Origin of the sequence: Rhizobium sp. BK456 (assembly GCF_014194045.1) — a bacterium.
Classification (GTDB): Bacteria; Pseudomonadota; Alphaproteobacteria; order Rhizobiales; family Rhizobiaceae; genus Rhizobium; species Rhizobium redzepovicii.
Window position 1 is genome coordinate 169,051 of the sequence record NZ_JACIAO010000014.1, and the last position, 40,771, is coordinate 209,821.

41 protein-coding genes, 2 pseudogenes and 2 riboswitches (1 of these 45 cut by a window edge) are annotated in these 40,771 nt (G+C 61.7%); of the genes and pseudogenes, 23 read left to right on the forward strand and 20 right to left on the reverse strand.

The window, feature by feature from the left end; translation table 11 throughout:
* Positions 1-734: the 5' portion of an ABC transporter substrate-binding protein gene (locus FHX03_RS30465; RefSeq protein ID WP_183856792.1), read on the reverse strand. Its footprint begins 349 nt before the window's first position; only the first 734 of its 1,083 coding nucleotides appear in the window; the start codon lies at positions 732-734; its stop codon lies off the left edge, out of view.
* Between the two features lie 183 nt (positions 735-917).
* Between FHX03_RS30465 and FHX03_RS30470 the strand changes: the two genes are divergently transcribed.
* Both FHX03_RS30470 and FHX03_RS30475 read left to right on the forward strand, forming a co-directional pair.
* Positions 918-1,412, forward strand: a complete 495-nt coding sequence (locus FHX03_RS30470; RefSeq protein ID WP_097628618.1) for a flavin reductase — start codon at positions 918-920, stop codon at positions 1,410-1,412.
* Between the two features lie 35 nt (positions 1,413-1,447).
* Positions 1,448-1,768 (forward strand): TfoX/Sxy family protein, encoded by a 321-nt coding sequence (locus FHX03_RS30475; protein ID WP_097628619.1) that lies wholly within the window; start codon positions 1,448-1,450, stop codon positions 1,766-1,768.
* Here the strand turns inward: FHX03_RS30475 and FHX03_RS30480 are convergent.
* The 5 genes from FHX03_RS30480 to FHX03_RS30500 all read right to left on the reverse strand — a co-directional run bounded on the left by FHX03_RS30480 (position 1,738) and on the right by FHX03_RS30500 (position 6,593).
* The gene (locus FHX03_RS30480) at positions 1,738-2,187 is read right to left on the reverse strand and encodes an NUDIX domain-containing protein (RefSeq protein ID WP_097628620.1); all 450 of its coding nucleotides are present in this window, start codon (positions 2,185-2,187) and stop codon (positions 1,738-1,740) included. The two genes, FHX03_RS30475 and FHX03_RS30480, sit on opposite strands and share 31 nt — an antisense overlap.
* A 7-nt stretch (positions 2,188-2,194) precedes the next feature.
* Positions 2,195-3,712: a DEAD/DEAH box helicase gene (locus FHX03_RS30485; RefSeq protein WP_097628621.1), complete on the reverse strand. Its 1,518-nt coding sequence runs from the start codon at positions 3,710-3,712 to the stop codon at positions 2,195-2,197.
* Between the two features lie 157 nt (positions 3,713-3,869).
* The gene (locus FHX03_RS30490) at positions 3,870-5,189 is read right to left on the reverse strand and encodes a peptidoglycan DD-metalloendopeptidase family protein (RefSeq protein WP_183856794.1); all 1,320 of its coding nucleotides are present in this window, start codon (positions 5,187-5,189) and stop codon (positions 3,870-3,872) included.
* Between the two features lie 106 nt (positions 5,190-5,295).
* Positions 5,296-6,123, reverse strand: coding sequence for a ferritin-like domain-containing protein (locus tag FHX03_RS30495; RefSeq protein WP_097628623.1), 828 nt, complete (start codon positions 6,121-6,123; stop codon positions 5,296-5,298).
* Positions 6,120-6,593 carry a peroxiredoxin gene (locus FHX03_RS30500; RefSeq protein ID WP_003586264.1) on the reverse strand — a complete coding sequence of 158 codons (474 nt, stop codon included), beginning with the start codon at positions 6,591-6,593 and terminating at the stop codon, positions 6,120-6,122. Before FHX03_RS30500 ends, FHX03_RS30495 begins: the two co-directional genes overlap by 4 nt.
* Positions 6,594-6,717: 124 nt before the next feature.
* Between FHX03_RS30500 and FHX03_RS30505 the strand changes: the two genes are divergently transcribed.
* Positions 6,718-10,119, forward strand: coding sequence for an AsmA-like C-terminal domain-containing protein (locus FHX03_RS30505; protein ID WP_183856796.1), 3,402 nt, complete (start codon positions 6,718-6,720; stop codon positions 10,117-10,119).
* A gap of 13 nt (positions 10,120-10,132) precedes the next feature.
* Here FHX03_RS30505 and FHX03_RS30510 read toward each other — a convergent pair whose 3' ends face one another.
* Positions 10,133-11,794: an alpha-amylase family protein gene (locus tag FHX03_RS30510; RefSeq protein WP_183856797.1), complete on the reverse strand. Its 1,662-nt coding sequence runs from the start codon at positions 11,792-11,794 to the stop codon at positions 10,133-10,135.
* A 201-nt stretch (positions 11,795-11,995) separates the two neighbouring features.
* Between FHX03_RS30510 and FHX03_RS30515 the strand changes: the two genes are divergently transcribed.
* A complete protein-coding gene (locus FHX03_RS30515) occupies positions 11,996-12,277 on the forward strand; it encodes a hypothetical protein (RefSeq protein ID WP_183856800.1) in 282 nt (93 codons plus the stop codon).
* Positions 12,278-12,461: 184 nt separating this feature from the next.
* Here FHX03_RS30515 and tyrS read toward each other — a convergent pair whose 3' ends face one another.
* Positions 12,462-13,718, reverse strand: coding sequence for a tyrosine--tRNA ligase (tyrS, locus tag FHX03_RS30520; protein ID WP_183781833.1), 1,257 nt, complete (start codon positions 13,716-13,718; stop codon positions 12,462-12,464).
* A gap of 131 nt (positions 13,719-13,849) precedes the next feature.
* Here tyrS and FHX03_RS30525 point away from each other — a divergent pair, with 131 nt between their 5' ends.
* Together FHX03_RS30525 and FHX03_RS30530 are read left to right on the forward strand one after the other, a co-directional pair.
* The gene (locus FHX03_RS30525) at positions 13,850-14,968 is read left to right on the forward strand and encodes an anhydro-N-acetylmuramic acid kinase (protein ID WP_183856801.1); all 1,119 of its coding nucleotides are present in this window, start codon (positions 13,850-13,852) and stop codon (positions 14,966-14,968) included.
* Positions 14,965-15,488: pseudogene (locus tag FHX03_RS30530) on the forward strand (GNAT family N-acetyltransferase). Before FHX03_RS30525 ends, FHX03_RS30530 begins: the two are co-directional and overlap by 4 nt.
* Positions 15,489-15,587: 99 nt before the next feature.
* Here the strand turns inward: FHX03_RS30530 and FHX03_RS30535 are convergent.
* Both FHX03_RS30535 and FHX03_RS30540 read right to left on the reverse strand, forming a co-directional pair.
* Entirely contained in the window at positions 15,588-16,763 is a 1,176-nt protein-coding gene (locus FHX03_RS30535; protein ID WP_183856803.1) for an acyltransferase family protein, read from the reverse strand.
* A gap of 139 nt (positions 16,764-16,902) precedes the next feature.
* Positions 16,903-17,580: an alpha/beta hydrolase gene (locus tag FHX03_RS30540; RefSeq protein WP_003568896.1), complete on the reverse strand. Its 678-nt coding sequence runs from the start codon at positions 17,578-17,580 to the stop codon at positions 16,903-16,905.
* A gap of 216 nt (positions 17,581-17,796) precedes the next feature.
* Here FHX03_RS30540 and FHX03_RS30545 point away from each other — a divergent pair, with 216 nt between their 5' ends.
* From FHX03_RS30545 to sufA, 8 genes are all read left to right on the forward strand, one after another.
* The gene (locus FHX03_RS30545) at positions 17,797-18,963 is read left to right on the forward strand and encodes a cysteine desulfurase family protein (RefSeq protein ID WP_183856805.1); all 1,167 of its coding nucleotides are present in this window, start codon (positions 17,797-17,799) and stop codon (positions 18,961-18,963) included.
* 192 nt (positions 18,964-19,155) lie between these two features.
* Positions 19,156-20,625 (forward strand): Fe-S cluster assembly protein SufB, encoded by a 1,470-nt coding sequence (sufB, locus tag FHX03_RS30550; RefSeq protein WP_003568892.1) that lies wholly within the window; start codon positions 19,156-19,158, stop codon positions 20,623-20,625.
* A 1-nt stretch (position 20,626) separates the two neighbouring features.
* Positions 20,627-20,872 (forward strand): hypothetical protein, encoded by a 246-nt coding sequence (locus FHX03_RS30555; protein WP_003586275.1) that lies wholly within the window; start codon positions 20,627-20,629, stop codon positions 20,870-20,872.
* Positions 20,873-20,952: 80 nt separating this feature from the next.
* Positions 20,953-21,708, forward strand: a complete 756-nt coding sequence (gene sufC, locus FHX03_RS30560; protein ID WP_037073856.1) for a Fe-S cluster assembly ATPase SufC — start codon at positions 20,953-20,955, stop codon at positions 21,706-21,708.
* A 24-nt stretch (positions 21,709-21,732) separates the two neighbouring features.
* Positions 21,733-23,007 (forward strand): Fe-S cluster assembly protein SufD, encoded by a 1,275-nt coding sequence (sufD, locus tag FHX03_RS30565; RefSeq protein WP_183856807.1) that lies wholly within the window; start codon positions 21,733-21,735, stop codon positions 23,005-23,007.
* A 12-nt stretch (positions 23,008-23,019) separates the two neighbouring features.
* A complete protein-coding gene (locus FHX03_RS30570) occupies positions 23,020-24,261 on the forward strand; it encodes a cysteine desulfurase (RefSeq protein ID WP_183856809.1) in 1,242 nt (413 codons plus the stop codon).
* A gap of 12 nt (positions 24,262-24,273) precedes the next feature.
* Entirely contained in the window at positions 24,274-24,654 is a 381-nt protein-coding gene (locus tag FHX03_RS30575) for an SUF system Fe-S cluster assembly protein (protein WP_097628633.1), read from the forward strand.
* A gap of 92 nt (positions 24,655-24,746) precedes the next feature.
* Positions 24,747-25,139, forward strand: a complete 393-nt coding sequence (sufA, locus tag FHX03_RS30580; RefSeq protein ID WP_183856811.1) for a Fe-S cluster assembly scaffold SufA — start codon at positions 24,747-24,749, stop codon at positions 25,137-25,139.
* Between the two features lie 70 nt (positions 25,140-25,209).
* Here the strand turns inward: sufA and FHX03_RS30585 are convergent, their stop codons facing one another.
* The 5 genes from FHX03_RS30585 to gcvT all read right to left on the reverse strand — a co-directional run bounded on the left by FHX03_RS30585 (position 25,210) and on the right by gcvT (position 31,291).
* Positions 25,210-25,515 carry a flagellar basal body rod C-terminal domain-containing protein gene (locus FHX03_RS30585; protein WP_097628634.1) on the reverse strand — a complete coding sequence of 102 codons (306 nt, stop codon included), beginning with the start codon at positions 25,513-25,515 and terminating at the stop codon, positions 25,210-25,212.
* Positions 25,516-25,653: 138 nt separating this feature from the next.
* Positions 25,654-26,691, reverse strand: coding sequence for a GH25 family lysozyme (locus tag FHX03_RS30590; RefSeq protein ID WP_183856813.1), 1,038 nt, complete (start codon positions 26,689-26,691; stop codon positions 25,654-25,656).
* 213 nt (positions 26,692-26,904) lie between these two features.
* Positions 26,905-29,769: an aminomethyl-transferring glycine dehydrogenase gene (gene gcvP, locus FHX03_RS30595; protein WP_183856815.1), complete on the reverse strand. Its 2,865-nt coding sequence runs from the start codon at positions 29,767-29,769 to the stop codon at positions 26,905-26,907.
* Positions 29,769-30,131: a glycine cleavage system protein GcvH gene (gene gcvH, locus FHX03_RS30600; RefSeq protein WP_097628636.1), complete on the reverse strand. Its 363-nt coding sequence runs from the start codon at positions 30,129-30,131 to the stop codon at positions 29,769-29,771. The genes gcvP and gcvH overlap by 1 nt, the downstream gene beginning before the upstream one ends.
* A gap of 23 nt (positions 30,132-30,154) precedes the next feature.
* Positions 30,155-31,291 (reverse strand): glycine cleavage system aminomethyltransferase GcvT, encoded by a 1,137-nt coding sequence (gene gcvT / locus FHX03_RS30605; RefSeq protein ID WP_097628637.1) that lies wholly within the window; start codon positions 31,289-31,291, stop codon positions 30,155-30,157.
* 76 nt (positions 31,292-31,367) lie between these two features.
* A riboswitch (glycine riboswitch) is annotated at positions 31,368-31,449 on the reverse strand.
* A 3-nt stretch (positions 31,450-31,452) separates the two neighbouring features.
* A riboswitch (glycine riboswitch) is annotated at positions 31,453-31,543 on the reverse strand.
* 158 nt (positions 31,544-31,701) lie between these two features.
* Between gcvT and FHX03_RS30610 the strand changes: the two genes are divergently transcribed.
* Both FHX03_RS30610 and FHX03_RS30615 read left to right on the forward strand, forming a co-directional pair.
* On the forward strand, positions 31,702-32,082 hold the full coding sequence (locus FHX03_RS30610) for a hypothetical protein (protein WP_183856817.1): 381 nt from the start codon (positions 31,702-31,704) through the stop codon (positions 32,080-32,082).
* A 73-nt stretch (positions 32,083-32,155) separates the two neighbouring features.
* Positions 32,156-33,157 (forward strand): DUF1775 domain-containing protein, encoded by a 1,002-nt coding sequence (locus FHX03_RS30615; protein WP_097628639.1) that lies wholly within the window; start codon positions 32,156-32,158, stop codon positions 33,155-33,157.
* A 71-nt stretch (positions 33,158-33,228) separates the two neighbouring features.
* On the opposite strand, the gene FHX03_RS30620 is transcribed toward FHX03_RS30615, so the two are convergent.
* Positions 33,229-33,495 (reverse strand): hypothetical protein, encoded by a 267-nt coding sequence (locus tag FHX03_RS30620; protein ID WP_183856818.1) that lies wholly within the window; start codon positions 33,493-33,495, stop codon positions 33,229-33,231.
* A 121-nt stretch (positions 33,496-33,616) separates the two neighbouring features.
* On the opposite strand from FHX03_RS30620, the gene crcB reads away from it, so the two are divergent.
* The 7 genes from crcB to FHX03_RS30655 all read left to right on the forward strand — a co-directional run bounded on the left by crcB (position 33,617) and on the right by FHX03_RS30655 (position 39,158).
* The gene (gene crcB, locus FHX03_RS30625; protein ID WP_183856820.1) at positions 33,617-33,994 is read left to right on the forward strand and encodes a fluoride efflux transporter CrcB; all 378 of its coding nucleotides are present in this window, start codon (positions 33,617-33,619) and stop codon (positions 33,992-33,994) included.
* A gap of 94 nt (positions 33,995-34,088) precedes the next feature.
* Positions 34,089-35,078, forward strand: a complete 990-nt coding sequence (locus FHX03_RS30630; RefSeq protein ID WP_003586294.1) for an RluA family pseudouridine synthase — start codon at positions 34,089-34,091, stop codon at positions 35,076-35,078.
* The gene (locus FHX03_RS30635; protein ID WP_183856822.1) at positions 35,075-35,728 is read left to right on the forward strand and encodes an HAD-IA family hydrolase; all 654 of its coding nucleotides are present in this window, start codon (positions 35,075-35,077) and stop codon (positions 35,726-35,728) included. Before FHX03_RS30630 ends, FHX03_RS30635 begins: the two co-directional genes overlap by 4 nt.
* A 9-nt stretch (positions 35,729-35,737) precedes the next feature.
* Entirely contained in the window at positions 35,738-36,523 is a 786-nt protein-coding gene (locus FHX03_RS30640) for an ATP12 family chaperone protein (protein ID WP_183856824.1), read from the forward strand.
* 65 nt (positions 36,524-36,588) lie between these two features.
* A complete protein-coding gene (locus tag FHX03_RS30645; protein WP_097628644.1) occupies positions 36,589-37,047 on the forward strand; it encodes a hypothetical protein in 459 nt (152 codons plus the stop codon).
* Between the two features lie 45 nt (positions 37,048-37,092).
* Complete coding sequence (locus FHX03_RS30650) at positions 37,093-38,625, forward strand: acyl-CoA carboxylase subunit beta (RefSeq protein ID WP_097628645.1); 1,533 nt, start codon at positions 37,093-37,095, stop codon at positions 38,623-38,625.
* Positions 38,626-38,765: 140 nt separating this feature from the next.
* The gene (locus FHX03_RS30655) at positions 38,766-39,158 is read left to right on the forward strand and encodes a DoxX family protein (RefSeq protein ID WP_097628646.1); all 393 of its coding nucleotides are present in this window, start codon (positions 38,766-38,768) and stop codon (positions 39,156-39,158) included.
* A 49-nt stretch (positions 39,159-39,207) separates the two neighbouring features.
* On the opposite strand, the gene sugE is transcribed toward FHX03_RS30655, so the two are convergent.
* From sugE to FHX03_RS30675, 4 genes and pseudogenes are all read right to left on the reverse strand, one after another.
* The gene (gene sugE / locus FHX03_RS30660) at positions 39,208-39,522 is read right to left on the reverse strand and encodes a quaternary ammonium compound efflux SMR transporter SugE (RefSeq protein WP_097628647.1); all 315 of its coding nucleotides are present in this window, start codon (positions 39,520-39,522) and stop codon (positions 39,208-39,210) included.
* Positions 39,523-39,685: 163 nt separating this feature from the next.
* Positions 39,686-40,150: a YaiI/YqxD family protein gene (locus FHX03_RS30665; protein WP_097628648.1), complete on the reverse strand. Its 465-nt coding sequence runs from the start codon at positions 40,148-40,150 to the stop codon at positions 39,686-39,688.
* Positions 40,151-40,160: 10 nt separating this feature from the next.
* The gene (locus FHX03_RS30670; RefSeq protein WP_097628649.1) at positions 40,161-40,631 is read right to left on the reverse strand and encodes a GNAT family N-acetyltransferase; all 471 of its coding nucleotides are present in this window, start codon (positions 40,629-40,631) and stop codon (positions 40,161-40,163) included.
* Positions 40,631-40,771 (reverse strand): annotated as a pseudogene (locus tag FHX03_RS30675) (S-(hydroxymethyl)glutathione dehydrogenase); the annotation flags it as partial. The gene FHX03_RS30670 and the pseudogene FHX03_RS30675, both read right to left, overlap by 1 nt.

A 40,771-nucleotide genomic window follows, 5' to 3' on the forward strand; every position in this document is an offset into this window, starting at 1 on the left:
CGCATGGCATCGCCGCCGAGGATGGAGAGCGGAATATTTTCTGCCTTGGCGTCGCGGGCGATGACGGCGACATCGTTGCGGTCGCCGCCGATGAAAACCCGGGTGGCGCCGGCGCGCTTCAGACGGCGGACGAGGGCAATCTGCTGCTCCTGTCCCGGCCGGTAAGTATCTGTAAAGACCGGCTTCAGGCCGTTCTGTTCCAGTGCGTTGCGCACCGCTTCGGTCAGTTCGCGGCCATGGATGGTGCCGTCTTCGATCAGGGCGATCGGATCGGCGGCCCAGTCCTTCAGGATCACTTCATTGATCTTTGCCGCTTCGGCGCCGTCGGCGGGCGCCAGACGAAAGAGCGGCCAGCCGTTCTTCAGCGCATCCTCCATCAGGATGCGGGAGCGCGCCGAGATGGTCATGGCGGGAATGCCCGCGTCTTTCAGCTTCGGCAGCGCGCCTTCCAGCGTCTCGCTGCAGAGAAAGCCGACCGCGACCTGCACCTTGGCAGCGACCAGCGCATCGGCAACCGCAGCGCCGCTATTGTCCTCGCAGGTCTCATTGATGGCGACGAGGGTGTTTCCGGATTGCTGGATCCCGAAACCGGCCCCAGTGGCAATCTGGGCGCCAAGCAAGGCGAGCGCGCCGTTCTGAGGGGCGACGACGCCGATCGTCACGCCGGCCGCATGGCCTTGCGCCGCCGCTCCCAGCAGCACCAGACAGGCTGCTATGCCACGCAGGTTGATCATGAAAGGCGGAGATCCCCTAGCCATCGTCCATGCCCTTTTATCCGCAAGGCTGCGATCGTCAAAGAAAAACAAGCGTGAAGCAGTGCTTTTCACAGGTCCTATTGTAGAAAAGGTAACCGATGCTCGCCATATTGGCGCGATAGCAAGTCGAACCGTGGATCAAAGCGCGTACGGGAGAAGCAGGTGTTGAACAGGCAGCATATCGACCCCGGCCTTTATCGAGACGCCATGAGCCGTTATGCCGGCCATGTGCAGCTCGTGACGACGGCGATGGGCGAGTTGCGCCGCGGCGTCACCATCACCGCCGCCTGCTCGGTCTCGGACAATCCAGCCTCGGTGCTGATCTGCCTCAACAACAACAATTCGAAGAACGAAATCTTTTTCCGAAGCGGCATCTTCGTTCTGAACACGCTCGGCGCTCATCATCAGGGCGTTGCCGACGCCTTTTCCGGACGGACGGCGCTTGCCGATAGCGAACGTTTTGCCAGCGCCCGTTTCGAGACGCTGGTCACCGGCGCGCCTGTGCTGGCCGATGCGCTGGCTGCCTTCGATTGCCGGGTGACCGACATCAAGGAAATGCCGACGCACAATGTCATCTTCGGCGAGGTCGCGGCTGTGCGCTTCAGCGAAAAGCATCCGGCGCTCATCTATATGAACCGGGATTATCACGCGCTGTGATGGCCGCCACGGCCGGGATTTCGAGGGAATAGCGAATGGACAATGCCGGCATCGAGGAAATGTTTCAAGGTCTCGGCCCGGTCACGGTCAAGCGCATGTTCGGCGGCAAGGGCATTTATCATCTCGGGCGCATCATCGCGCTCGAAGTGCGCGACGAGATGCTGCTGAAGGCCGATGAGACGAGCGCCCCGGAATTTGCCGCCGCCGGCGCCACGCAATGGAGCTACGAGGGCAAGAAGGGCAAGCCGGTAAAGATGCCCTACTGGTCGATTCCCGACGAGGCCTACGACGATCCCGATTTGATGGCGAAATGGGTGCGGCTTGCCTATGAGGCGTCGCTGAGGGCCGATCGCTGACTGGATTCGGCTGAGGGCAGGGCTGCTATCGCCGCCTTGGTGAATGCCGAGAGCGGTTCCGGCAAATCCGTGAGCGGAAACCAGCCGAAATCGGAAAGCTTGTCCGGTTCGGTCAGTTGCGGCTCGCCGTCGACGTCGCGGGCGAGATAGAGAAGTGAAATCCAGTGCTGGCGGTCGGTATCGATGATCTGTTCGGTCACGGCGATCCGCTCGATGCGGCCGATCTTGAGGCCGGTTTCTTCCTCGGCCTCGCGGCGCGCGGCTTGCTCGGCCGGCTCCATATGATCGACCTTGCCGCCGACGATATTCCAGTAGCCGGCTTCCGGTGGGCGCACGCGTTTATAAAGAAGAATTTTGGCGTCGCGCAGAATGACCAAGCCAACGCCGAAGCCCGGAAAATCGAGACCGGGCTTACCCATTGGCCGTTCAGACCTTGGCGCTGCCGGCGATCAGCATGAAGGCGGGGATATCGTCGCCGAAGCCGACCGGGGTCGGGCCGTCATCATGGTCGCGATGGCGGCGGCGGTCGCGGCTGTCGTCGTTTGCCGGATAAGGCCGGCTGTTGCGCGCATTGTTTTGCGGCTTCTGCTCTGCTTTGCGCTCGTTCTTCACGATGTCGGCCTTTACTGGTGCTGCCTGGATCACTTGGACGTCATTATCCTGTATGTCGTTATCAGATTTATGACCTGCGGCGCTGCGATTGCCGCGTCCGCGACCACGATCCCTGTCGCCGCGTTCACCCTTTGCGCCACGTTCGCGGCTGTTGCGCCGCGGGCGCTCGCTGTCGGCGCTTTCTTCTGCCGGCGGCAGGGAATTCACATCGCCGCTCAGCCATTCCACTTTCTCGCCGATCAGCTTTTCGATCGCGTCGACGAATTTGCTGTCGCGCTTGGTGACGAGCGTGAAGGAGGCGCCTGAGCGGCCAGCACGGCCGGTGCGGCCGATGCGGTGGACGTAATCCTCGGAATGGATCGGCACGTCGAAATTGAAGACGTGGCTGACATCGGGAATGTCGAGGCCGCGGGCAGCGACGTCTGAGGCAACCAGCAGCTGCAGATTGCCGTCACGGAAGCTCTGCAGCGTCATCGTGCGGGAGCGCTGGTCCATGTCGCCATGCAGCGCGCCGACGGAGAAGCCGTGGCGTTCCAGCGACCGGAAGAGGTCGGCAACATCCTTCTTGCGGTTGCAGAAGATGATGGCGTTCTTGAGTTCCGTCTGGGCGCGGACGAGTTCGCGCAGAACCGCGCGCTTCTCGTAGTCCTTGCTGTGCGAGGCGACGAAGCGCTGCGTCACGGTCTTTGCGGCCGAGGCGGGCTTTGCGACTTCGATGCGTTCCGGATTCTGCAGGAACCGGTCGGCGAGCTTCTGGATCTCCGGCGGCATGGTTGCCGAGAAGAACAGCGTCTGGCGGGTGAACGGGATCATCTTGGCGATGCGCTCGATATCGGGGATGAAGCCCATGTCAAGCATGCGGTCGGCCTCGTCGATAACGAGGATCTCGACGCCGCTCATCAACAGCTTGCCGCGCTCGAAATGGTCGAGCAGGCGGCCGGGCGTGCAGATCAGCACATCGGCGCCGCGCTCGAGCTTGCGGTCCTGGTCCTCGAAGGAAACGCCGCCGATCAGAAGGGCGACGTTGAGACGGTGGTTCTTGCCGTATTTTTCGAAATTCTCGGCAACCTGGGCGGCGAGTTCGCGCGTCGGCTCGAGAATCAGCGTGCGGGGCATGCGGGCGCGGGCCCGGCCCTTTTCCAGAAGCGACAGCATCGGCAGAACGAAGGATGCCGTCTTGCCGGTGCCCGTCTGCGCGATGCCGCAAATATCGCGACGCTCGAGCGCAAACGGAATGGCTCCCGCCTGAATAGGCGTGGGTATCGTGTAGCCCGCGTCGGTAACAGCGGATAGCACTTTTTGGCTCAAGCCAAGGTCAGCGAATGTCGTCAAAGGGAAAACTGTTTCCGTTCCGGTTCGGCCGAGCTCTGAACGAGTCGGCGGGATTGCATGCCGCAATGCAGCGCGACATAGCCCCGAATGGCCGGCAAGTCAAGAAATAGAGAGGCCGCACCCCATACAGAGTGAAGCCATGGTTACCTGACGGCTGTTACTTGATATAGGTGGCGAGTTTAAGGCCCGCATTCATGAAATATACTGGATCGACCGCGTGCCCGTCCTGGCGCACTTCATAGTGCAGATGCGTTCCCGTCGAGCGGCCGGTGCTGCCGGCGAGGCCGATGACGTCACTGCGGCCGACCGTGTCGCCGACCTTGACCAGCACCTGGGACATATGGCCGTAGCGTGTCGAGATGCCGTTGCCGTGGTCGACCTCGACCATGTTGCCGTAACCGCCGGTCCAGCCGGCCGCGATGACCTTGCCCGGCGCCGACGGGCGGATCTTCTCACCCGGCGAAAAGCGGAAATCGATGCCGGAATGCAGCGCGAGGCGGCCGAGGAAAGGGTCGCGGCGATTGCCGAAGGGGCTGGTCACGTCCTTGCCGATGGCGGGATTGCGGAAGGGAAGGGATTCGGCGGTGCTGCGCACGGCCTCCAGCCGGGTCAGCGCGCCGTCGAGTGCTGCCAGTGAATTGTTGAAATCATCGTTGCTTTCAGGCTCGACATAGGGGCCGCCGACGGCATCGTCGCCCTGCCGCCCCGCAGACTCCTCAGGCACCGGAATTTTGAAGCGGGTCAGCACGTTGCCGATGGCATCGGCGGCGTTGCCGGCGTCGCTCGTCAGCTGTTCGACACGGTTGCGCTGGTCCTGTTCGACACCCTTCAGCGACAGCGTTACATTGGAGAAGATGCGGTCGGCGCGGTCGCCGACCGTTTCGGCGGAGGGCACATAGGCAAGCGTCAAATTGTCGGGCGTCGCATCGGCGGGCGTGCCGCTCGCCAGCTGTTTCTCAATCGCCTCGATGCCGCCGCCGGTCAGCGAAGCGCGCTTGTCCTTGATCTCAGGGGCAAAGGACTGAATCGGCGAAGACGGCTCGGGCAGGGCGCCGGACTTTTCCGTCAGGCCGGAGCTTTCGGCCCGGTCGAGCAGATTATCGAGCTTGCCGTGGCGCGACGTCAGCGCCATCTGCTGTTCCATCAACTTGTCGACCTTGTCCTCGACCACCTGCTGGTCGAGAAGCTGGCGGGAGGTGATGCGGTCGACCTGGGCGCGAAGAGCGGCGATGCGGTCCTCATAGTCATGCTGCATCCGGGCTTGCCGCGCCATGGTGGCGCCGATCAGGTCGTCGCGCAGCACGAGATAGGAGGTGGCCAGCAGATAGCCGATCGAGAAGACGCCGATGAAGCAGAAGGCGAGAGCGGCCATCCACGGCCGGACCGTCATGTGGCGGACCTTGTCGCCGCTTGCGAGGATCAGGATGTGCTCCTGCGCCCGCTTGCCGAATACCCGGTGCTGATGTCCGCTGTTCACGCAGGCTCTCCCGACTGATGCACTACGCCTCTTTCGGAAAATTAGACACGTTTATGGTTAACGAATGCTTTCTTTGTCGCTGTCCGTGTAGAAAATACCAGCGATTTCAGGCATGGCTGATCGATGCCAGCGAGCGGTAGAAGGACGGCGTCAGCCCGGCCTCGGCGCGCGCGAGATCGTTGAAGGGCGGTTTCAGCGGCCCGCGGAAATTGGCGCGCACCAGATCCCGAAAGGCCTTTGCCGGATCGCGCTTCTCCCGGGCGCAGAGGAAGCGGAACCATTTGGCGCCGACCGCGACATGACCTTTCTCGTCGTTGTAGATGACGTCGAGAACCGCGGCACTTTCGAGGTCGCCGGTCTGGCGCATTTTCGCCTGCAGCGACGGCGTGACGTCGAGGCCGCGGGCTTCGAGAATCAGCGGCACGACGGCGAGCCTTGCCGTCAGGTCGTTGCGCGTCGAATGGGCCGCCTGCCAGAGCCCGTCATGGGCGGGGAGATCGCCGTAATCGGCGCCGAGATCGTTGAGACGGGCGCGCACCAAGCGAAAATGCTTGGCCTCCTCGAAGGCAACCTGCATCCAGCCGTCGAAAAAGGAATTCGGCACCTGTTCGGTGGCGAATCGCGCAACGATATCTAGCGCCAGATCGACAGCATTGAGCTCGATATGGGCGATGGCATGGAGCAGAGCGATCCGGCCTTTCAGCGTATGCAGTGAGCGCTTTTCCACCTGGGTCGGCGGCGTCAGCAACGGCCGGTCGGGACGACCGGGCCTCTCCGGCATGGCCGCATCGAGCGGCGAGCGCAGCGACACCCGGCGGGCGAACCAGCGGGTGGCGCTTTCCTGCGCAAGCGCCGTCTTGCGGTCGAGATCAGCGGAGCAGATGGCATCGATGGCGCCGCCGCGCAGCGAGGTCATCGCGAGGTCGCCGGTCACGCAGCCAGATTCCGCACGGCCTCAAGCACGGTTTCGGCGTGGCCCTGCACCTTCACCTTCTGCCAGATCGTGGCGATCGTGCCGTCCTGGCGGATCAGGAAGGTGGTGCGCTCGACGCCCATGAAGTTACGGCCGTACATGCTCTTTTCCTTCCAGACACCGTAGGCCTGCAGCGTCGTCTTCTCCTCGTCCGAGGCGAGCGCTACCGAAAGACGGTGCTTCCTGACGAACTTGTCATGGCAGGCGGCCGAATCGGGCGACATGCCGATTACGGCTGCACCCGCGGCTTCGAACTCGCTTGCCAACGCGGTGAAGGCCAATGACTCGGCGGTGCAGCCTGTTGTATCGTCCTTGGGATAGAAGAACAGGACGAGCGGCCGACCCTGGAATTCGGCCAGCGAGATGCGGCCGCCGCCGTCGCGGGGAAGGTTGAAATCAGGAGCCGTGGCGCCGATGCCGGGAACCGCCATTGGGAAAACCTTTCTTTTGCCGGGTTTGTGGATGACACTTTCTCTCCCCGAATTATATAGTGGACGGAAACCCGTCCAGCATGCCGGGTTCAATTCTTCACTTAAAGGGAGAGCCCGAAGGCGCATGTCAGCCATCCGCGGCGAAAAGGTCACGTTTCGCAAGAAGGATATCGTTGCGCTGGACCGCTTGCCGTCCGCCCAGGCCGAGGATCCGATCATCGTCTCTTGCCCGCCGCCGCGTTCTCCTATGCGGCGCACGGCGAAGCTGACGGCCGGATTTCTGGGGGTGATTCTGCTTATCCTCGCCGGAATTGTCTTCACCGTCGAGAGCGGCATGTTCGACAAGCCGCTGTCGCAGCAGGCGCAGGCGGCGTTGAACGGCGTGGCCGGACCGCGCTACCGCGCCGAGGTCGGCTCCACCGTCATCCGCTTCACCTCGGATTTCCGGCTGGCGCTGGAAGCGCGCAACGTCAACATGATCGACGAGCGGAGCGGCCAGCACCTGTCGACGACGGGCTCGGTGCGGCTGGGGCTCGATCCGCTGCAGCTTTTCCGCGGCCGCATCGCCGTCACCGACATCGAAGCCGACGATATCGCGCTCGATACCGCTCTGTTGCCCTCCGGCAATCCTCTGACGCTCGACGATTTGCGCATCGACGCCATGCCGGCAGCGATGGAGAAGATCTTCTCGCAGTTCGACATGTTCGACAGTGTCGTCACGCGCGGCTCGACCAGCTCCGTGCGCATCTCCGGCATCGACATCAAGCTTGCCGACACCGCCAACGGCCCGCTGTCGCTGGTCGTCGACGATCTTGTCTTTGCCCATGCCGGCCCATCCTCACTGCAGTTGACCGGCGAAGTGGCGCTGAACGGCGAGGTGGCCGAGCTCGAGGTGCTGGCCGAAAAGGAAGCCGGCCACGTGTCGAAGGTGGTGGCGACGCTCAAGCATGCCGACCTCACGCCCTTTGCGCTGAAACGCAACGATCAGGGCGTGATCCGACAGGGGCTCAGTGCCTTTGCCGATTTGACGGTATCGGCCACCAGGGAACGCGATGGCGTGCAGCCGGCACTTGCGGCGACCGTCGACATCGATCCCGGCCAGATCTATGCCGACGGCGATCCGCAGGAACTGTCGGGCGGGCAGATCAACCTCGTTTATGATTTCGCCAAGCAGACGCTCGAAATCGCCCGGTCGAACGCCCGCTTCGGCGCGACCACGGTTCCGATCAACGGCGCGCTGATCGACCTCGACAAGCTCGACCCGCAGGCCGGCAAGGGCTTCGGCATCGATCTTCTGGTCAGCGGCGGCTCGGCAGCACCCGGCGGCTCCGGCGAGCAGCCGCTCTCCTTCGATATCCAGGCGACCGGGCGCTACCTGGTCGCCGGGCGGGAATTTCTATTTCCCAACATGACCGTCTCTAGTCCGCTCGGCGCGCTATACGGGGCACTGCACGTCAAGCTCGGGAGCAAATCGCCGGAGATCAGCTTTGCCGGCCAGTCGGCACAGCTGCAGACGACGGCGATCAAGCAGCTCTGGCCGTTCTGGATGGCGCCCAAGGTGCGCACCTGGGTGCACGGCAACCTCTTCGGCGGCAGCGTAGCCAACGCCTCCATCTCGGTCTTCATTCCCTTCGGCAGGCTGGACGAGGCAGCCGGCGGCAAGGGATTGAAGCTCGACGCCAACCAGATCCGCATCGGCTTCGACATCGCGGATGCGCGGATGAACATCGCCGGCGACATTCCGCCGGTTCGCGATATGGCGGCCCATTTCGACCTGACCGGCCCGGTTGCGACGATCGCGATCAAGAGCGGCACGTCGTTTTTCCCCTCCGGCCGGTCCGTCGGTCTCGGGCAGGGGACGTTCACCCTACCCGCCACGTACGACAAGCCGCTGATGGCCGATATCGATCTTGCGATCTCCGGGACAGCGGATGCCGTCGGCGAGCTTCTGACCTACAGGCCGATCCGGGTGCTGCAGCGCGCCGGCTTTGCGCCCGACGATCTCAAGGGGCGGATCGAGGCGAATGTGAAGGCGCATTTCGGCCTGCTCTCCTCGCAGAAACCGCCGCCGGCCGAGTGGACCGCGGCGATGAAGCTCACCGATATCGATCTTGCCAAGCCGTTTTCCGGCCGCACGATCAGCAATCTCGACGGGACGCTGAACGGCAATCCGAAACAGATCACGCTGGATGCCAAGGCCCAGATCGACGGCGTCCCGGCCGATATCGATCTTGCCGAACCGGTCGAGGCCTCCGATGGCGCGAAGCGGACGCGGGTGATCACCGCGACGCTTTCCGAGGAGCAGCGCAACAAGCTGATACCCGGCCTTTCAGGCATCATCGGCGGCAGCGTCAAGATGGTGCTGACGCGGATCGACGACGACCGGCAGGATGTGCAGCTCGACCTGACCAAGTCGCAACTCGACCTGCCATGGATCGGCTGGTCGAAGGGCAGCGGTATTGCCGCGACGGCCGAATTCGAAACATCCGGCCCGGCCGACAATACCCAGATCAAGAATTTCCGGCTGAAGGGCGACGGTTTCGGCGCCAACGGTTCGATGAACATTGGCAAAGGCGGGCTGATCTCGGCCGATTTCGACAGCGTCAAACTCTCCTCGCTTGACGATTTTGCCCTGTCGGTGAAACGCAGCAAGGGCAATTTCGACGTCTCGGTCTCCGGCGACAGCGCCGATGCGCGGCCTGTCATCGCACGATTGAAATCGGGCTCGGGCGATAGCGATGATGACGGGGATGCCGGCGACACCGGCGTATCGGTGCGCGCCAGACTGAAAAATGTCATCGGCTTCAACGACGAGAAGATCGGCAATTTCCAGGCGCAGGTGTCACTGCGCGGTGACAATCTGCAGGCGCTGAACTTTTCGGCCGTGACCGACAGCGGCGAAGCCGTGGTCAGCCAAATGAAGGATGGCGGCGTCATCAACATCACCAGCGGCGATGCCGGCGCGGTGTCGCGTTTCGCCGATCTCTACCAGCACATGCAGGGCGGCCTGCTCAACCTGGCGATCCGGCTTTCGGCAGAGGGCGGCTGGGACGGCTCGCTCGACGTGCGCCGTTTCTCGATCGTCAACGAACAACGGCTGCGCTCGATCGTCTCGACGCCGGTTGGAAATGAGCAGCGCAGCCTCAACGAAGCCGTCAAGCGCGACATCGATACCTCGTCGCAACGCTTCCAGCGCGGCTTTGCCCGCGTCGTTTCGCGCAATGGCATGGTCGGTATCGAGAACGGCGTGCTGCGCGGCGACCAGATCGGCGCAACCTTCCAAGGCATTGTGCGCGATCGCAAGGGTAACATGGACATGACCGGCACCTTCATGCCGGCCTACGGCCTCAACCGGCTGTTTGCCGAATTGCCGCTGATCGGCGTCATCCTCGGCAACGGCAGCGATCGCGGCCTGATTGGCATCACCTTCAAACTCACCGGCAAATTCGACCAGCCGAACCTGCAGATCAATCCGCTGTCGATCATTGCGCCGGGTGTATTCCGGCAGATCTTCGAATTCCAATAGGCAGGGCCGAGACCTAAATCTCCTTGCGCCTGAGGAGATAGTCGAGGCCGCCAACGCGATACCAGCGGTAACTGTAGGCATCGAGCCTGACGGTATGAAAGCCTTTATCGTCTGCTTCACTGCTCGCGCCATCGGCAATGTCGATCAGCTGTCGTCCGTCTTCACCGACATCGGGATCGAAGGTTACTTCTGCTGGTTGCGCATGCAGATTGTGCAGGATCAACACGGAATTGCCGCGCCAGTCGTAACGAAGCGCCAGCACGCCGTCGTCACCCGTGTCGACCACGGAGAAATCGCCCCATCCGATCTCCGGGGCTTCCTTGCGCATCCGGATCATCCGTTCGGTCCAGTTCAGCAGCGAATTGGGATCGCGCCGCTGTTCGGCGACGTTGACATGCTGGAACCCGTAGGGGCCGTCCTTGATAACCGGCGAGATAGGCTTTCCACTCTTGGTGAAACCGCCTTCCGGTTCCGTCGACCACTGCATCGGCGTGCGGGCGCAATTGCGCTCCGGCAAGGCCAGATCGTCGCCCATGCCGATCTCGTCGCCGTAGCGGATGACAGGCGTTCCGGGCAGCGAAAACAGCAGGCTGTATGCCATCTCGATCCTGCGGCGGTCGCCGCCGAGCATCGGCGCCAGGCGACGACGAATGCCCCTGTCATAAAGCTGCATGTCCTTTTCGGGTCCGAAGGCGGCAAAGACCGCGCCGCGCTGCTTTTCCGACAGCCGGCCGAGATCCAGTTCGTCGTGATTGCGCAGAAAAAGACCCCATTGGGCGGTGGCTGGGCGCGGCTTCGTCGTCTCCATCGCCTTCTTCAGCGGCCGCGTATCGGCGCTGGCGAGAGCATAAAACAGCGCCTGATTGACCTGGAAATTGAACATCATCTGCATGCGGTCGCCGTCATCGCCGAAATATTCGAAATTGTCTTTCGGCAGGATGTTGGCCTCGGCGAGAATGATGGAATCGCCCAGTCGCCATTGCAGGAATTCGCGAAACTTCCTCAGCATGTCGAACTGCTCGACGGGCTTGGAAACGTCTGCGCCTTTCGTCGAGATTATGAAGGGGGCGGCATCCATCCGGAAGCCGGAGACGCCGAGCTGGATCCAGAAGCCCATGATCTTGAGGATCTCCGTCTGCACCTCGGGATTGGAGGTGTTGAGATCGGGCTGGTGGTCGTAGAAGCGGTGAAAATAATAGGCCCTGGCTTTTTCGTCATGGGTCCAGGTGGTCTTCTGGACGCCGGGGAAGACCATTCCCTGATCGGCACTCGCAGGTTTTTTGTCTGACCAGACGTACCAGTCGCGATAGCGTGAGTGCGGATCGCTCCTGGCGTCTTGAAACCAGGGATGGTCCTTGGAGGTGTGGTTGATCACCAGATCGATCAACACGCGGATACCGCGCTGCTTGGCGCCATGGGTGAATTCGACGAAATCGCCGAGCGAGCCATAGCGCGGGTCGACATTGTAATAGTCGGAAACATCATAGCCGTCGTCGCGGCCGGGCGACGTCTGGAAGGGCATCAGCCAGATCGCCGTCACGCCAAGGCCGGAGAGATAGTCGAGGCGCCGCATCAGCCCCTGAAAATCACCGACGCCGTCACCGTTCGCATCCATGAAGGTCTCGACCGAGAGGCAGTAGATGACGGCGTTCTTATACCAGAGGTCGTTGATCATGCCGGAGCTCCAATCCAATCTGGTCGCAAATCCCGGCGGGCGGAAAAGGTTCCGATAAAGCGGTCTTTGTCGCACGGCTTATCCGCTGATTCCGACCTATACTGTCCAGTCGGGCAATGATGCTTTGCCTATTTTAGGTAATTCTGATGTAATGCAGCTTCCGGCTAGCAAATAATGGTCGGCGCGATGTCGGAGGATGCCATGCAGTGCGCTCGGACAGTCTCTTTCGTATCGGTCGCGGTGATCGCCGCCGCAGCTGGAGAGGTTTCGCATTCTGCAGAAAAGAGCGACAGGCTGAGGCCAACCGAGCTCATTCGTTCCGCCCATGTGCTGACGGTTCCTCTCGACGCGACGGTAACGCCGCCGACCTTCTCGATCAGCTGGTGGTCACGCGTGACGCGCGCGCCAGACGCCAATCCGCCTCCCTATGTCTTCCAGGAGGCTGAACGAATGGACGCGATTTCTCGGCCAGGCATTGAGTGAGGGTTACCCGCCTATACAGGAGTTGGACAAAGAAAGCCGGCGCGGACGCCGGCTTAAAGCATGTCTCGCAAAAGTGTGCAGCGGTTTTACGATAAAGACATGCGAAAAAACAAAGACATAAAGCGTGCAATCGAATCTGAAAGATCGCGACACGCTTTAGATATCCATTCGAAACAGAATCCACTTAGGCGGCGCGGCGGATCAAAATGTGCTTCTTTTTACCGAGCGAGAGCTTGATGACGCCGTCGGCGGTGATTTCGTTGCTGCCGATCAGACGGCGTTCGTCGCTGATCGCCTCGTCGTTGATGCGCACCGCGCCGCCCTGGACGTGTCGGCGCGCTTCGCCGTTCGAGCCGGCAAGGCCAGCGCGGACCATCAGGGACAGCAGGCCGATGCCGCCGTCAAGTTCGGTCGCAGGGATATCGACCGACGGCAGGTTTTCCGACAGCCCGCCTTCTTCGAAGGTCTTGCGCGCCGTTTCCGCAGCCTGCTCGGCGGCCGGACGGCCGTGCAGGATGGCGGTAACTTCGGTCGCCAGGATCTTCTTGACCTCGTTCAGCTCCGAACCGCCGATCGCCGAAAGCCGTGCGATTTCATCCATCGGCAGCGTGGTGAAGAGCTTGAGGAAGCGCGGCACGTCGGCATCCTCGGTGTTGCGCCAATATTGCCAGAAGTCATAGACGGGGAGCAGGTCGGCATTCAGCCAGACCGCGCCGGATGCCGACTTGCCCATCTTGGCGCCTGATGACGTCGTCAGCAGCGGCGATGTCAGTGCGTAGAGCTGCTGTGTCCCCATGCGGTGACCGAGATCGATGCCGTTGACGATATTGCCCCACTGATCAGAACCGCCCATCTGCAGACGGCAGTCGTAGCGCTTGGCAAGCTCGACGAAGTCGTAGGCCTGGAGGATCATGTAGTTGAATTCCAGGAAGGACAGCGACTGTTCGCGGTCAAGGCGCGTCTTCACGCTGTCGAAGGACAGCATGCGGTTGACGGAGAAATGACGGCCGACATCGCGCAGGAACTCGAGGTAGTTCAACGAGCGCAGCCATTCGGCATTGTTGATCATCAGCGCGGCATTGCCGGGTTTGTCGTAGTCGAGATAGTTCGAGAAGCAGTTCTTGATCGAGGCGATATTCTGCTCGATCGTTTCGATCGTCATCAGCTGGCGGGCTTCCTCCTTGAAGGAGGGGTCGCCGACCATGCCGGTGCCGCCGCCCATCAGAGAAATCGGGCGGTGGCCGGTTGCCTGCAGCCAGTGCAGCATCATGATCTGGGTGAGATGGCCGACATGGAGGCTGGATGCCGTCGGGTCGTAGCCGATATAGGCCGTCACGGTTTCCTTGGCGAACATATCGTCGAGGCCACGTTCATCGGAAACCTGATGAATGAAGCCGCGCTCTTTCAGCGTGCGGAGGAAATCGGACTTGAACTCGGACATGGCTTTCGTCTCTTGGTGTCTGCGCTTGACCCATATGGCTTCACGCAAGTTCGTTGTTGTTGATCTGTCGCGGCGCGTTTAGCACTGTTTTTATAAAAGTGCATCCGGGAATCGCATGGGAGGCAAGCCTCATGGATGTCATCAGAACCGCGATCGGCCTGATGAGCGGCACGTCGATGGATGGAATCGACGTGGCGCTGATCAGGACCGACGGCCGCGGCTTCATCGACCGCGGGCCGTTCCTGGGCGTGCCCTATGAGGCCGATTTCCGCGGGCAGCTGAAACGGGCGCTCGAACTGGCGCGACCGCTGACCGACAGGAACGGCCGCTCCGCTGAACTTCGCGACATCGAGCTTGAGTTGACCCAACGGCATGCAATTGCCGTTGCGGCATTCCTGGAGCGTTTCGGGCTTGCTGCCGATGCCGTCGATGTCCTCGGCTTCCATGGCCAGACCGTGCTTCACCGGCCCGACGAGGGGCTGACGGTCCAGATCGGCGACGGCCAAGAATTGGCGCGCCAAACCGGCATACCGGTGGTCTATGACATGCGTGCCAACGATATGGTTCATGGTGGCCAGGGCGCGCCGCTGGTGCCGGCCTATCATGCGGCACTGGCCGGAAAATTCCAGCAGGCCGGGCAGGCTGTCTGTTTCGTCAATATCGGCGGTATTTCCAACCTGACCTTCATCGGCACGGACGGGCGGATATCGGCCTTCGACAGCGGCCCGGGCAATACGCTGATCGACCAGTGGGTGGAGATGCAGACCGGCAAAACTTACGATCCCGGCGGCGAGATCGCCGGACGCGGCAAGGTCGTGGCCGCCCTGGCGGAGCGTTACCTTGATAACCCGTTCTTCCGCGGCAATGTCCGCCGCTCGCTCGATCGCGGCGATTTCGCGCCGCTTCGGGATGGCGAAGCGAGTCTCGAAGACGGCGCCCGGACGCTCGCGCATGTCGCTGCCGCCGCGATCGTCAAATCTGCCGGTTTCCTACCGGAGAGCCCGTCGATCTATATCGTCTGCGGCGGCGGGCGGCTAAACGCCACAGTGATGGCGGAGTTTTCGGCCATGGCCGAAGCACTGGGATCGCATGTGTTGACCGCCGAGCAGGCCGGCTTCGATGGCGACGCGATGGAGGCCGAGGCCTGGGCCTATCTCGCCGTCCGCTCGCTGGACGGGCTGCCGTTGACGTTTCCCGGCACGACGGGGGTCACCGCCCCCGTGAGCGGCGGGATACTGGCAAAGCCATGAGCGAGAGGGTCATCCTGAAGACGCCGCGCCTCAGCTTCGTCATGCGGGATGAAGGCGATGCACCCCTGGTGCAGCAGCTGCATTCGACGATGGCGACGACCCGATACCTTCCCGGCAAGGCGCCGTGGAGTCACGAGAAGGCCGAGGAGCGGCTGCGGGGCTGGTTCGAGGAGCAGGCACGCGATAGCACGACAAAATACAAGCTCCTTGCCGAAGACGGCAGCTTCATCGGCCGCGCCGGCATTTCGCGGTTCAGGAGCGAACAATTCGAACTCGGTTATTCCCTGCGCGAGGCGGCCTGGGCAAGGGCCTGGCGACCGAGGCTGCAAGCGCGCTGGCCGGCTGGTTCTTCGAACGGCAGTTTGCAGCAGGTTTCATCGCCTTCACCCATCCTCAAAACCTCGCCTCGCAGCGCGTCCTCACGAAAATCGGCATGCGCGAACGCGCGCGGATCCTGATCGATGGAGTGCTTGATACGGCTTTCGAACTCACCGCCGATATGCGGCCGGCAAAGTCCTAAAGCGCGTCGCATCAAACTTTATTGATGCGACGCGCTTTAATCCCTTGTTTGATACATGTGGTTATCCCGGCACCGCTGCACACTTGCGGGCCACATGCATTAGCTCTTTACGGCGACTGGCCGGACATTGGATCCGCGACCAGCCTGATTGCCATCCTCGACGCCTCTGACCTGGGCGATGAACGAGAACTTCTTGCGAAGGCCGAGGATCGGCTTCTCGATGAAATGCCAGGATAGGACCGCGACGGCGAGGGCCGAGGGCAGGCCGACGAGATAGAGCGCCAGCGCACCATATTTCGGATAGAGGAAGACCGTGGGGAAAGAGCTGATCCAGATCTGCAAGAACGGATCGTGGTAGAGATAGACACCGTAGGAATAGTCGCCTTTCCTGAAAAAGGCTGGGATGGGCACTTCCGACAGACCGATGAAGACGGTGATATACACAAGGGAAGTGATGACGATCGGCCGGTTGATCACCGACTCCACTGCGCGGCTGTCGAGCGTCAGAATGGCGACGACGCAAACCAGGCAGGCGGCTGCAAATAGCCAGCGGGAATGCGGAATGACCGCTTTGAACTGAAAGGCGACGATGCCCATCATGAACGCCGTTATCAGCTGCGAACCCCGGCTCATGAACAGAAAGCGCGCGATCGGCTTGATCGAGCCTGGGAACAGATAGGGCATTTTCTGCACGATCAGGCCGAGGACGATATAGGCGGCCGTCACGGCGAGCAGCTTGTAGCGGGTCTTCACGATGGCGGTGATCATCAGGAACGACATGATGATGTAGCAGAAGATTTCCCAGGGAACCGTCCAGAGCGCGCCGTTGACCCGCTGGCTGGGATTGTCCTGGAACACACCCGGCAGCTCGTAATGGATCCAGCCGACGATATTCAGGAAGTATTTGAAAAATCGCGGATCGGTAAAATAGTCGGCGTGATAGACGACAGTGATGATCGGCCCGATGATCAGCGAACAAACGACAATATCGACGGCCAGTGCCGGGACGATTCGCAAGCCGCGATTGATCAGGAAGTTCCGCAGGCTCAGGCGCTGGGCACTGCCGGCGATCAGAAATCCGCTCAACGCAAAAAACATCGGAACAAGAGCATATTCGGTAAACCAGAGTACCGAGCCCCTGATGAAGGCATCATTCCTTGTCAGCAAAAAGGAATGGGTCAATACGATAGAAAAGGCGAGCCCAATTCGAAGAAAGTCGAACCCCGGACCGATACCCCTATACTTATCCAGGACTTCCCCGAACGACTTGGTCATTGCGGACCTCGCTTTAGTTAGGATCGCGAGGAACCTACCGCACTGCAATATAGATTGCAACACGGTAGGTGATCTGTTCCGGCACAATCGACCCAAGCGACCTGGATCGTGCCGAGCGGGATGGTTCGGCGCTATGAGGTCAGCGGATCCGCTTGGCGGCCGGCTCTGGCACCAGCTCGCCGTTCAGGCGGCGGTCGAGGTAGTCCTCGCATTCGCCCATCAGCGTTTCCACCTGGCCGTTGAAGAAGTGGTTGGCGTTGGAAACGGTGCGGTGGGTAATCAGAATGCCCTTCTGGGTCTTCAGCTTCTCCACAAGGCCATTGACGTCCTTTTCCGGCGCTACCTTGTCGGCCTCGCCGTTGATGATCAGGCCGGAGGAGGGGCAGGGCGCCAGGAAGGAGAAGTCGTAAGTGTTCGGCTGCGGGGCGATCGACATAAAGCCTTCGATCTCCGGCCGGCGCATCAAGAGCTGCATGCCGATCCAGGAACCGAAGGAATAACCGGCGACCCAACAGGTCTTCGAATCAGGGTGCAGGCTCTGGACCCAGTCGAGCGCCGAGGCAGCATCCGAGAGTTCGCCGGCGCCGTGGTCGAATTCGCCCTGGCTGCGGCCGATGCCCCGGAAATTGAAGCGCAACGTCGTGAACCCGCGCTTCTGGAACATGTAGAAGAGCTGGTAGACGATCTGATTATTCATCGTGCCGCCGAACTGCGGATGCGGATGCAGAATCAGCGCGATGGGCGCGCTTTTTTCCTTGGAGGGCTGGTAGCGGCCTTCAAGACGGCCGGCTGGGCCGTTGAAAATAACTTCGGGCATTGGTACTCCGGGTTTTATTTCGCGTTCGCGCTGCGTCGGACGACAACATGACTTGACTAGTGTTGTCAGCTTTTCTAAAACGCAGTTTAGAACAATTCGAAACTTGCATGGCGATCCACGCATCGTGAATGTGTCATAAGGCAAGCCCGGCGGAAATTTCAAGAAAAATGAGCCGTGGGTGCTGAAGCAAGCTTGTCAAGCGCAGGACTGAAGATCATGGCGCCGCCACGCCTTTATCTCGACTGGAATGCCACAGCGCCGCTGCACCCTGCAGCCCGCGAGGCGATCATGCGCGCCATCGACATTTTCGGCAATCCGAATTCCGTTCACGGCGAAGGCCGGGCCGCCCGCGCCGCAATCGAATGTGCACGGCGCAAAGTGGCGGCGCTGGTCGGCACCGACGCTGGCAATGTGGTCTTTACCAGCGGCGCGACAGAGGCCGCCAATCTGGTGTTGACGCCGGATTTCCGCATGGGCCGCACGCCGCTTCAGCTTGGCCGCCTCTACTTCTCGGCAATCGAGCATCCGGCAGTGCGCGAAGGCGGCCGCTTTCCCAAAGAGAAGATGACCGAGATTCCGGTCACGTCAGCCGGTATCGTCGATCTCGAGGCGCTGGGCGCGCTGCTTGATGCGCATGACAAGGCCGCTGGTCTGCCGATAGTCGCCATCATGCTCGTCAACAACGAGACCGGCATCGTCCAGCCTGTGGAGGCGGCGGCAAAGATCGTCCACGCTCATGGCGGGCTGCTCGTCGTCGACGCCGTTCAGGCGGCCGGCCGTATCGGGCTCGACATCGGCAGGATCGGCGCCGATTTCATGATCGTCTCCTCGCACAAGATCGGCGGGCCGAAGGGTGCCGGCGCGCTGATTGCCCGCGGCGAGGCGCTAATGCCGCGGCCACTGATCCAGGGCGGCGGTCAGGAGCGAGGTCATCGGTCGGGGACACAGAATTCACTGGCGCTGATAGGCTTCGGCGCGGCGGCGGAAGCCGCGGCCGACGAACTCGAGGCACGCAATGCGGCGATCGGCGCGCTGCGCGAGCGGCTGGAGGCCGGCATGCGTCAGGCAGCAACCGATGTGGTGATCCATGGCCAGGGCGGCGAACGTGTCGCCAATACGATCTTCTTTACCCTGCCGGGGCTGAAGGCCGAGACCGGCCAGATCGCCTTCGATCTCGAAGGCGTGGCGCTTTCGGCGGGCTCGGCCTGCTCATCCGGCCGGCTCGGCGAAAGCCATGTCCTGACGGCGATGGGGCGCGATGCCAAGCTCGGGGGCTTGCGCGTCTCGCTCGGCTTTTCGACGACGGAAGAGGATATCGACCGGGCGATTGCCACTTTTGCAAAGATCGCCTGCCGGCGCAGGTCGGCGGGCGAGGCGGCCTGACCGCGTCATAAACTTGCGGAAACGCAAATTTCTGCTTGCCAACCGGGCTGAAAAGTCCCTTTTGGCCTCTTACATCAGGGGCAGGAATTTGCCCGATATCAAGGGCAAGGAATTGCCCGACATCAGGGGCAAGAGAATTGCCCAAGCGCTACAAGCTGCCGGACCTTGGATCCGGCGAGATTGGAGAATGAAATGGCTGCCGTGCAGGAAACGATCGACCAGGTCCGCCTGATCGATGTCGACCAGTACAAATACGGTTTCGAGACCGTCATCGAAATGGACAAAGCGCCGAAAGGCCTGTCCGAGGACATCATCCGCTTCATTTCGGCCAAGAAGCAGGAGCCGGAATGGATGCTGGAATGGCGCCTCGAGGCCTATCGCCGCTGGCTGACGCTGGAAGAGCCGACCTGGGCGCGCGTCGACTATCCGAAGATCGATTTCAACGACATCTATTATTACGCCGCGCCGAAGAGCACGCCGGGTCCGAAGTCGCTCGACGAGGTCGATCCGGAACTGTTGAAGGTCTATGAGAAGCTCGGCATCCCGCTGCGTGAGCAGGAGATCCTGGCCGGGGTCGAGAAGCCGAAGATCGCCGTCGACGCCGTTTTCGACAGCGTCTCGGTCGTGACCACCTTCAAGGCGGAGCTGAAGAAGGCCGGCGTGATCTTCATGTCGATCTCGGAAGCGATCCGCGAATATCCCGATCTCGTCCGGAAATATCTCGGCTCTGTCGTGCCGACTTCGGACAATTATTACGCGACGTTGAATTCGGCGGTCTTCACCGACGGCTCCTTCGTCTTCGTGCCGAAGGGCGTTCGCTGCCCGATGGAACTTTCCACCTACTTCCGCATCAACGAGAAGGGCACCGGCCAGTTCGAGCGCACGCTGATCATCGCGGAAGAGGGCGCCTACGTCTCCTATCTCGAAGGCTGCACGGCGCCGCAACGCGACGAAAACCAGCTGCATGCCGCGGTGGTCGAGCTCGTTGCGCTCGACGATGCCGAGATCAAATATTCCACCGTCCAGAACTGGTATCCGGGCGATAAGGAAGGCAAGGGCGGCATCTACAACTTCGTCACCAAGCGCGGCGACTGCCGCGGCGACCGGTCGAAGATCTCCTGGACGCAGGTCGAAACCGGCTCGGCGATCACCTGGAAATATCCGTCCTGCATCCTGCGCGGCGACGACAGCCGCGGCGAGTTCTATTCGATCGCCGTCTCTAACGGCCATCAGCAGATCGACAGCGGCACCAAGATGATCCATCTCGGCAAGAACACGTCGAGCCGCATCGTCTCCAAGGGCATCGCCGCCGGCGTTTCCAACAATACTTATCGCGGCCAGGTCTCGGCCCACCGCAAGGCTTCGAATGCGCGCAACTTCACCCAGTGCGACTCGCTGTTGATCGGTGACAAGTGCGGCGCCCATACCGTGCCCTACATCGAGGCGAAGAACTCGACGGCGCAGTTCGAGCACGAAGCGACGACCTCGAAGATCTCCGAAGACCAGCTGTTCTACTGCCTGCAGCGCGGCATCCCCACCGAAGCGGCGATCGCGCTGATCGTCAACGGCTTCGTCAAGGAAGTGCTGCAGGAACTGCCGATGGAATTTGCCGTCGAGGCGCAGAAGCTGATCAGTATTTCGCTTGAGGGCTCAGTGGGCTGACATGAGCGAGGCGGACAAGAAGCGTATTCTTGAACGTCTGGAGAATATGCGCGGGGAGATATTGGCGAAAATTCGCCCCCGCGAGCAAAGAAACGAGACGGAAACGCCGCCGGAGCGGCCTTATGTGTTTCTCCGGCAGCGCATGGAAAAACCGGGAGAGATCATTCAGGGGATCCCGGAATTTCTCGAATGGGTTTGGCTCGTAACGGTCGCGGTTTTCCGCGTTTTCCGTTTTTTGGGGCGATAGCGCCGAGCACAACATGTCGATGTCCTTAGAAATTACGCGAGGCTCCGATGAGCTACGCAGAGAAAACGCAGGAACCAAAGATGCTTGAAATCAGAAACCTCCATGCTCGCATTGCCGAAGACGGCACCGAGATCATCCGTGGCCTGAACCTGACGGTAAAGGCCGGCGAAGTTGCCGCAATCATGGGGCCGAACGGCTCCGGCAAGTCGACGCTCTCCTATGTGCTGTCTGGCCGCAGCGATTATGAAGTCACCGAGGGCGACATTCTCTATAATGGCGAGAGCATTCTTGAGCTCGATCCGGCCGAACGCGCCGCCAAGGGCGTGTTCCTCGCCTTCCAGTATCCTGTGGAAATTCCGGGTGTCGCCACCATGCAGTTCCTGAAGGTGGCGATGAACGAGCAGCGCAAGGCGCGCGGCGAGGACGAACTGACGACGCCGGATTTCATGCGCCGGGTCAAGGATGCCGCCGGCAAACTGCAGATCAATACCGAGATGCTGAAGCGGCCGCTCAATGTCGGCTTCTCCGGCGGCGAGAAGAAGCGCGCCGAGATCCTGCAGATGGCGCTGCTGGAGCCGAAGCTCTGCGTGCTCGACGAAACCGATTCCGGCCTTGACATCGACGCGCTGAAGATCGTTGCCGACGGCGTCAATGCGTTGCGTTCGCCGGACCGCGCCGTCGTCGTCATCACCCACTACCAGCGCCTGCTCGACTATATCGTGCCGGATACCGTCCACGTGCTCTACAAGGGCCAGGTGATCAAGTCTGGCGACAAGACGCTGGCGCATGAGCTTGAGGCCAACGGCTATGCCGACATCATCGGCGCGGCGGCCTGATCTCGGGTGGAAAGGACGACGTCCATGAACATGCAGACGACGAGCCGCCTGACCGCGGCGGAAACTGCGCTGATCGAGGCCTTCAACCATCAGATCGGCGATCTGCCGGGCAATGGCGCGGTGACGGCGCTGCGCGACCGGCTTCTCGATGATCTGAAGAAGGCCGGCCTGCCGACGCGCCGCATCGAAGCCTGGCACTACACCGATCTGAAAAACCTGCTGCGCACCTTGCCGCCGCAGGTCGGTGACGCCGGCTCCGACGCGCTTGAGCCGCTTGTCGACGGCTCTACGGTGCTGGCGGTGATCCAGGGTCATGCCAACCAGAAGGCTGTCGCCGACGGTCTTGGCGTTTCGGCCTATAGCGAACATCTGCTCGACGGCTCCGCCGCGGACGGCCTCGATGCGCTCGGCAGTGACGACGCGGTCGGCCGCATCAACGGCAGCTTCGTGCGCGACGGTTATGTCATAGACGTGCCTGCCGATACCGAGCTTGACGCTCCGCTCGAAATCCAGTTCGTCCATGCCGGCGGGCAGACACATACGCGTCTTCCTGTTGCCTTCGCCTCTGGCGTCAAAGCGACGGTGATCGAGCGTCATCTTGCGGTGACCGGCGATCCGGCACTCGTGTCCCACGTCAGCGACATCACTGTCGGCGAAGGTGCGGAGCTGACCTGGATCATCCTGCAACAGCACGGAGCCGAGGATACGCATCTCGGCCAGATCCGCATCGATCTCGGCGCCGACGCCAAGCTTCGCCTGTTCGTCATCAATGCCGGCGGCAAGCTGGTGCGCCAGGAGCTGCATATCAAGGTGACGGGCGAGGGCGCTGATCTGACATTGCGCGGCATCAACCTGCTCGGCGCTGACAGCCATACCGACGTGACGATGGTGCTCGGCCACGACGTGCCGCACACCGGCTCGACCGAAGTGATTCGCAACGTCGTCTTCGACCGCGCCAAGGGTGTTTTCCAGGGCATGATCCGGGTGGCACCCGATGCGCAAAAGACCGATGCCAAGATGGCCTGCAATACGCTGCTGATGTCCGACGATGCCGAATTCTCGGTCAAACCCGAGCTCGAAATCTTCGCCGACGACGTGCAGTGCGGCCATGGGGCGACGGTGACCGATATCGACGCCAATCATCTCTATTACATGATGGCGCGCGGCATTCCGGAGAACAAGGCGCGGGCGATGCTCGTCAACGCTTTCGTCGCCGAGATCGTCGAGGAACTGGAAGACGAGACCCTGGTCGAAGCGCTGGAAGGCGTGATTTCGGCGTGGCTCGAAAAGCACGCCTGATCGGATATAGCAATGGACAAGATCGTGCCGGCCACGCCATACGATGTCGAAGCCATCCGCCGGGATTTTCCGATCCTGGCGGAGAAGGTGCACGGCAAGCCGCTGGTCTATCTCGACAACGGCGCTTCGGCGCAGAAGCCGCAGGTGGTGATCGACGCCATCTCGCATGCGTATTCGCATGAATATGCCAATGTGCATCGCGGACTGCACTATCTCTCCAATGCCGCGACCGATGCTTATGAGGCGGCGCGCGAGAAGGTGCGCCGTTTTCTCAATGCGCCTTCGGTCAACGACATCGTCTTCACCAAGAATTCGACAGAGGCGATCAATACCGTCGCCTATGGCTGGGGCATGCCTGAGATCGGCGAAGGTGACGAGATCGTCCTGACGATCATGGAGCACCACTCCAACATCGTGCCCTGGCACTTCATCCGCGAGCGGCAGGGTGCCAAACTGGTCTGGGTTCCGGTGGACGATGAGGGTGCCTTTCATATCGAGGACTTTGAGAAGAGCCTGACGGAGCGCACCAAGCTCGTCGCAATCACCCATATGTCGAATGCGCTCGGCACGATCGTTCCCGTCAAGGAGGTCTGCCGCATTTCGCATGAGCGCGGCATTCCGGTCTTGATCGACGGCAGCCAAGGTGCGGTGCACCTGCCTGTGGATGTGCAGGACATCGATTGCGACTGGTATGTGATGACCGGCCACAAGCTCTACGGCCCATCCGGCATCGGCGTGCTCTACGGCAAGAAGGAGCGGCTTTCGCAGATGCGCCCGTTCCAGGGCGGCGGCGAGATGATTTTCGAAGTCGCCGAGGACGCGGTCACCTATAATGATCCGCCGCATCGCTTCGAGGCCGGCACGCCGCCGATCGTCCAGGCGATCGGGCTCGGTTATGCGCTCGACTATATGGAGAAGGTCGGCCGCGAGGCGATTGCCCGGCATGAGGCCGATCTTGCGGCTTACGCCGTCGAGCGGCTGAAGTCGGTCAATTCGCTGCGGGTCTTCGGAACGGCACCCGACAAGGGCAGCATCTTTTCCTTCGAGCTTGCCGGCATCCATGCCCACGACGTCTCGATGGTGATCGACCGGCAGGGCGTTGCGGTGCGGGCCGGCACGCATTGCGCCATGCCGCTCTTGAAACGCTTCGGCGTCACCTCCACATGCCGTGCATCCTTCGGCATGTACAATACCCGCGCCGAGGTCGATGCGCTGGCCGATGCGCTTGAATATGCGCGCAAGTTCTTTGCTTGAGGAGTGTCCGTGATGAGCCTGGACGAAAGCGAACAGAAGATCGACGTGCGCGAAGGCATCGTGCATTCCAGCATTCCGACCGATGAGCTGGCGCGGCTCAGCGACGACGTCATCAGCGCGCTGAAAACCGTCTACGATCCGGAAATCCCGGCCGACATCTTCGAACTCGGTCTGATCTACAAGATCGATATCGAGGACGATAGGATGGTGAAGATCATGATGACCTTGACCGCACCTGGCTGCCCGGTTGCCGGCGAGATGCCCGGCTGGGTCGAAAATGCCGTCGGCGCCGTCGAAGGCGTGTCCGGCGTCGAGGTCGAGATGACCTTCGATCCGCCGTGGACGCCGGATCGCATGTCCGAAGAGGCGCAGGTCGCCGTCGGCTGGTACTGACATTCCGCGTATTGATCCGTTTACCTCGGACGACTACATTTGAATCATGAAGCACCGGATCTTGACCCCGGTTGTGGAAGGAGAATGGGCCGATGGGCTTTGCAGTGATGAGCATGACGGATGGGGCCGCGGCCCGCGTCAAGGCGATCGTCGAGAGTTCCGGCCCGGAGGCCAAGGGCGTTCGCGTCGGCATCAAGAAGGGCGGCTGCGCCGGGATGGAATATACCATCGACCTGGTGACCGAGCCGAATGCCAAGGACGATCTGATCGAGCGCGACGGCGCCAGGGTCTGGGTCGAACCATCGGCGGTGCTCTATCTGCTCGGCACCGAAATGGGCTTCGAGCAGACGACGCTGCGCTCCGGCTTCACCTTCACCAATCCGAACCAGACATCGGCTTGCGGCTGCGGCGAATCCGTCGAGCTGAAACCCGCCGATCTGGCAGCTCTTGCCGCACAGCGGCAGAGCGAGCCGGCGCATTCCTGACCCGGCGGGCTGTCTTTAAATTTTCCGGCCAGAGTTAAATTATCTGCGACGCAGCATCATACGGCAGCGCTCAGTCGCGCTTGATGCTCATCAGCATTTCCCACATGTCGGCACCGGTCTCGAAGACCACGGCGTTCGCCTTGTAACTCTGTTCGGCTTCGAGCAAGTCGGTCAGTTCGGTGGCTGGGTCGACATCCGACGCGGTCGGGCTGACGGTCGCCTGAACGCTGCCTGATACTACTGAAGTGATGCTGGTGTTCAGTCTGGCGTAACCTGATGTGCTGCTGTTTGCGACGTTGCTGGCGATCGCGCCGATCCGCGTCGTCTGCGCCCGCATGCCCGAAAGGGCGGTGCTCGTGATGCCCGATATGCTCATCAGCCGTTTCCCCAGAACTGGATGATCGTCTTTTATCCGCAAGGATTTAGGGAATGCTGAAGGCGTTGCCTTAGCAAAGACCTACAGGATGTGCGTCCTGCCGTTCCGCTTGTTCCGGATTGGCACGGAACCAGTTCGCTATCGCGACGCCACCCAGTCGTGCCAATCGCTTTCGTTGCCGTTGAAGACGTTGAGATCGATCTTGCCTTCGACGCCTTCGGAAAGGCCGGAGCCGGAATATTGCCAGAACAGCCACTTGCGGCCCGGATAGACCTTCGAGGGGTGGGCGGCAACCGAGCGCAGCCAGAAGGGATAGTCGAGCAACTGGCCCTTCAAATTGTCGCGGTAGAAATCCGGCGCGGTGTAGATGATCGGGCGCTGGCCGTAGTAGCGCTCCAGCTTGTCCATGAACACCTGCATCTTTTCCCGGACGCGGGCGGGGGAGATGCGCCGCTTGCAGCTCGACTCGCCGTTCCATTCGACATCGATGACGGGCGGAAGCGCGTTTGCTTCCCTCGGTACATTACGGATGAACCAATCGGCCTGTTCGCCGGCCGTCCGGCACCAGTAGAAGAAGTGATACGCGCCGTGTTTGAGGCCGGCTTCCTTGGCGCGGCGCCAGTTCTTCTTGAACATCGGATCAAGGTGATCGCCGCCGTCCGTCGCCTTGATGTAGACGAAGTTCGCGCCCTGCTTCCTCAATGTCTCCCAGTCGATTTCGCCCTGCCAGCGCGATACGTCGACGCCGTGCACGGCAAGCTTTCTCGGCGAGGTGGAACCAAAATTGATCGGCTTGGCGTCGCGGAATCGGTGGCCGTAGATCTGTCCGCGTGACGGCGATTTCCTGCCGGCATCGAGATCGGCATCCGGGTTGGCGGGCATCAGCATCGCCACCGGTCTTTCCGTCGGCATCGGCATGCCGACCGGCCTGTCGGCGGGCACGAGCGCCTCAGGTTCGGGAACCGGTCCGGTCCAGCTCAACGCTTCCTGCGGCGCGCTTGTTTGTGCCATGTCGCCGACGGCGGCGGCCGGTATCGGGCCGCTCGGCTTGGTGATTGCATTGGTTGTTTCCGCCGACGGGACAGGCGTGAGCACATCTTCGGCCCCGGAACTGGCGGCGCATCCGGACAGGACCAGGGCGGCAAGGAGGATTGCTGGCAAAGCCGATGGACGCATGAGAACCTGCACGCAAAACAAAAGGTAGACGGCAACATCCCCGCTGGAGAAAACCCGTCCATTTTCAATTGCTAACAGAGACTTGCTAAGAAAGGTTAAATTTGAACTCACTGCCTTGAAACGGGCATTGCCGAGTTCGGCCCTTGCCATGCAGCGAAAGTCGACGCGCAGGCCGCCCCTCCCTACCCGCGGGAGGGGCTTGCCGATTTGCCGTTATTCTGCTGCTTCCGCGTAGCTTTCGACCGGCGGGCAGGTGCAGATCAGGTTGCGGTCGCCGTAGACGTTGTCGACGCGGTTGACCGGGGACCAGTATTTGTCGACGCGGAAGGCGCCGGGCGGGAAGCAGGCCTGTTCCCGGCTATAGGGACGATCCCATTCGCCGACGAGGTCTTCCACCGTGTGCGGGGCGTTCTTCAGCGGGTTGTTCACCTTGTCCATGCGGCCATCCTCGATGGCGCGGGCTTCCTCGCGGATCGCCAGCATAGCCTCGCAGAAGCGGTCGAGTTCGGCCTTAGTCTCGCTTTCCGTCGGCTCTATCATCAGCGTGCCGGCGACCGGCCAGCTCATGGTCGGCGCATGGAAGCCACAGTCGATCAGCCGCTTGGCGACGTCGTCGACCGTGACGCCCGAGCTGTCGACCAGCGGACGAGTGTCGATGATGCATTCATGCGCGACGCGGCCGGTTTTCGACTTGTAGAGCACGTCGTAAGCGCCCTTCAGCCGGGTGGCGATGTAGTTGGCGTTGAGGATCGCCACCTTGGTTGCCTGGGTCAGGCCTTCGCCGCCCATCATCAGGCAGTAGCTCCAGGAGATGGGCAGGATCGAGGCCGAGCCGAAGGCCGCGGCCGAAACCGCGCCGGGACGGCCGTCGGTCTCGGGATGGCCGGGCAGGTGGGGCGCCAGATGCGCCTTGACGCCGATCGGGCCCATGCCGGGGCCGCCGCCGCCATGCGGGATGCAGAAGGTCTTGTGCAGGTTGAGGTGCGACACGTCGGAGCCGATGTCACCGGGGCGGGACAGGCCGACCATGGCGTTCATGTTGGCGCCGTCGAGATAGACCTGGCCGCCATGGGTATGCACCAGATCGCAGATTTCCTTGACGGTCTCCTCGAAGACGCCGTGGGTCGAGGGGTAGGTGATCATGCAGCAGGAGAGGTTTGCCGCATGCTCCTCAGCTTTGGCGCGGAAATCGTCGAGATCGATGTCGCCGTTCTCGCGCACCTTGACGACCACAACCTTCATGCCGACCATCTGGGCTGAGGCCGGGTTGGTGCCATGCGCCGAGGTCGGGATCAGGCAGACGTCACGATGGCCCTCGCCGTTGGCGATATGGAAGTTGCGGATCGTCAAAAGGCCGGCATATTCGCCTTGCGCGCCGGAATTCGGCTGCATGGAGAAAGCGTCGTAGCCGGTGACGGCGCAGAGCTTTTCGATCAGGTCGTCGATCATTTCGCGATAGCCGAGTGCCTGGTCTGCCGGCACGAAGGGATGGATATCGGAAAATTCAGGCCAGGTGATCGGCAGCATTTCCGCCGTCGCATTGAGCTTCATCGTGCAGGAGCCGAGCGGGATCATCGAGCGGTCGAGCGCCAGATCCCGGTCGGAGAGCCGGCGGATGTAGCGAGTCATTTCGCTTTCGGCACGGTTCATGTGGAAGATCGGATGGGTTAGGTAATCGCTTGTTCTGAGCAGGCCCTTCGGCAACCGGTAGGAAGGATCGAAATCGGCAACCTGGAAATTGCCGCCGAAGGCGCGCCAGACGGCTTCAAGAGTCGCCGGCCGCGTGCGCTCGTCAAGGCTCATGCCGATCTGGGTTTCGCCGACCTTGCGCAGATTGACCCCTTCGGCGACGGCTGCGCGCAGGATGAGGCCCTGCATGTGGCCGACATCGACGGTGATCGTGTCGAAGAAGCTTTCGGGTTCAACCTTATAGCCAAGCTTTTCCAGGCCCTTGGCCATCAGCACGGCCTTCTGGTGCACTTGCTGGGCAATCGCCTTGATGCCCTTGGGGCCATGGAAGACCGCATACATTGAGGCCATGACGGCGAGCAGCACCTGGGCGGTGCAGATGTTCGACGTCGCCTTCTCGCGGCGGATATGCTGTTCGCGGGTCTGCAGCGACAGGCGATAGGCGCGGTTGCCGCGGGCATCGACGGAAACGCCGACGAGACGGCCGGGCATGGAGCGCTTGACGGCGTCTTTGACCGCCATATAGGCCGCATGCGGGCCGCCGTAGCCGACCGGGACGCCGAAGCGCTGCGAGGATCCGACGGCGATATCGGCACCCATTTCGCCGGGTGATTTCAGCAGCGTCAGCGCCAAAATGTCGGCGACGACGATCGCTATGGCGCCGGCCTGATGCAGGCGGGCGATCAGGCCGGTGAAATCATTGATGTGACCATGGGTGCCGGGATACTGGAAGATCGCCCCGAAAACATCGACCGGATCGAGATCGGTGAAGGGATTGCCGACGATGACGCTCCAGCCGAGCGGTTCGGCGCGCGTGCGGATGAGGGCGATGGTCTGCGGATGGCAGTCGGCATCCACAAAGAAAGCCTTGGCCTTCGACTTGGAGACGCGCTCGGCCATCGCCATGCCTTCGGCAGCAGCGGTCGCCTCGTCGAGCAGCGAGGCGTTGGCGACGTCGAGGCCCGTGAGGTCACAGACCATCGTCTGGTAGTTGAGTAGCGCTTCCAAACGGCCCTGGCTGATCTCCGGCTGGTAAGGCGTATAGGCCGTGTACCAGGCGGGGTTTTCCAGGATATTGCGCTGGATGACCGGCGGCGTGATGGTGCCGTAGTAACCCTGGCCGATCAGCGAGACCAGCACCTTGTTCTTGTTGGCGGTCTCGCGCAGCTTGTCGAGCGCCTCGCGCTCGGTCATCGGCGCGCCCCAGACGAGCGGCGCCTTCTGCCGGATGGCGGGCGGCAGCGTCGCATCGATCAAGCCGTCGAGGCTGTTGTAACCGATCACCTTCAGCATGTCGGTCATCTCGGCCGGCGAGGGGCCGATGTGACGGCGATTGGCAAAATCGTAGGGCTGATAGTCGGTGAACTGGAATTCGGTCGGCGTCGTCATTACGCGGTGAGCTCCTTGTAGGCCGCCTCGTCGAGCAGGCCGTCGGCATCCGCGGGATTGGCAAGCTTCAACTTGAAGAACCAGCCGGCGCCCTGCGGATCGGAATTGACCAGCGACGGATCGGCAACGATGGCCGGATTGACCTCGGTGATCTCGCCGTCAAGCGGACAATAGACGTCTGAGGCCGCCTTGACGGATTCGACGGTCGCGGCATTGCCGTTCTTGGAGAAGGTCGCACCGACTTCCGGCAGTTCGACGAAAACCAGGTCGCCGAGCTGATCGACGGCATAATTGGTGATGCCAACCGTCGCAACGCCGCCTTCGATCTGCAGCCACTCGTGTTCTTCGGTAAATTTCAGCATTGTTCGTCCTCTCTGGAAAAGGTTTAGCGTTTGTAGGTCGGTGTGACGAAGGGCAGGGCGCTGACGGTGATCGGCAGATATTTGCCGCGCACCTCCGCGTAGACGAGCGTGCCGGCCGCAGCATGTGAGACCGGTACGTAGCCCATGGCGACGGGGCCCTCGACGCTAGGACCGAAGCCGCCCGAGGTGACTTCACCGATTTCGAGCTTGCCCTCGGCATCGGCATAGAGCTTGGCATGGCCGCGCACCGGCGCCTTTCCCTCAGGCTTCAGGCCGACGCGGCGGCGGGCGGCGCCATTTTCGAGCTCGTAGAGAATGCGGCCAGAGCCCGGGAATCCGCCGGCGCGGGCGCCGCCCGCGCGCCGCGCCTTCTGCATTGCCCATTCCAGCGCCGCCTCGACCGGCGAGGTGGTGGTGTCGATATCGTTGCCGTAGAGGCAGAGGCCGGCTTCCAGGCGCAGCGAATCGCGGGCGCCGAGGCCGATCGCCTGGACGTCGGGATGCTCGAGCAACCGCATGGTGACATCCTCGGCCTTATCTGCCGGGACAGAGATTTCGAAACCGTCCTCGCCGCTATAGCCGGAGCGCGAGACCAGACAGGAAACGTCGTGCAGCCGGCAGTGACGCACATCCATGAATTTCATCGACGCGACATCGGCCCAGAGTTCGGCGAGAACTTCGACCGCGCGCGGTCCCTGCAGCGCGATCAGCCCGCGGTTGAGAAGGGTGATGTCGCACGTGTCGCCGATATGGGCCTGCAGATGGGCGAGATCGGCCTCCTTGCACGAGGCGTTGACGACGACGAAAAGATGGTCGTCGACATGGGTGATCATTAGATCGTCGAGGATGCAGCCGCTGTCGTCGGTGAAGAAGCCATAGCGCTGGCGGCCTTCGGCAAGACCCAGGATATCGACCGGCACCAGGCTTTCGAGCGCCAGCGCGGCGTCCTCGTAGCTGCCGGATTTCGCCTTCACGATGACCTGGCCCATGTGGGAGACATCAAAGAGACCGGCTTCGGTGCGGGTATGAAGGTGCTCCTTCATTACGCCTGCCGGATATTGCACCGGCATGTCGTAACCCGCAAACGGCACCATGCGGGCGCCGAGCTGGAGATGCAGGGCATGCAGCGGGGTTTTCTTCAGGGCAGCAATATCGTCCAAAAGACGCCTCCGGGGTTTGCGCCTTTTTGCGAAGGCGCGGGCTCAAATCTGAAGGCGCGGTTGCGCACTTCTCTCCTGAGCCCCCTCTGTCCTTGACGCCTGAGATTGTTATCCCTTCGGCGAGCGTTTCGAGAACGCTTCTCTCCAGAGTTCCGTCTGCCCCTTGCTGGTCCTTTGGCCTGAGAGTTTCCGGGGCGGTTGCTCCTTCGGCACCGGTGGTTGACAAGCACCGGATTCTCCCAACAAGGTTGGTGCAATTATCCGGCGGCTGTGGCTCTTGGCAAGCGGCAAATGTCGTCGCCGGGCAAATTTTTGTCGTCTTATTCCAATCGGGCCTTAAACTGCGGCAAATCTGCTTTTGCATTCGGGGGCGAAACCGGCTATCGCGACTTGCTGTCGAAGGGGATCTCATGCGGCCGACCGGACTGAAAGCGACGCTCTTTCTGCGCATGCTTTGCGCATTGAGCCTAGCTTTGCTCGGCCTTGCGCATCAGGCGCCGCAGGCTGTCGCGTCCGAAAGTTATGATGCGAGCGCCTATGTGCTGCCCGACGGTACCTTCGCCTCGCTCTGCATCACGGAAAAGGATGCCGACGGCAAGAGCGTCGCTTTCAAGCCGACTTGCGAAGCCTGCCGGCTGTCGGCCTCCATCGTCCTGCCGACGCCGGATGCAGGCTCCTGGCTCGAACGCAAACTCGCCTCGCTGATCAACGCGCCGACCGAGGCCTCGACCTTTACCGGGGGAAGAGCCGTCAGCCGGCCGAATTCCCGCGCGCCTCCCGTCCTCGCCTGATCTGCCTTCGCAATCCAATATGCAGCATGCCGGTCCGCCCGAGAAAAGTTTACGGCCGGTGAGGAGATATCCGATGAAGATCAGCAAGACATTTGGCAAGACATTCGCGCTTGCCGCCCTTCTTTCCGCGACCGCCATCGCCGGCGCCGAGGCGCATGTGACCTTCCTCAACAAGGAGGCGACCCAGGAAAGTACTATTCTCGCCACGCTGCAGCTGCCGCATGGCTGCGACGGCAAGGCGACCACGGAAGTGCGGATCAAGCTGCCCGAAGGTTTCGTCTTTGCCAAGCCGCAGCCGAAGGCCGGCTGGGAACTCGAGGTGATCAAGGGCGACTACCAGAAAACCTACGACAATCACGGCGACAAGGTGAAGGCGGGCGCGGTCGAGATCCGCTGGAAGAATGGCAATCTTTCCGACGATTTCTACGACAACTTCGTCATCCAGGGGAAGGTATCGGGTGTAGAAGCCGGCACCTCGCTCGCCTTTCCGGTGACGCAGATGTGCGGCGACACGGTCGAGGCCTGGGATCAGGTGGCGAAGGAAGGCGGCGACGCCCACGGGATGAAAAGCCCGGCGCCGATGTTGAAGGTCGTTGCCGGCGAAGACCATGGTCACGGTCATGACGACATGGCAGGGATGGACATGTCCGGTATGAGCGGTATGGGTGCCGCGGCGCCGGCTGGCGAAGTGGTCAAGGCCGGCGACCTCGAAGTCTCCGGCGGTTTCGCCAAGGCAATGCTGCCCGGCCAGCCGGTCGGCGGCGGGTTCTTCACGGTGAAGAACAACGGCCAGACGGATGATCGGCTGCTTTCGGTGACATCGCCCGCAGCCGGCGAGGTTCAGATCCACGAGATGGTGACGAAGGACAATGTCATGCGGATGCGCCAGCTGAAGGACGGTATCGGCATTGCTGCCGGCCAGACGCTCAAGCTCGAGCCCGGCAACCTGCATCTGATGTTCCAGAAGGTTAAGACGCCGTTCAAGCAGGGCGAGACGGTGCCGGTGACGCTGACTTTCGAAAAGGCCGGCAAGGTCGATCTGGTGCTGCAGGTGCTGTCGGCGCAAGGCAAATAAGCGCGACCGATCGAAACGATAAAGCCCGCGGCTCTGCGCAGTCGCGGGCTTTCATCAGGGAGGCGGTTGCCTCAGACCTCTTCGTAGGATTGGAGGGCCTGCTTGAGACCTGCCTGCGGCTGGCGGTTGCCTTTGGCCATCAGGTCGAGCGCCACTTCGGTCGACTGGATGATGCTCGAGGGCTCCTCGGCCTGATCGGGGCTCTCGGCCTTCAATTGCCGGTCGGCAAGGCGCTTTGCGTAGCGCGCGGCGGTGCTCGTCGCCACACGCTGGGGAATCCTCAGCGATTCGAAGGCAACGGCAGCGGTGTTGGCCGATATGGACAGGAGCTGTGTCATGCCGTCACGGTATCGGCATGATCTTGGCGCCATCATAAGAAAATCATTGGCATTTTACCGGATGGTAAGAATTCATTCCGTCGCGATTGGAATCCCAGCGCAGTTGCGATAAATCCGGCTCATGATCCAAGCTCTTCTCGTCGCCGTCGGCGGCGCTATCGGTTCCCTTCTCAGATATTATGTCGGCCAGTGGACGCTGAGGCTCATGGGCCCGGCCTTCCCCTGGGGCACGCTTGCCGTCAATGTCGTCGGCTGCTTCGTCATCGGCGTCTTCGCCGAGCTGATCGCGCGCAGGTTCAATGCCTCGGTGGAACTGCGCCTGTTGCTGATCACCGGCTTCCTTGGCGGCTTCACCACCTTCTCGGCCTTCTCGCTGGACGCGATCTCGCTATTCGAGCGCGGTGAGGCGGTGGCTGGCGGTATCTATATCGTTGCGAGCGTCGGGCTTTCGATGGTGGCGGTCATGTCAGGCCTTGCCGTCATGCGCGCTTTGGCCTGATTTCTTTTCCGGTTTCCGTTTTGCGTGAAAATGCTCTAAAGCCTGCGGCAAGAACGCCGGCTTGGCCCGTGCTGCAATTTCCGAAAGATTTTTTATGGCTGGCATAGAACATATCAAGGTTGAAGCCGACGAAGCGGGCATGCGGCTCGATCGCTGGTTCAAAGTACATTTTCCCGGGCTCGGCTTCGGCCCGCTGCAGAAGCTCCTGCGCTCCGGCCAGGTGCGCGTCGACGGCGGCCGCGTCAAATCGGATGCGCGGGTGCAGCCCGGCCAGACGGTGCGGGTGCCGCCGCTGGATGTCGATGCGAAGAAGTCCGGGCCGATCGCCGGCAAGGATCTCAAGCATTCGTCCGATTTCGAACTCCTGTCGCGCATGGTGCTGCATGAGGACGATAAGGTGATTGTGCTCAACAAACCGCCCGGCATTGCCGTGCAGGGCGGCTCCGGCGTGGCCCGGCATATCGACCAGATGCTCGAAGCCTGGACCAGCCCGAAGGGCGAAAAGCCGCGGCTCGTTCACCGCCTCGACCGCGATACATCAGGTGTTCTCGTCATCGCCCGCACCCGCGGCGCCGCACAGAAGCTGACCGCCGCCTTCCGTGAGCGCGACACCAAGAAGACCTATTGGGCGCTGGTCAAGGGTGTGCCGCGCAAGCACGAAGACAAGATCTCCACCTGGCTCGTCAAGGAACCGACAGCCGACGGCGACCGCATGCGCATCGCCAAACACGGCGAAGACGGCGCCGATCATGCGATTTCCTTCTATCGCGTAATCGAGACGGCGGCCCAGAATCTCGCATGGCTTGAGATGGAGCCCTATACCGGCCGTACTCACCAGTTGCGCGTCCATGCCCTGCATATCGGCCATCCGATCATCGGCGATCCGAAATATTTCGACGACGATCCGAACTGGGATTTTCCGGGCGGCGTCCAGAAGAAGCTGCATCTGCACGCGCGCCATATCGACATCCCGCACCCATCCGGCGGCCGTCTGCGCGTCAGCGCGCCGCTGCCGCCGCATATGGTGCAGACCTGGAACCTGCTCGGCCTCGACCTTGCCGGCGCCGAAAGGGACAGCGAATGAAACTCGCGCTTTTCGATTGCGACGGGACGCTGGTCGACAGCGCCGGTCTGATCCACGAAACCATGCGCCGCACCTTCGAAAAGTTCGGCAAGCCGGAACCGCGATTTGAGGATACGAAAGGGATTATCGGCCTGTCGCTCGATATCGCGATCGCGCGCATGCAGGGCAGGCCGCATGTCGAGCAGCAGGATATCGAGATAACGGCGCACTACAAATCGCTGTTCTCGGTCGTGCGCCAGGATCTCGACTATAAGGAGCCGCTGTTTCCCGGCATTCGCGAGATGATCGACGCGATCAGTGGGCGCGAGGATCTGCTGATCGGTGCGGTGACCGGCAAATCCAGGCGCGGATTGAACCTCGTGATGGAGACGCACGGCTTCGACCGACATTTCACCGTTGCGCGCACCGCCGACGACTGCCCTTCCAAGCCGCATCCGGCCATGGTGACGGAATGCTGCGACGAAACCGGCATGAATGCCGCCGACACCATTGTCATCGGCGATGCGATTTACGATATGCAGATGGCAAAGGCTGCCGGCGCCAAGGCGATTGGCGTTGCCTGGGGTTATGCCAGCGTGGATGAGCTGATCGCCAACGGCGCCGATGCGATCGCTTATCATCCGAACGAGTTATTGCGCCATTTTTCCTGAGGTGAGCCCATGCGCGACCTGCTTAACGACCTTTCCGAAGGTCTGAGCCATCCCGACCCGATCCGCCGGGCGCAGATCCAGATGAAGAAGCCGCTACCGAAGCGTTTCTACGCCGACGTCGCCATTGCCGAGCATGAGGGTGGCTTTGCCATCATGCTCGACGGCAAGATGGTGCGCACGCCGGCACGGCAGGTTCTCGCCGTTCCCACGCAAGCGCTGGCGCGTCTTGTCGCCGCCGAATGGCAGGCGCAGGGTGAAGAGATCGATCCCGTGACGATGCCGGTGACGCGACTTGTCAACACCGCGCTCGATGGTGTCGACGCCAACAGGCAGGCGATCTTTGAAGATATCCTGCGCTTCTCCTCGAGCGACCTCATTTGCTACCGCGCCGATGGACCGGAACTGCTGGTCGAGCGTCAGACCGAGCGCTGGGATCCCGTCGTCGACTGGGCGGCAAACGATCTCGGCGCCCGCTTCATCCTCGTCGAAGGGGTGATGCCGCGTGAGCAGCCGCGCGAGGCGACGGCCGCCTTCGCCGTCACGCTCGCCAGATACGACAACCCGATGGCGCTTGCAGCCCTCCACACGATCACGACGCTGACCGGTTCGGCGATCCTGGCGCTGGCCTTGGCCGAGGGTCACTTGGCGATGGAGGAAGCCTGGTCGCTTGCCCATCTCGACGAGGACTGGACGATCGAGCACTGGGGCAGCGACGAAGAAGCCGAGGAGCGGCGGGCCAAGCGCTTTGCCGAGTTCAAGGCGGCGACCGACGTTTTTTTCGCCGTAAGCGCCTGAAACATATTGCCTTCCCAGGCATTATGACGAAATCTGCGACTCCAAAGAGGGGTGCGGGATTTGTCATGAATTGGCTGAGGTCGTGTTTTTGCCGGGCCGCACTCGTCTGTGTCGCACTTACGGCCTGCGTCAACCTCTCGGGCCCTAAGCCGGAGGCGCCGGTCTATGATGTGCGCAGCGCCGTCGTCGTCTCCGGCCCGAATATGCCGGCCGATCTGCTTTCCGGCATCAACGACCGCGTCAATGCCGCGATCAACGCCACGGTGCGCGACACCGTGCTGCCGCGGGTGGTGCTGACGATCCGCATCGTCGCCATCGAGAAGGGTCTCGGCTTCCAGAAGGACCGCAACATCGCCAAGGTCAGTATCGACGCAGCCTCCGTCGAGGACGGCTCGGTCATTGCCGTCAGCGCCTTCGACGTGACCAGCATCGCCGCCGATCCCAAGCTTGCCGACGAGATCCTGGCCGAGGACGTCGCGGCAAGGATACGCTCGGTTTTCTCACTCAGCGGGCGTGGGCACTAAAGCAGTCGCGGTCGACATGCTAGAAACAAAGGCGAGGGAGATCGCATGAAGGAAATTCTCGAAGAACTGGAACGGCGCCGCGGCGTCGCCCGCCTCGGCGGCGGCAAGGCGCGCATCGACGCCCAGCACAAACGCGGCAAGCTGACGGCGCGCGAGCGCATCGATCTCTTTCTCGACGAAGGCTCCTTCGAGGAGTTCGACATGTTCGTCGAACACCGTTCGACCGATTTCGGCATGGACAAGAGCCGGGTTGCCGGCGACGGCGTCGTCACCGGCTGGGGCACGGTCAACGGCCGCACCGTGTTCGTTTTCGCCAAGGATTTCACCGTCTTCGGTGGCTCGCTTTCGGAAGCGCATGCCGAGAAGATCATGAAGGTGCAGGACATGGCGCTGAAGAACCGCGCGCCGATCGTCGGCATCTACGATGCGGGCGGCGCCCGCATCCAGGAGGGGGTGGCGGCGCTTGGCGGTTATGCCGAAGTGTTCCAGCGCAATGTGCTCGCCTCCGGCGTCATCCCGCAGATCTCGGTGATCATGGGTCCCTGCGCCGGCGGCGACGTCTATTCGCCTGCGATGACCGATTTCATCTTCATGGTGCGCGATACCTCCTACATGTTCGTCACCGGGCCCGACGTGGTGAAAACGGTGACCAATGAGACGGTAACCGCTGAGGAGCTCGGCGGCGCGAAGGTGCATACCACCCGCTCGTCGATTGCCGACGGCGCCTATGACAATGATGTCGAGACGCTGCTGCAGGTGCGCCGGCTGATCGATTTCCTGCCGCTTTCGAACACCGCGCCGTTGCCCGAGATCGAATGTTACCAGTCGGTGACGGAGACCGACGCCTCGCTCGACACCCTGGTGCCGGCCAGCGCCAACAAGCCATACGATATCAAGGAGTTGATCCGGAAGGTGGCGGACGAGGGGGATTTCTTCGAGATCCAGGCGAGCTTCGCCGGCAATATCGTCTGCGGCTTCGGACGCGTTGAGGGCTCCTCCGTCGGTTTCGTCGCCAACCAGCCGATGGTGCTGGCCGGCGTGCTCGACAGCGATGCCTCGCGCAAGGCGGCCCGCTTCGTGCGCTTCTGCGACTGCTTCAACATTCCGATCGTCACCTTCGTCGACGTGCCGGGTTTCCTGCCGGGTACGGCGCAGGAATATGGTGGCCTCATCAAGCACGGCGCCAAGCTGCTTTTCGCCTATGCCGAGGCGACGGTGCCGAAGCTCACCGTCATCACCCGCAAGGCCTTCGGCGGCGCCTATGATGTCATGGCGTCGAAGCATCTGCGCGGTGATCTGAACTATGCCTGGCCGACGGCGCAGATCGCCGTGATGGGCGCCAAGGGCGCCGTCGAGATCATCTTCCGCAAGGATATCGCCGATCCCGAAAAGATCGCCGCCCATACGAAAATGTATGAGGACCGATTCCTCTCGCCCTTCGTTGCCGCCGAGCGTGGTTATGTCGACGAGGTGATCATGCCGCATTCCACCCGGCGGCGGTTGGCGCGCGGGTTGAAGATGCTGCGCAACAAGGACCTCGCCAATCCCTGGAAGAAGCACGACAACATTCCACTGTGAAATCTAGCGGGCGAATAAAACTAGTACGTCAAGTGTTTAGCTGCTGTCGAAAATGTGAACGGCCGTCAGCGATCCGTGTGTTCAATCCTTGCCGGCGACAGGCTAACGCTCGGCTGGTACTATTTTAAAGGAGAGGTTTTATGTCAAGTTTCGAGCGTCTTTCTGCCTATCGCCCCTATGGGCTGGCCGCTCTCAGAATTATCACCGCGCTGCTGTTCATCGAACACGGCACGATGAAGCTTTTTGGTTTTCCGGCTTCGCAGATGTCCGGCTCGCTGCCGCCGCTGATGCTTTTCGCGGCTCTCCTCGAGCTCGTCGGCGGTATCCTCATTCTCATCGGCCTGCTGACGCGCCCCGTCGCCTTCCTGCTCGCCGGGGAAATGGCGGTTGCCTATTTCATGGCGCATGCCCCAAACAGCTTCTTCCCGGCCGTCAACCAGGGCGACGCCGCGATCTTGTTCTGCTTCGTTTTCCTCTATCTATTCTTCTCCGGTCCTGGCGCATTTTCCGTCGATAACCGCAAGGCAGCCTGAGCCGACATAGACTGCGGGGCATTTGCGATGCCCCGCAGCATTTTCTTCGTCAGGCGGTGAGCTTGAGACCCGCGATGCCGCCGACGATCAGCATGATGCAGGCAAGGCGGGAGACACTTGCCTGATCGCCAAGCAGCCAGATGCCGAGGAGCACGGTGCCGACTGTGCCGATGCCGGTCCAGACCGCATAGGCGGTCCCGATCGGCAGGTGCTTCACCGCCAGGCCGAGCAGCACGATGCTGACCACCATGGATATGACGGTCAGCGCCGTCGGCAGCGGCCGTGTGAAGCCATCGGTATATTTAAGGCCGATCGCCCAGCCACATTCGAAAAGACCAGCGAGAAAAAGCAGAAACCAGGCCATACGACTCTCCTTGTTCAAGAGCGAGGCCGTCCCCGCGACGGTTGCATCGGTAAGATGCCGCAGTCGTCTGCGATGACGTCTATATGCGAGAGGAGACGGCGGACTTCAAGGTAGGAATCGACATGGCTGCCATACCACCCGTTTCTTGCTGGCCTGAGCGGGATTACTTGCCACCAGCCTCCGTCGAAAGGCTCTTGGCGCGGCGGCAGAGGCGGTCGAATGTTTCCAGGAAACGGGAACGATCTTTCGGGCTGAAGGCGGCGTTGTAGCCCTTGCTCTCGCCGGTTTCGCGCAAATGCGCGCCGAGATCGCGCATGGCGCTTGCCATGCCGATATTGGTCTCGTCGAAGACGCGGCCGGTGGGGCCGCTGACGAAGGCGCCGGTGGCGACACAGCGCACGGCGAGCGGCACGTCGGCGGTGACGACGACATCGCCCGGGCCGGCGCGCTCGGCAATCCAATTGTCGGCGGCGTCGAAGGCGTTGGAGACGATGACGTTATGGATCATCGGATCGCGGGAAGGGCGCAGGCCGGAATTGGCAACGAAGGTGACTTCGAGGCCGAGGCGTTCGGCCACCTTCAGGACTTCCGGCTTCACCGGGCAGGCATCGGCATCGACGTAGATCATGGCGATATCCTCATGCCGGCCGCGCCGCCTGTCTGACCATATCGATATGGGGAATGCCGTCTTCCAGATATTCCGCCGATGTCCCGACAAAGCCGAAGGCTTCGTAGAAGCGCCGCAAATGGGCCTGCGCCGACAGGGCGATGGGATTTGCCGGATAAAGCCGTTCGCAAGCAGAGATCGCTTCGCTCATCAATGCATCGCCCAGGCGCTTGCCGCGATGGGCCGGTGAGACGACGACGCGGCCGATCTTTGACGGATCATGCGGCTCGTGCGGTTTCAGGATTCTCGCAGAAGCCAGGAGTTCGCCGCTCTCCAGCAGCCGTAAATGCAGGGCATCGATATCCTTGCCGTCGAGTTCCGGATAGGCACAGTTCTGCTCGACGACGAAGACATCGACACGCATTTTCAAGAGGTCGTAGAGCTCCCGAGCGAGGAGGTCATCGACGCTCTTGAGGTCGGTCGTGTAGGCCATCGAAAGCATCAGTAGACCACTACGCCACGAATGCTTTCGCCCTTGTGCATCATGTCGAAGCCCTTGTTGATGTCGTCGAGCGGCATGGTGTGGGTGATCATCGGGTCGATCTGGATCTTGCCCTGCATGTACCAGTCGACGATCTTCGG

Bases quoted from the DNA above. Each gene is read 5' to 3' on its own strand.
- FHX03_RS30475 (WP_097628619.1), top strand. From the start codon at position 1,448: ATGGACAATGCCGGCATCGAGGAAATGTTTCAAGGTCTCGGCCCGGTC.
- FHX03_RS30480 (WP_097628620.1), bottom strand. From the start codon at position 2,187: ATGGGTAAGCCCGGTCTCGATTTTCCGGGCTTCGGCGTTGGCTTGGTC.
- FHX03_RS30500 (WP_003586264.1), bottom strand. From the start codon at position 6,593: ATGGCGGTTCCCGGCATCGGCGCCACGGCTCCTGATTTCAACCTTCCC.
- FHX03_RS30505 (WP_183856796.1), top strand. From the start codon at position 6,718: ATGTCAGCCATCCGCGGCGAAAAGGTCACGTTTCGCAAGAAGGATATC.
- FHX03_RS30510 (WP_183856797.1), bottom strand. From the start codon at position 11,794: ATGATCAACGACCTCTGGTATAAGAACGCCGTCATCTACTGCCTCTCG.
- FHX03_RS30515 (WP_183856800.1), top strand. From the start codon at position 11,996: ATGCAGTGCGCTCGGACAGTCTCTTTCGTATCGGTCGCGGTGATCGCC.
- tyrS (WP_183781833.1), bottom strand. From the start codon at position 13,718: ATGTCCGAGTTCAAGTCCGATTTCCTCCGCACGCTGAAAGAGCGCGGC.
- FHX03_RS30525 (WP_183856801.1), top strand. From the start codon at position 13,850: ATGGATGTCATCAGAACCGCGATCGGCCTGATGAGCGGCACGTCGATG.
- FHX03_RS30535 (WP_183856803.1), bottom strand. From the start codon at position 16,763: ATGACCAAGTCGTTCGGGGAAGTCCTGGATAAGTATAGGGGTATCGGT.
- FHX03_RS30540 (WP_003568896.1), bottom strand. From the start codon at position 17,580: ATGCCCGAAGTTATTTTCAACGGCCCAGCCGGCCGTCTTGAAGGCCGC.
- FHX03_RS30545 (WP_183856805.1), top strand. From the start codon at position 17,797: ATGGCGCCGCCACGCCTTTATCTCGACTGGAATGCCACAGCGCCGCTG.
- sufB (WP_003568892.1), top strand. From the start codon at position 19,156: ATGGCTGCCGTGCAGGAAACGATCGACCAGGTCCGCCTGATCGATGTC.
- FHX03_RS30555 (WP_003586275.1), top strand. From the start codon at position 20,627: ATGAGCGAGGCGGACAAGAAGCGTATTCTTGAACGTCTGGAGAATATG.
- sufC (WP_037073856.1), top strand. From the start codon at position 20,953: ATGCTTGAAATCAGAAACCTCCATGCTCGCATTGCCGAAGACGGCACC.
- sufD (WP_183856807.1), top strand. From the start codon at position 21,733: ATGAACATGCAGACGACGAGCCGCCTGACCGCGGCGGAAACTGCGCTG.
- FHX03_RS30570 (WP_183856809.1), top strand. From the start codon at position 23,020: ATGGACAAGATCGTGCCGGCCACGCCATACGATGTCGAAGCCATCCGC.
- FHX03_RS30575 (WP_097628633.1), top strand. From the start codon at position 24,274: ATGAGCCTGGACGAAAGCGAACAGAAGATCGACGTGCGCGAAGGCATC.
- sufA (WP_183856811.1), top strand. From the start codon at position 24,747: ATGGGCTTTGCAGTGATGAGCATGACGGATGGGGCCGCGGCCCGCGTC.
- FHX03_RS30585 (WP_097628634.1), bottom strand. From the start codon at position 25,515: ATGAGCATATCGGGCATCACGAGCACCGCCCTTTCGGGCATGCGGGCG.
- FHX03_RS30590 (WP_183856813.1), bottom strand. From the start codon at position 26,691: ATGCGTCCATCGGCTTTGCCAGCAATCCTCCTTGCCGCCCTGGTCCTG.
- gcvP (WP_183856815.1), bottom strand. From the start codon at position 29,769: ATGACGACGCCGACCGAATTCCAGTTCACCGACTATCAGCCCTACGAT.
- gcvH (WP_097628636.1), bottom strand. From the start codon at position 30,131: ATGCTGAAATTTACCGAAGAACACGAGTGGCTGCAGATCGAAGGCGGC.
- FHX03_RS30610 (WP_183856817.1), top strand. From the start codon at position 31,702: ATGCGGCCGACCGGACTGAAAGCGACGCTCTTTCTGCGCATGCTTTGC.
- FHX03_RS30615 (WP_097628639.1), top strand. From the start codon at position 32,156: ATGAAGATCAGCAAGACATTTGGCAAGACATTCGCGCTTGCCGCCCTT.
- FHX03_RS30620 (WP_183856818.1), bottom strand. From the start codon at position 33,495: ATGACACAGCTCCTGTCCATATCGGCCAACACCGCTGCCGTTGCCTTC.
- crcB (WP_183856820.1), top strand. From the start codon at position 33,617: ATGATCCAAGCTCTTCTCGTCGCCGTCGGCGGCGCTATCGGTTCCCTT.
- FHX03_RS30630 (WP_003586294.1), top strand. From the start codon at position 34,089: ATGGCTGGCATAGAACATATCAAGGTTGAAGCCGACGAAGCGGGCATG.
- FHX03_RS30635 (WP_183856822.1), top strand. From the start codon at position 35,075: ATGAAACTCGCGCTTTTCGATTGCGACGGGACGCTGGTCGACAGCGCC.
- FHX03_RS30640 (WP_183856824.1), top strand. From the start codon at position 35,738: ATGCGCGACCTGCTTAACGACCTTTCCGAAGGTCTGAGCCATCCCGAC.
- FHX03_RS30645 (WP_097628644.1), top strand. From the start codon at position 36,589: ATGAATTGGCTGAGGTCGTGTTTTTGCCGGGCCGCACTCGTCTGTGTC.
- FHX03_RS30650 (WP_097628645.1), top strand. From the start codon at position 37,093: ATGAAGGAAATTCTCGAAGAACTGGAACGGCGCCGCGGCGTCGCCCGC.
- FHX03_RS30655 (WP_097628646.1), top strand. From the start codon at position 38,766: ATGTCAAGTTTCGAGCGTCTTTCTGCCTATCGCCCCTATGGGCTGGCC.
- sugE (WP_097628647.1), bottom strand. From the start codon at position 39,522: ATGGCCTGGTTTCTGCTTTTTCTCGCTGGTCTTTTCGAATGTGGCTGG.
- FHX03_RS30665 (WP_097628648.1), bottom strand. From the start codon at position 40,150: ATGATCTACGTCGATGCCGATGCCTGCCCGGTGAAGCCGGAAGTCCTG.
- FHX03_RS30670 (WP_097628649.1), bottom strand. From the start codon at position 40,631: ATGCTTTCGATGGCCTACACGACCGACCTCAAGAGCGTCGATGACCTC.